The organism is Sorangium sp. So ce185 (genome assembly GCF_051526825.1).
In the GTDB taxonomy this organism is placed as follows: Bacteria; Myxococcota_A; Polyangia; order Polyangiales; family Polyangiaceae; genus Sorangium; species Sorangium cellulosum_D.
In genome coordinates this window covers 3,164,030-3,221,700 of record NZ_CP150316.1, presented here as the reverse complement: position 1 = coordinate 3,221,700, position 57,671 = coordinate 3,164,030, and the positions used below count along the sequence as shown (strand labels likewise).

39 protein-coding genes (2 of these 39 running past the window's edge) are annotated in these 57,671 nt (G+C 71.3%); 18 read left to right on the top strand and 21 right to left on the bottom strand.

Annotated elements, in window-relative coordinates:
• From araA to WMF26_RS11950, 3 genes are all read right to left on the bottom strand, one after another.
• On the bottom strand, nucleotides 1–325 hold the beginning of the coding sequence (araA, locus tag WMF26_RS11960; protein WP_061628535.1) for an L-arabinose isomerase. Its footprint begins 1,181 nt before the window's first position; 325 of the gene's 1,506 nt are visible here — the first part of the coding sequence; the start codon lies at nucleotides 323–325; the stop codon falls past the left edge of the window.
• Nucleotides 326–336: 11 nt separating this feature from the next.
• A complete protein-coding gene (locus WMF26_RS11955) occupies nucleotides 337–2,016 on the bottom strand; it encodes a ribulokinase (RefSeq protein WP_438000425.1) in 1,680 nt (559 codons plus the stop codon).
• A 150-nt stretch (nucleotides 2,017–2,166) separates the two neighbouring features.
• Nucleotides 2,167–3,774, bottom strand: a complete 1,608-nt coding sequence (locus tag WMF26_RS11950; RefSeq protein WP_438000424.1) for a glycoside hydrolase family 43 protein — start codon at nucleotides 3,772–3,774, stop codon at nucleotides 2,167–2,169.
• 337 nt (nucleotides 3,775–4,111) lie between these two features.
• On the opposite strand from WMF26_RS11950, the gene WMF26_RS11945 reads away from it, so the two are divergent.
• The 4 genes from WMF26_RS11945 (at nucleotide 4,112) to WMF26_RS11930 (ending at nucleotide 10,063) form a co-directional block, all read left to right on the top strand.
• Complete coding sequence (locus WMF26_RS11945) at nucleotides 4,112–5,164, top strand: LacI family DNA-binding transcriptional regulator (RefSeq protein ID WP_061628533.1); 1,053 nt, start codon at nucleotides 4,112–4,114, stop codon at nucleotides 5,162–5,164.
• Between the two features lie 565 nt (nucleotides 5,165–5,729).
• Complete coding sequence (locus WMF26_RS11940) at nucleotides 5,730–7,220, top strand: DUF1592 domain-containing protein (RefSeq protein WP_438000423.1); 1,491 nt, start codon at nucleotides 5,730–5,732, stop codon at nucleotides 7,218–7,220.
• Nucleotides 7,221–7,278: 58 nt separating this feature from the next.
• Nucleotides 7,279–8,613, top strand: coding sequence for a DUF1552 domain-containing protein (locus tag WMF26_RS11935; RefSeq protein WP_438000422.1), 1,335 nt, complete (start codon nucleotides 7,279–7,281; stop codon nucleotides 8,611–8,613).
• Nucleotides 8,614–8,701: 88 nt separating this feature from the next.
• Nucleotides 8,702–10,063: a DUF1552 domain-containing protein gene (locus tag WMF26_RS11930; RefSeq protein WP_438000421.1), complete on the top strand. Its 1,362-nt coding sequence runs from the start codon at nucleotides 8,702–8,704 to the stop codon at nucleotides 10,061–10,063.
• Nucleotides 10,064–10,156: 93 nt separating this feature from the next.
• On the opposite strand, the gene WMF26_RS11925 is transcribed toward WMF26_RS11930, so the two are convergent.
• Entirely contained in the window at nucleotides 10,157–11,626 is a 1,470-nt protein-coding gene (locus tag WMF26_RS11925) for a PAS domain-containing protein (protein WP_438000420.1), read from the bottom strand.
• A 532-nt stretch (nucleotides 11,627–12,158) separates the two neighbouring features.
• Between WMF26_RS11925 and WMF26_RS11920 the strand changes: the two genes are divergently transcribed.
• The 3 genes from WMF26_RS11920 to WMF26_RS11910 all read left to right on the top strand — a co-directional run bounded on the left by WMF26_RS11920 (nucleotide 12,159) and on the right by WMF26_RS11910 (nucleotide 16,476).
• A complete protein-coding gene (locus WMF26_RS11920) occupies nucleotides 12,159–13,853 on the top strand; it encodes a DUF1592 domain-containing protein (protein WP_438000419.1) in 1,695 nt (564 codons plus the stop codon).
• 14 nt (nucleotides 13,854–13,867) lie between these two features.
• Complete coding sequence (locus WMF26_RS11915) at nucleotides 13,868–15,226, top strand: DUF1552 domain-containing protein (RefSeq protein ID WP_438000418.1); 1,359 nt, start codon at nucleotides 13,868–13,870, stop codon at nucleotides 15,224–15,226.
• 470 nt (nucleotides 15,227–15,696) lie between these two features.
• Complete coding sequence (locus WMF26_RS11910) at nucleotides 15,697–16,476, top strand: alpha/beta hydrolase family esterase (protein ID WP_438000417.1); 780 nt, start codon at nucleotides 15,697–15,699, stop codon at nucleotides 16,474–16,476.
• 232 nt (nucleotides 16,477–16,708) lie between these two features.
• Here WMF26_RS11910 and WMF26_RS11905 read toward each other — a convergent pair whose 3' ends face one another.
• The 3 genes from WMF26_RS11905 to WMF26_RS11895 form a co-directional block, all read right to left on the bottom strand.
• Complete coding sequence (locus WMF26_RS11905; protein WP_438000416.1) at nucleotides 16,709–18,244, bottom strand: non-reducing end alpha-L-arabinofuranosidase family hydrolase; 1,536 nt, start codon at nucleotides 18,242–18,244, stop codon at nucleotides 16,709–16,711.
• Nucleotides 18,245–18,434: 190 nt separating this feature from the next.
• Entirely contained in the window at nucleotides 18,435–19,874 is a 1,440-nt protein-coding gene (locus tag WMF26_RS11900; RefSeq protein ID WP_438000415.1) for an endo-1,4-beta-xylanase, read from the bottom strand.
• Between the two features lie 137 nt (nucleotides 19,875–20,011).
• Complete coding sequence (locus tag WMF26_RS11895; protein ID WP_438000414.1) at nucleotides 20,012–20,767, bottom strand: hypothetical protein; 756 nt, start codon at nucleotides 20,765–20,767, stop codon at nucleotides 20,012–20,014.
• Between the two features lie 1,069 nt (nucleotides 20,768–21,836).
• Between WMF26_RS11895 and WMF26_RS11890 the strand changes: the two genes are divergently transcribed.
• The 4 genes from WMF26_RS11890 (at nucleotide 21,837) to WMF26_RS11875 (ending at nucleotide 28,470) form a co-directional block, all read left to right on the top strand.
• The gene (locus WMF26_RS11890) at nucleotides 21,837–23,591 is read left to right on the top strand and encodes a glycoside hydrolase family 43 protein (RefSeq protein WP_438000413.1); all 1,755 of its coding nucleotides are present in this window, start codon (nucleotides 21,837–21,839) and stop codon (nucleotides 23,589–23,591) included.
• Between the two features lie 109 nt (nucleotides 23,592–23,700).
• Complete coding sequence (locus WMF26_RS11885) at nucleotides 23,701–24,726, top strand: SGNH/GDSL hydrolase family protein (protein WP_438000412.1); 1,026 nt, start codon at nucleotides 23,701–23,703, stop codon at nucleotides 24,724–24,726.
• Between the two features lie 562 nt (nucleotides 24,727–25,288).
• A complete protein-coding gene (locus tag WMF26_RS11880; protein ID WP_438000411.1) occupies nucleotides 25,289–27,037 on the top strand; it encodes a DUF1592 domain-containing protein in 1,749 nt (582 codons plus the stop codon).
• A gap of 2 nt (nucleotides 27,038–27,039) precedes the next feature.
• The gene (locus tag WMF26_RS11875) at nucleotides 27,040–28,470 is read left to right on the top strand and encodes a DUF1552 domain-containing protein (protein WP_061627337.1); all 1,431 of its coding nucleotides are present in this window, start codon (nucleotides 27,040–27,042) and stop codon (nucleotides 28,468–28,470) included.
• A 52-nt stretch (nucleotides 28,471–28,522) separates the two neighbouring features.
• On the opposite strand, the gene WMF26_RS11870 is transcribed toward WMF26_RS11875, so the two are convergent.
• Nucleotides 28,523–30,523 carry a hypothetical protein gene (locus WMF26_RS11870; RefSeq protein WP_438000410.1) on the bottom strand — a complete coding sequence of 667 codons (2,001 nt, stop codon included), beginning with the start codon at nucleotides 30,521–30,523 and terminating at the stop codon, nucleotides 28,523–28,525.
• A 356-nt stretch (nucleotides 30,524–30,879) separates the two neighbouring features.
• Here WMF26_RS11870 and WMF26_RS11865 point away from each other — a divergent pair, with 356 nt between their 5' ends.
• Nucleotides 30,880–31,311: a hypothetical protein gene (locus tag WMF26_RS11865; RefSeq protein WP_437946202.1), complete on the top strand. Its 432-nt coding sequence runs from the start codon at nucleotides 30,880–30,882 to the stop codon at nucleotides 31,309–31,311.
• On the opposite strand, the gene WMF26_RS11860 is transcribed toward WMF26_RS11865, so the two are convergent.
• On the bottom strand, nucleotides 31,292–33,076 hold the full coding sequence (locus tag WMF26_RS11860; RefSeq protein ID WP_438000409.1) for an ABC transporter ATP-binding protein: 1,785 nt from the start codon (nucleotides 33,074–33,076) through the stop codon (nucleotides 31,292–31,294). The two genes, WMF26_RS11865 and WMF26_RS11860, sit on opposite strands and share 20 nt — an antisense overlap.
• Nucleotides 33,077–33,159: 83 nt before the next feature.
• On the bottom strand, nucleotides 33,160–35,169 hold the full coding sequence (locus tag WMF26_RS11855) for a hypothetical protein (RefSeq protein ID WP_438000408.1): 2,010 nt from the start codon (nucleotides 35,167–35,169) through the stop codon (nucleotides 33,160–33,162).
• Nucleotides 35,170–35,277: 108 nt separating this feature from the next.
• Here WMF26_RS11855 and WMF26_RS11850 point away from each other — a divergent pair, with 108 nt between their 5' ends.
• Nucleotides 35,278–36,153, top strand: a complete 876-nt coding sequence (locus WMF26_RS11850) for a sulfite exporter TauE/SafE family protein (protein WP_438000407.1) — start codon at nucleotides 35,278–35,280, stop codon at nucleotides 36,151–36,153.
• On the opposite strand, the gene aqpZ is transcribed toward WMF26_RS11850, so the two are convergent.
• From aqpZ to WMF26_RS11825, 5 genes are all read right to left on the bottom strand, one after another.
• Nucleotides 36,090–36,827 carry an aquaporin Z gene (aqpZ, locus tag WMF26_RS11845; protein WP_438000406.1) on the bottom strand — a complete coding sequence of 246 codons (738 nt, stop codon included), beginning with the start codon at nucleotides 36,825–36,827 and terminating at the stop codon, nucleotides 36,090–36,092. The genes WMF26_RS11850 and aqpZ overlap by 64 nt on opposite strands.
• 263 nt (nucleotides 36,828–37,090) lie before the next feature.
• Nucleotides 37,091–37,483 carry a DUF4156 domain-containing protein gene (locus WMF26_RS11840; protein WP_061626954.1) on the bottom strand — a complete coding sequence of 131 codons (393 nt, stop codon included), beginning with the start codon at nucleotides 37,481–37,483 and terminating at the stop codon, nucleotides 37,091–37,093.
• A 122-nt stretch (nucleotides 37,484–37,605) separates the two neighbouring features.
• Complete coding sequence (locus WMF26_RS11835; protein ID WP_438000405.1) at nucleotides 37,606–39,513, bottom strand: GNAT family N-acetyltransferase; 1,908 nt, start codon at nucleotides 39,511–39,513, stop codon at nucleotides 37,606–37,608.
• A gap of 119 nt (nucleotides 39,514–39,632) precedes the next feature.
• Complete coding sequence (locus tag WMF26_RS11830) at nucleotides 39,633–41,192, bottom strand: DUF6798 domain-containing protein (RefSeq protein WP_438000404.1); 1,560 nt, start codon at nucleotides 41,190–41,192, stop codon at nucleotides 39,633–39,635.
• An 83-nt stretch (nucleotides 41,193–41,275) separates the two neighbouring features.
• Nucleotides 41,276–42,076, bottom strand: coding sequence for a methyltransferase domain-containing protein (locus WMF26_RS11825; RefSeq protein WP_438000403.1), 801 nt, complete (start codon nucleotides 42,074–42,076; stop codon nucleotides 41,276–41,278).
• A gap of 309 nt (nucleotides 42,077–42,385) precedes the next feature.
• Between WMF26_RS11825 and WMF26_RS11820 the strand changes: the two genes are divergently transcribed.
• Entirely contained in the window at nucleotides 42,386–42,928 is a 543-nt protein-coding gene (locus WMF26_RS11820) for a DinB family protein (RefSeq protein WP_061624918.1), read from the top strand.
• 67 nt (nucleotides 42,929–42,995) lie between these two features.
• Here the strand turns inward: WMF26_RS11820 and WMF26_RS11815 are convergent, their stop codons facing one another.
• The gene (locus WMF26_RS11815; RefSeq protein WP_438000402.1) at nucleotides 42,996–44,453 is read right to left on the bottom strand and encodes a hypothetical protein; all 1,458 of its coding nucleotides are present in this window, start codon (nucleotides 44,451–44,453) and stop codon (nucleotides 42,996–42,998) included.
• Nucleotides 44,454–44,628: 175 nt separating this feature from the next.
• On the bottom strand, nucleotides 44,629–45,915 hold the full coding sequence (locus WMF26_RS11810; protein WP_438000401.1) for a hypothetical protein: 1,287 nt from the start codon (nucleotides 45,913–45,915) through the stop codon (nucleotides 44,629–44,631).
• Nucleotides 45,916–46,361: 446 nt separating this feature from the next.
• On the opposite strand from WMF26_RS11810, the gene WMF26_RS11805 reads away from it, so the two are divergent.
• Nucleotides 46,362–47,306 carry a hypothetical protein gene (locus tag WMF26_RS11805; RefSeq protein WP_438000400.1) on the top strand — a complete coding sequence of 315 codons (945 nt, stop codon included), beginning with the start codon at nucleotides 46,362–46,364 and terminating at the stop codon, nucleotides 47,304–47,306.
• 23 nt (nucleotides 47,307–47,329) lie between these two features.
• Here WMF26_RS11805 and WMF26_RS11800 read toward each other — a convergent pair whose 3' ends face one another.
• Nucleotides 47,330–48,268 (bottom strand): LysR family transcriptional regulator, encoded by a 939-nt coding sequence (locus WMF26_RS11800; RefSeq protein ID WP_438000399.1) that lies wholly within the window; start codon nucleotides 48,266–48,268, stop codon nucleotides 47,330–47,332.
• Nucleotides 48,269–48,379: 111 nt separating this feature from the next.
• On the opposite strand from WMF26_RS11800, the gene WMF26_RS11795 reads away from it, so the two are divergent.
• Nucleotides 48,380–48,985: an RNA 2'-phosphotransferase gene (locus WMF26_RS11795; RefSeq protein ID WP_438002397.1), complete on the top strand. Its 606-nt coding sequence runs from the start codon at nucleotides 48,380–48,382 to the stop codon at nucleotides 48,983–48,985.
• Nucleotides 48,986–49,227: 242 nt separating this feature from the next.
• Nucleotides 49,228–49,854 carry a DUF4405 domain-containing protein gene (locus tag WMF26_RS11790; protein ID WP_438000398.1) on the top strand — a complete coding sequence of 209 codons (627 nt, stop codon included), beginning with the start codon at nucleotides 49,228–49,230 and terminating at the stop codon, nucleotides 49,852–49,854.
• A gap of 231 nt (nucleotides 49,855–50,085) precedes the next feature.
• Here WMF26_RS11790 and WMF26_RS11785 read toward each other — a convergent pair whose 3' ends face one another.
• The 3 genes from WMF26_RS11785 to WMF26_RS11775 all read right to left on the bottom strand — a co-directional run bounded on the left by WMF26_RS11785 (nucleotide 50,086) and on the right by WMF26_RS11775 (nucleotide 56,457).
• Nucleotides 50,086–50,532, bottom strand: a complete 447-nt coding sequence (locus tag WMF26_RS11785; RefSeq protein ID WP_438000397.1) for a hypothetical protein — start codon at nucleotides 50,530–50,532, stop codon at nucleotides 50,086–50,088.
• Nucleotides 50,533–50,543: 11 nt separating this feature from the next.
• A complete protein-coding gene (locus WMF26_RS11780; protein WP_438000396.1) occupies nucleotides 50,544–54,779 on the bottom strand; it encodes a PAAR-like domain-containing protein in 4,236 nt (1,411 codons plus the stop codon).
• 115 nt (nucleotides 54,780–54,894) lie between these two features.
• Nucleotides 54,895–56,457: an RtcB family protein gene (locus tag WMF26_RS11775; protein WP_438000395.1), complete on the bottom strand. Its 1,563-nt coding sequence runs from the start codon at nucleotides 56,455–56,457 to the stop codon at nucleotides 54,895–54,897.
• Nucleotides 56,458–56,990: 533 nt separating this feature from the next.
• On the opposite strand from WMF26_RS11775, the gene WMF26_RS11770 reads away from it, so the two are divergent.
• A protein-coding gene (locus tag WMF26_RS11770) for a peptidoglycan-binding protein (protein WP_438000394.1) crosses the window boundary here: on the top strand, nucleotides 56,991–57,671 show its start. Its footprint extends 780 nt past the window's final position; the window shows 681 of its 1,461 coding nt (coding positions 1–681); the start codon lies at nucleotides 56,991–56,993; its stop codon lies off the right edge, out of view.

Genomic DNA, 57,671 nt, shown 5'->3' with positions numbered 1-57,671 from the left:
CGTGCTGCGTGTGCAGGTGAGCGATCGGCTTCTCGAGCCGCGTGAGCCCCGCGATCCACATCTTCGCGGGTGAGAACGTGTGCATCCACGTGATCACGCCGGCGCACCGCGGCGTCGCGTTCGCCTCGCGACAGACGGCGAGGATCGCCTCGGGGCTCTTCAGCGTCGGCTTCCAGACGACCTTGACCGGGAGCTTGCCCGAGGCGTCGAGAAACCCGGCGATCTCCCGCGCGTGCTCGGCGACCTGCTTCAGCGTGTCCTCGCCGTAGAGGTCCTGGCTGCCGGTCAAGAACCAAACCTCGAAGCTCTCCCGAAGATCCTGCATCGCGACACCGCTCATTGCGTCAGCTCCTCTTCCACGAACGATCCGAGCTCGACATAATCCCTGTACAGCGCGTCATAGAGCCTGGCGCGCGCGGGATCCGGTCGATAACGGGCCTCGGTCCCGGAGGACATCGCGCGCTGCGCGTCCTCGATCGTGGCGTGCAGGCCCGCCGCGGTCGCGGCGAACATCGCCGCTCCCAGCGCGACCGGCTGCTCGCCGGCGCGGACCTCGACGGTCATGTCGAGCACGTCCGCGAGGACCTGCATGGTCAAGGGGCTCTTGCGCGCGACCCCTCCGATACCGATGATGCCGTCGATGCGGATCCCCTGCGCGCGGAAGCGCTCGACGATGGCGCGCGAGCCGAAGGCGATCGCCTCGACCAGCGCGCGGTAGATCCGCGGCGCGTCGGTGCCCAGATCCAGGCGGGCGATCGCGCCCTGGAGCCGCTGGTCCGCGTCCGGCGTCCTCCGCCCGTTGAACCAGTCGAGCGCGACGACGGAGCTCCGCGACGGCGGGATCTCCGCGGCGGCCTTGTCCAGCGCGGGGATGATCCGGTCCATGATCGCGTCGGCGAGCGCCGCCCGGCGCGGATCGCCGGCCTCCGGGGCGTCCGGCTGGATCGCGAGGAGCGGCCAGCTGAGCAGCTGCTTGAACCACGCGAAGACGTCGCCGAAGGCGGACTGCCCCGCCTCGTAGCCGATCGCGCCGGGGAGGATCGAGCCGTCCACCTGGCCGCAGATCCCGGCGACCAGGACCTCGGTCGCGTCCGTCTTCGGGGCGACGAGCATGTCGCACGTGCTCGTGCCCATCACCTTGAGCAGGTGGTGAGGCTGGATGTCGCCGCCCACCGCGCCCATGTGCGCGTCGAAGGCGCCGACGCCCACGACGACGTCCGCCGGGATGCCGAGCGTCGCGGCCCACGCGGGCGAGATCGTCCCGAAGGGCGCGTCCGCGGTGAAGGTGCGCGAGCCGAGGGTCTCCCTGAGCGCGGGCAAGCGTGGGCTCAGCCTCGCCAGGAAATCGCTCGACGGATACCCGTCGAACTCCGGGTGCCACATGGCCTTGTGGCCCGCGGCGCAGCGGCTCCGCCGGATCCGCCCGAGATCCTCGGTGCCGGTGAGGACCGCTGGGATCCAGTCGCAGTGCTCGAGGATGGTGACCGCCGCGCGCGCCACCGCCGGGTTGTTCTCGACGACGTGGAGCGCCTTGGCCCAGAACCACTCGGAGGAGTACACGCCCCCCGAGAACTTCGTGTAATCCGGGCCGCCCCAGGAGCGGGCGAGCTCGTTGATCCGCGCCGCCTCGGCCACGGCGGTGTGGTCCTTCCAGAGGATGAACATCGCGTCCGGATCCTCCTCGAAGCCAGGGAGCAGCGAGAGCGGCCTGCCCTTCGCGTCGGCCAGGACCGGCGTCGAGCCGGTGGTGTCGACCGAGATCCCGCGCACGCGGGCGGCCACGTCGCCGCCCGCCTGCGCCAGGGCCGCTCGGATCGACGACTCCATCGCAGAGAGGTAGTCGAGCGGATGCTGGCGGAACCGGTGCTCGCGCGGGTCGCAATAACGACCTTGCGCCCAGCGCGGGTAGGGCGCGACCGCCGCCCCCGCGAGCGCGCCGTCGCGCGCGTCCACGACGACCGAACGGACGGAGTCGGTGCCGAAATCGATCCCGATGACGAAGGTCCCAGTGCTCATGACGACCTGCTCATGGCCAATCCGAAGTGATGATGTTTCAATGTGAACGTTAACATCTTCGATGTCAACAACAATCGCCGTGCCGCTGCTGCGGCTCGGCTCCCGGGCGGGCGAGCTCGTCTGGCCGGCGCGTCGAGCGCGGCGCCGCGATCACTTGAACTGAAAATAATCCAGGTTGAGCAGAGGATCAGAACCGGTACCGGTGAAGCGTAGACAGATATCGTGGACTCCCGGCGGAACCGGAGCCGCGCACTCGACATCCGTCCACGCCTGCCAGCCTCCCGTGGGGCCGACCGCGCACACGCCGATGCGCTCGCCCGGCGCGTCGGTGAACCCCTCGCAGCCGCCCAGCAGCACCTCGATCGAGCCGCCAGCGGTCGAGCCCGAGGACACGCGCGCACGGAACGTCTCCACGCCGCCGCCGAAGTCGAGCTGCGAGTACCCGATCCAGTCCTTGTCGTTGATCCAGCCCACGGCGACCCCGGCGCGCGCGCCGCCCTCTTGCACGACGTCGACCTCGATGCCGCGCTGGGCGGCCATGGTCTCCGCCTCCATGCGGGCGCGCGCGTTGACGCTCTTCAGCTGAGCCACCCTGCCCTTCGTGGCGGAGACCTGGACGATCTTGCCCTGCGCGTCGTACATCAGGTTGTCGACCGTGATGCTGCGCTGGTAGTTCGAGAAGCCGTCGCGCTTCGCGAGCACGCGGTTGTGGAAGAAGATGTACCAGTTGCCCTGGTACTCGACGATCGAGTGGTGGTTGTTGTCGCCGTTGTTGTCGGCCGGGCTCGGCAGGATGGTCCCAGCGTAGGTGAACCCGGTCATCGGGTTGTCGCTCATCATGTAATCGATGTACGCCGCGTGGCCCGTGAAGTCGGTCGAGTACGAGAAGTAGTATTTCCCGTCGCGCTTGTGCATGAACGACGCCTCGAAGAAGGCCGGCGCCTTGATGGTCGTCGCCGACGCGTCCGCGAGGCTGATCATGTCCCGGCCGAGGCGGATGACGCGAGCGTTGTCGCCCGTGCCGGTCGGACCTCCGCCGAAATAGAGGTACGCCTGGCCGTCATCGTCGATGAAGCACGTGGGGTCGAAGAGCCAGTCCACGTCCCCGACGCCCGGCGTGCTCTTCGAGATGAGCGGCTTGCCCAGCGCTTCCTTGAACGGGCCTCCCGGCGTGTCGGAGACCGCGACCCCGATCCCGCTCCCCGAATCCGGGAAGTACAGGTAGTATTTTCCGTTAGCCTCGCTGTAGCAGGCGTCCGGAGCGTACAGGTACCTGGCCCACGTGTCCGCCGCGGCCAGCGCGACCCCGTGATCCTGCCAGTTCACGAGGTCGTCCGACGAGAAGACGTGGTAGTCGACCATCGAGTAGCCCGACTGGTCGTCCGGGTCGTGGGACGCGTAGATGTACACGCGCCCTTCGAACACGTGCGCCGACGGATCCGCCGTGAAGATGTGGCTCACGATCGGGTTCCGGGCGTACCCGTTCGCCACGCCGGGGGGAGCGCCGCCGGCGCCGCCGCCGCCGCCGCCGGTCGCGTCGACCCCGCCCGTCGTCGCTCCGCCGCCGGTGCCGCCGGTCGTGGAGACGGCGGCGCTGGTCGTCGAGGCGCCGCCGGTGCCGACGGTCGTGCCCTCGGAGGAGCCGCCCTGGCCCCCTCCCGTCGAGGACCCCGGGGTGTCGAGGGGTCCGGCACAGCTCGGCGCCGAGAGGGCAGCTGCGAGCATCAACGAAGAACGAGCGAGTCTCCTCATGGTCATCGTGGCTCCTGGTCCCACGCCTCGCCCGCCCCTCCCGCGCTCGGCTGGGCTGCGCCCACGACGGCTGGCGGACGGCGTCCGTGCCGAACGGGCCCGGCAGCGGCGGTTCCGGCGCGCGCAGCGGCCCGCTTCGGGGCAAAGCCGAAGGATGAGACGGCATTGTGAACGTTCACATGGCCGAAGTCAATGCCGATCCTGCCCGCGACGGCTGAGCCTGGGACCCGGCGGCGGCTGGCGCATCGCTCCTGGAGCGGCGCGTCAAGCGGACGGGCGCCGAGCCCTGGTCATGTTCGATGTGGATTCCAATCCGTCCGTTCACGACTAAGCTCCAGCCCCGATGGCTGAGAACTCCCCTCCAGAGCGGCGCGTCAAGCGAGGCGGGCGCCGCGCCGCGGTCATGGTCGATGTGGCCAAGCTCGCCGGCGTCTCGCACCAGACCGTCTCGCGCGTCCTGCACGACAGCCCCCACGTGCACCGCGAGACACGCGAGCGCGTGCTCGAAGCGATCCGCCAGCTCGACTACCGCCCGAGCTCCGTGGCGCAGGCGCTCGTCACCGGGCGCTCGCGGACGCTGGGCGTGGTCAGCTTCGACACGACGCTCTACGGCCCCGCGTCGACGCTCCTCGGGCTCGAGGAGGCGGCGCACGACGCCGGGTACGGCGTCAGCATCGCCAGTGTCAAGTCCCTCAGCCGCGCGTCGGTGGTGGACGCGGTGAAGCGGCTGTGCGACCAGGGCGCCGACGGCGTCGTGGTCATCGCCCCGCAGCGGTCGGCGGTGGACGCGCTCCGCCACATCACCTCCGACGTGCCGGTGGTCGCCGTCGAGGGTGGGCCGGACGACTCGATCCCGGTGGTCGCCGTCGACCAGCACGGCGGCGCGGCGGCCGCGACCCGCCACCTCCTCGACCTGGGGCACAAGACGGTGTGGCACGTCGCCGGTCCGCCCGACTGGCTCGAGGCCGACCAGCGCATCGACGGCTGGCGTTCGACGCTCGTCGCCGCCGGCGTCGAGCGGCCCCCTCTCCTGCGCGGCGACTGGAGCGCCCGCTCGGGGTACGAGCTCGGCCCGCAGCTGGTGCGCACGCCGGGCATCACCGGCGTGTTCGTGGCCAACGACCAGATGGCGCTCGGCCTGCTCCGCTTTCTCCACGAGGCCGGGCGCGACGTGCCGAAGGACATCAGCATCGTCGGCTTCGACGACATCCCGGAGGCGGCCTACTTCACGCCGCCTCTCACCACCGTAAACCAGGATTTTTCCGCGCTCGGGCGAAGGTGCCTCCACCTCCTGCTCGGTCAGATCGAGAGCGGCCACCGCTCCTATGCGCACGTCGTGGTCGAGACCAAGCTGGTCGTGCGCAAGAGCACGGCCGCGGCCCCCCGGAATCGCTGAGCGCGTACGGGCCTCCGGCGTAGGCCCGCCGGCCCGGTCCTCCACCGGGTCCGGGCGCGGACGCTCCGTCACATTTGTTTTGACATCGGCTATGTGAACGTTCACATTCTCCCCAGGGGTATTCTTTCGCTTTGCCCCGGAGGAGGCGGCCGTGCGTACCGGGCCCTGCGTCCTCGGGATCGGGATCGATCCGCGCGCCGACACCGCTCGCACGGTCGTCGCGCAAGCGATCGCTGACGGTGATCGACGTTGTGCCCAGGTCACGCCGGGCGATGTGCGGTTCGAGGTGCGACCAGCAGCCCTGAGGCAGGATTGCCCGCCGCGGGCTCCCGTGCGTCGTCACTCCCTTACGTTATCGGAGAGCAAGATGAAGAAGCCGTGGTGGCACGAGCGCCGTACTTCAAGAGAGATCGCCGCTGTGTGCACGCTCGCATTCGCGGCCGCGTGCACGGGCACGCTGGGTGACTCGGAGGACGGCGATGGGCCGCCCTCCGTTGGAAGCGACGGACCGTCGACGGGCTCGGCTCCTCCGCCGTTCCAGCCCGCTGCCGGGATGCTGCGCCGTTTGACGCGAACGCAGTTCCGCAACGCGGTGCGCGACGTGTTCGAGGTCGAGGTCGACGTCAATAAGCTCGACTCCGACAGCTGGAACGGTAACTTTGCAGTCATCGGCGCCGCGACCGTCGTGACCTCGGAACGCGGCGTCGAGCAGTACCACACGGCCATCGAGGACGCCGTGAACACGGTGTTCGCGGATTCCGCGAGGCGGGACCGATTCATCGGTTGCGCGCCCAGCGGCGCGAAGGACGACGCTTGCGTGCGCGGCTTCATCGAGACGCAGGGGCTCCGAGCGTGGCGCCGCCCGCTCGAGGCCGTGGAGGTCGACCGGCTCGCGGGGGTCGCCGCGACGGCCGCGACCGAGCTCGGCAGCGCCATCGAGGGTGCCCGCTGGGCGACGGTGGCCCTCTTCACGTCGCCGAACTTCCTGTACCGCCCGGAGCTCGGAGCGCCGAGCGCCAGCGGGTCGCTCCGCCTGACGGGCTACGAGATGGCGTCCCGGCTCGCGTTCCTGGTGTGGAACAGCCTGCCGGACAAGGAGCTGCTCGACCAGGCCAAGAGCGGCGCCCTCGAGACGGTGGAGGGGGTCCGTGAGGCGGCGACGCGGCTGCTCGACGCGCCCGCTGGACGCGAGGCCGTCGGCGCGTTCGCCGAGGAGTACATGCGGCTCGAGCGCATCGGCACGCAGGCCAAGGACACGGAGCTATTTCCGGAGTACGGCCCCGCGCTGCAAGAGGCGATGGTCCGCGACATGCGAGGCACCTGGGAGGTCCTCGCGTTCGACGATCAGGCGAGCGCGCTCGACCTGTTCTCGACCACGAAGGTCGTCGTCAACTCGGAGCTCGCCGAGCTCTACGGCCTCGACACGACCGGCCTCAGCTCGAACCGCTTCGAGGTCCGCTCGTTGCCCGCGGACGGCCCGCGCCTCGGGATCCTCGGCAAGGCGGGCTTCCTCTCGCAGTTCGCGAACCAGAAAGAGGGCTCCCCCACCCTGCGCGGCAGGTTCATGAGCGAGGCCCTTCTGTGCAAGACCATCCCGTTGCCCCCCGGCGACGTCGACATCGTGCTCGACGAGCCGACCGCGGATATGCCCCTCACCAAGCGTCAGCGGCTCGAGCGCCACCGGACCGACCCCACCTGCGCCGGTTGCCATGCGTTCATGGACCCCTTGGCCCTGCCGCTCGAGAACTTCGACGCGATCGGCCGCTACCGCACGACCGATCACGGCCTGCCGATCGACCCGAGCGGGTCGTTCGACAAGCAGCCGGTCGCCGACGCGCGCGAGCTCGGCGAGGCCATCGGCTCGAACGAGAAGGTCGCGCAATGCCTCGTCCGCAAATTCTACTCGTATGCGGCGGGGCACGAGGAGCGAGACGTCGACGGCAGCGTCGTCAACGAGCTGAACGCTTCGTTCGAGGCGTCGGGGTTCCAGCTGCGCGAGCTGGTCCTCGACGTCGTGACGAGCAAGGCCTTTTCGTCCGTCGCCCCCCAACGCTAGTCGCACGGTATTCCCCATGACGCTTAAAGCTTTGAACCGACGAACGGTACTCCGGGGCATGCTGGCGACGGGCGCCGCCGTCACCATCCCGCTCCCCCTGCTGGAGATCATGCTGAACCAGAGCGGCACGGCGTACGCTGCGCCGAACGCCCCGGTCTCGCCGCTCTACGTCACCTGGTTCTTCGGGAATGGCACGCTGCCCGGCCGCTGGAAGCCGGCGCGCACGGGCTCCGGCTCGGCCTGGGAGCTCAGCCCCGAGCTCCAGCCGCTCGCCGACCACAAGTCGCACCTCACCGTGATCAGCGGCCTCGAGAACAAGCTCGTCGTGTCCGGCCTCGAGCACCCCACCGGGTCGGCGGGGGCGACGACCGGCGCGCCGCTCGGCGGCAACGCCGTGCGGGCCGCCTCCATCGACCAGATCGTCGCGGATGTCATCTCGGAGGGGGCGCCGTACCGCTCTCTCGAGGTGGGATTGACGCCGGCGACGCCGGGAGGCCCCCAGGACTCGCTGCACACGGTCTCGCACCGGGGGCCGAACTCGCGCAACAACCCGGAGTTCGACCCGAAGGCCGTGTTCAATCGGTTGTTCATGGGCACATCGCCCGCGCCCAGCGATCCGCAAGCGGAGCAGGCCGCGAAGCTCGCGCGGGTCCGGAAGAGCGTGCTCGACTCCGTCCTGGAAGACGGCGCGAGCCTGCAGCAGCGGCTCGGCGCGGCCGACAGGCAACGCGTGGAGCAGCACCTCGACTCGATCCGCGCCATCGAGCGGCGCCTCGAGACGACGGCCCCCGGCGACGGCACGCCGACGGCGTGCAGCAGCCCGACGGCCCCCGCCGTCGGCAAGGATGTACAGAGCGAGGCGCCCCCGGCGGTGAACACCGCCATGGTCGAGCTCTCGGCGCTCGCGCTCGCCTGCGAGAGGACCCGCGTGCTCTCGTTCATGTTCTCGCTGCCCGCCGCGCACGTCTACTACCGGCACCTCGCGCAGGACATGAACGACGACTTCCACGACACCATCTGTCACGGCGACCCCGGGGATCAATCCAGCCAGCCCCGCGTCGACAAGGGCGTGATCTACACGATGCGCTGCCTCAACGAGTTCTTGACCAAGCTCAAGAATACGCCGCACGGCAGCTCGAACTTGCTCGACAGCTCGCTCGTCTTCGTCACGTCCGACACCGCCTGGGGAAAGACGCACTCGCGGACGGAATGGCCGGTGCTCTTGGCGGGCAAGGCCGGTGGGCGGCTGCGCGGCGACGAGCACCACAACTTCCCCGGCGACAACCTGAGCAAGGCGCTCCTGACGGTCGCCCAGATCATGGGCTCGAAGGCGACCCAGATCGGCATCGACGCCGGGCGGGTCAACTCACCGCTCCAAGGCATCCAGGTCTGAGCGCGGCGCAGCCCGGAGCGGGCGCGCCGCCCGCGCTCGCGAACACGTCACCCCTCATCGCACGGTGTTCCCCATGACGCTTAAAGCTTTGAACCGACGAACCGTACTCCGGGGCATGCTGGCGACGGGCGCCGCCGTCACCATCCCGCTCCCCCTGCTGGAGATCATGCTGAACCAGAGCGGCACGGCGTACGCTGCGCCGAACGGCCCGGTCTCGCCGCTCTACGTCACCTGGTTCTTCGGGAACGGCACGCTGCCCGGCCGCTGGAAGCCGGCGCGCACGGGCTCCGGCTCGGCCTGGGAGCTCAGCCCCGAGCTCCAGCCGCTCGCTGACCACAAGTCGCACCTCACCGTGATCAGCGGCCTCGAGAACAAGCTCGTCGTGTCCGGCCTCGAGCACCCCACCGGGTCGGCGGGGGCGACGACCGGCGCGCCGCTCGGCGGCAACGCCGTGCGCACCGCATCCATCGACCAGATCGTCGCGGACGCCATCTCGGCGGGGGCGCCGTACCGCTCTCTCGAGGTGGGCGTGACGCCGGCGACGCCGAACGGCCCCCAGGACTCGCTGCACACGATCTCGCACCGGGGGCCGAACTCGCGCAACAACCCGGAGTTCGACCCGAAGGCCGTGTTCAATCGGTTGTTCATGGGCACATCGCCCGCGCCCAGCGATCCGCAAGCGGAGCAGGCCGCGAAGCTCGCGCGGGTCCGGAAGAGCGTGCTCGACTCCGTCCTGGAAGACGGCGCGAGCCTGCAACAGCGGCTCGGCGCGGCCGACAGGCAACGCGTGGAGCAGCACCTCGACTCGATCCGCGCCATCGAGCGGCGGCTCGAGACGACAACCCCCGGCGACGGCACGCCGACGGCATGCAGCAGCCCGGCGGCCCCCGCCGTCGGCAAGGACATGCAGAGCGAAGCCCCGCCGGCGGTGAACACCGCCATGGTCGAGCTCTCGGCGCTCGCGCTCGCCTGCGAGAGGACCCGCGTGCTCTCGTTCATGTTCTCGCTGCCCGCCGCGCACGTCTACTACCGGCACCTCGCGCAGGACATGAACGACGACTTCCACGACACCATCTGTCACGGCGATCCCGGGGATCAATCCAGCCAGCCCCGCGTCGACAAGGGCGTGATCTACACGATGCGCTGCCTCAACGAGTTCTTGACCAAGCTCAAGAATACGCCGCACGGCAGCTCGAACTTGCTCGACAGCTCGCTCGTCTTCGTCACGTCCGACACCGCCTGGGGAAAGACGCACTCGCGGACGGAATGGCCGGTGCTCTTGGCGGGCAAGGCCGGCGGGCGGCTGCGCGGCGACGAGCACCACAACTTCCCCGGCGACAACCTGAGCAAGGCGCTCCTGACGGTCGCCCAGATCATGGGCTCGAAGGCGACCGAGATCGGCATCGACGCCGGCCGGGTCAACTCACCGCTCCAAGGCATCCAGGTCTGAGCGCGGCGCAGCCCGGAGCGGGCGCTCCGCTCGCCCGCCCGTGACCGCGGGCCCGAGCGCGGCCGCCAGCACCGGCGGCGCCGGCTCGGTCGCTCAACGGGTGGCGCGCGGGCGCTCCGTGGGCCGGAGCGCGTGGGCGATGCCGCTCTGCAAGCTGCTCAGCGTGACGATGCCGGAGAGGTCCGCGCCGAGCTCGATCAGGGCCCTCGCCACCTCCGGGCGGATGCCCGTGAGCACCACGCGCGTGCCGAGCATCCGGGCGGCGCGCGCGGTCCGCGTCAGCGCGTCGGCGACGAGCGCGTCGACGGCGCGCACGCCGGTGATGTCGAGGAGCGCGGTGTGGGCGCGCTGGCTGCTGATCCCGGCGAGCAGCGTCTCCATCACCTGCCCCACCCGCGCGCGGTCGAGCGTTCCGACGAGCGGCATGGCCAGGACGCCGTCGGCGAGCGGGATGAGCGGCGTCGAGAGCTCCCGGAGCGCCTCCCGCTGCGCGGCGATGACCTGCTCCTGCAGCGCGGCGCGCTCGGCCTCCGAGCGCCTCAGGTCGGTGTCCTCTCTCACGACGCCGCCGACGCCGACCAGCTCGCCGCGCGCGTCGTGAACCGGGAATTTGACCGTGGAGAAATAGAAATTCTGGCTGCCGTAGTCCAGCACCTCTTCGTACCGCAACGGCCGGCCGCTCGCGAAGACCTCGCGTTCTTTCGCCACGATCGCGTCGGCGACGTTGGGCGGCGTGGCGCCGAACTCATGCTCGTCCTTGCCGAGGAACTCGATGGCGTGCCGCCCGAGCGCGCGCGCATAATGGCGGTTGACGAACACGTACCGCCCCTCCGCGTCCTTGATGAACATGACGTTCGGCGAGTTGTCCACGAGCTGCAGGAGGAGCTGATAGCGCTCGTGCACCAGGTGCTCTCTCCGCCGCGGATCGTCGCCTTCATCCACGATGGCCGCGATCTCCCGGACGTCGCCTCGCTCGTCGCGCAGCACGGCGTAGGTCCACCGGCAGGTGATCGCGTTTCCCTCTCTCGTCGTGCCCGCGCTCGTGGTCGTGGCGAAGAAGCTCTCGCCAGCGTCGTGCTTGAACGCCTGCACCGCCTCGGGCGACACCGGATCCGCGGCCACGAGGTCGGAGAGGCGGCGGCCCACGGCCTCGCCCTCGCTCCAACCGAAGAGGCCCTCGGCGCCGTCGCTCCAGCGCGTCACGGTGCCATCCAGGCGCCAGTGGACCAGCGCCGGCACCCGCGTGGCGCCCCGCGCGAACGGCGCGTCGAGGTACGCCGCTGACGCGCTGACCAGCCCTCTCTCGCGCGCGAGCTCACCGCGCAGCGCGGCCAGCTCGCTCTCCAGCTCTTCGACGCGCGCGCGCAGCGCCGCGCTCTCTGCCTTGGGGTCGATGTCGCCATCGATGTGCGCGGACACCCCACCCCGCGCGGGGCTCCCGTCGAGCTCGCGATGCGCGCCCGCCGAGCCCTCTGCGCCCGAGCCGCGGTCTCCTCCGGATCTCCCGTGCGCGTGGGCGCGTCCGCTCGCTCCCGACGTGCCCTCGCTCCTGTCGCGGCTCATCCTCGCCCCTCTGCGCGCTGCTCCGAAAGCGCGTCCGTAGTGTAACGGACTTGCAAGTCGAGATCCCACCAAAAATCCGACCAGCCGCCACTCGCAGGCAGCGGGGGCGTCGGTCGATTGGCGTTGACACTCCAAATGTGAGCGTTCACAATCGACCAAAGCGGTATCCTTTTGCTTCGCCTTGGGTGGGTGCCGTGTGCCCGAGGCCCTCGTCGTCCGCTCGATCCCGGCCCGACTCCGTACGTCCTGCGGTGCGCGCCGCGAGCGGCGGATCGGCGCACCGCAGGTCGCCCGCGGTCGCGCGCCTCCCGGGATCGCGCGATCCCTCGCGATTTCGCGCACGAGCGAGGTCGCGAGCTCTGGTCGGGCTCGAATTGCTCATCATTGATCGGCCGCCGGCCAAACGTCGCGGGTCAAACCGAAGCCGCGCTCGATGACGGAGGAGAACACACCATTTCTGGTCTCTGGTGGTTGCGCTGACAGCCACGCTGAAAGAGCTGTTCATTCGTCAGAGCCTGTTGAGGAGACAATGATGACCTCACCGTCTTTTTCGATCACCGGCCGACCGCGCTGGAGGCGGGCGCTCGGCGCGGGGCTCTGCGCTGCGGCGCTCCTCCTCGCGGGGTGCACCGGCTCCCTGGGCGACCCGGATCAGGGTGACGGCGCCTCGCCGGGCGGCGCGGCGGCGGCGCAGGTCGCCGAGCGCAGCATGTTCCCGCGGCTCAGCCACGCGCAGTGGGAGAACACGGTGCGCGATCTCCTGCGCCTCGACGACAGGCCCGGTCTCTCGGCGTCGTTCACGACCGATCCGCTCGGCGGCGTGTTCGACAACAACGAGGCCGCGCTCCTCGTGACCCCGGGGCTCTGGAGCGATTACCAGCGCGCCGCCGAGGAGCTCGCGGCGATGGTGGCCGAAGACAAGGGCAAGCTCGATCGGATCGCGCCCGCGGACCTGCCGGACGAGCCGGAGGCGCGGGCGCTTGCGTTCGTCGAGCAGTTCGGCGAGCGGGCGTTCCGGCGGCCGCTCACGGCCGGCGAGCGGGACGCGTACCTCGCGCTGTTCCACCGCGGCGAGGAGCTCTTCGACGGCAACGATCCGTTCGCCGCCGGCGCGCGCGCGGCGCTCGAGGCGTTTCTGCAGTCACCCCATTTCGTCTACCGGGTCGAGGTCGGCGCCGGGCCGGCGAAGGGCGGGCTCATCCCGCTGAGCGGCCACGAGATCGCGACGAAGCTCGCGTACCTCTTCTGGAACACGATGCCCTCCGACGACCTCCTCGCCGCGGCGAAGGCGGGCGAGCTCTCGACCCCCGAGGCCGTCCGCGCCTACGCCGAGCGCATGCTCGACGACCCGCGCGCCCGCGACGTCGTCGGCGCGTTCCACCGGCAGCTCTACGATTACGAGCAGTACCACGATCTCAACAAGGACCGGGCGCTCTACCCCGAGTTCGTCCCCGAGATCGGGGACGACATGCAGCGCGAGGCGGAGCTGTTCGTGGAGCACATCGTCTTCGACAAGGAGGGTGGGCTCACCGACCTGCTCACCTCGCGCACCGCGTTCGTGAACGACCACCTCGCCGCGGTCTACGGCGTCGAGGGCGAGTTCTCGGACAAATTCGAGCAGGTGGAGCTCGCCGAGGCGGAGCGCTCGGGGCTGCTCACGCGCCTCGGCTTCCTCGCGTCGAAGGCGACGGCGCGGCAGCCGGACTCGATCCACCGCGGCGTCTTCGTGAACCTCAGGATCCTCTGCGCCGCGCTGCCGCCGCCGCCGGACAACGCGACGGGGCTGCCGCCGGGCGAGCACGCGACCAACCGCGAGCGCGTCGAGGCGCACACGGGCAAAGGGACGTGCGGCGAGGCGTGCCACGGGACATGGATCAACCCGGCCGGGTTCGCCTTCGAGCATTACGACGCGATCGGCAAGTACCGCACGATCGACAACGGCGTGCCGGTCGACGCCGCGGACGCCTACCGGTTCGGCGGCGAGCTGAAGAGCTACGCGGACGCGATCGAGTTCAGCCGGATCCTCGCCGAGAGCGACGAGGCCCACGCGTGCTACGCGCGGCGCTGGATCGAGTTCGCGCAGGGCCGCAGCACGGGCGCGAAGGACCGGCAGTCCATCAAGGAGCTCGGCGAGGCGTCGCGCGGCGGCGCCTCCACCAAGGAGCTCATCCTTCAGGTCGTCTCGTCCGACACCTTCCTCACCCGTGTTCCCGCGGAGGCGCAATGATCAGCCGACGACGTGTGCTTCGAGGCCTGTTTGGCGTAACGGTCGCGCTCCCGTTCCTGGAGACGTTCGCGCCCCGGCGCGCGGCGGCCGGCACGGGCGACGCGCCGCCCTTCGCGATCTTCATGCGCCAGGCGAACGGCGTGGCGCAGGCGGCCGGCGACGAGCCCGAGATGTTCTGGCCCAGCGAGACGGGCCCGCTGTCGAAGGCGTCCCTGGAGCGGGACAGCGGCCGGGCGGTCAGCGAGCTCAAGGACTACGCGAGCCAGCTCATCATGGTGCGCGGCGTGGATTTCGCGTTCAAGGCCAACGGGTGCGGCCACTCCGGCGGCGGAAACCAGTGCCTGACGGCCGCGCGCGTGTCGGATCAGCCATCGGGCAACGAGTCGCTCGCGATGGGCGAGTCGATCGACAACCGCATCGCGACCGAGCTCAACCCGCCAGGCGTCGAGCCGCTGACGCTCTACGCCGGCAGGATGGGCGGCTACATCAACGAGGTGCTCTCGTACCGCGGGCCGAAGCAGCTCCGCGCCGCCGAGCGCAACCCGATCAACGCGTACAAGAAGCTCTTCGGGCTCGCCGACGTGGGCGCCGAGGCCCAGCAGGCGCTGACCGAGCGCCGCACCAGCGTCAACGACCTGGTGCGCGGGGAGATGCGGGCGCTCATGAGCCGGAAGGACCTCAGCAAGAGCGATCGCGAGCGGCTAGCGCTCCATTTCGACAGCATCCGCGACCTCGAGGTCGCGCTCGCGTGCAATCTCCCGGCGGAGGCCGTCGCCGAGATGGAGGCGATCTCGCCGAACGTCGGCAGATCCGAGAACGTGGAGACCGTCACGCGCATGCAGATGGACATCATCGCGCTCGCGATGGCGTGCGGCGTGACGCGCGTGGCGACGCTCCAGGTGGGCGACGGCAACGACGGGACCGAGTACACGATCCATGGCGTCCGGCAGAAGAGCTACCACAAGATCTCCCACCGCATCGACAGCGACGGCACCTCCGGTCCGCCGATCGAGGGCGCTCAGGAGCTGCACCACCAGATCGACCGGATCCACGCGCGGATGTTCAAGCACCTGCTCGACCGGCTCTCGTCCTACGAGCTCGGCTCGGGGACGCTCCTCGACCGCGGCGTGGCGGTGTGGCTCAACGACAATGCCGACAAGTTCCACGGGTACCGGAGGGTCCCGTACATCCTCGCCGGCGGCGCCGCGGGCTACCTGAAGACCGGCCAGTTCGTCGACGTCAAGATCACCAACAACAAGCTGCTCAACACGATCGGCGCGGCGGTCGGCTGCAAGAACGGCCAGGGCGGCCCGCTCGACGATTTCGGCGACGAGAGCCTCGAGGGCGGGCTCGTCGATTCGATCCTCGCCTGAGGGAGCAGGAGATCCGCACGTCGCGGAGGCGCCGCGCCCCGGCTGCAGGACCTGCCGCTCGCGGAGCCGGGCCCCACGGCAGCCAGCTTCGTCTCATTCCGAGGCGGGCTGCGTCCGATCCATCGAACAACGGAGAAGCGTTGATGAATTCGAGAATACTCTTGCCCAAGCTGGCGCTATGCTGGCTCCTCGCAGGCTGCGGAGGGAGCGGTTCCGGCGACGCATCGGATGCGGCCGTGTCCGCGGGCACGGGGTCGCCCGGGAGCGCGGGCGCGGGAGGATCGACGGCAGCTGGCGCAGGCGCACCCGGCGACGGGGGCTCGGGCGGAGCGACATCCGGCGGCGGCGATGTCGCCAGCGGCACTGGCGGCGACGGCAGCGGCGGATCGGGCGGCAGCGGCGGATCGGGCGGCAGCGGCGGATCGGGCGGGTCGAGCGGCGGGGTCGTTCCGAGCGAAGGCTGCGGGAAGGTGCCCACGCTCAAGGACAAGAGCACCGTCACGATCCGGAGCGGTGGCAAGGACCGCAAGTACATCCTGTGGCTCCCCGCCGGCTACGACAAGGACCGTCCTTACCGGCTGGTCATCGCTTACCACTGGTACACGGGCAGCGCGGAGCAGGTCGTGGATTGCACGAAAGAGGGGATCCGGTGCTACACGACGCAGAGCCCGTTCTACGGGCTCTGGGACCTCGCCGAGAACAGCACCATCTTCATCGCGCCCGACGGGCTGAACGCTGGCTGGGGCAACGCGAACGGAGAGGACGTCACCTTCACAGAAGACATTCTCGAGCAGGTGGAGGCCGACCTGTGCGTCGACAAGTCGCGGATTTTCGCGAACGGCTTCAGCTATGGCGGCGGTATGACCAAGGCGCTCGGCTGTGCTCGACCTGACCTGCTCCGCGCCATCGCGGTGTACGGGGGCGCCGACTTCCTCGCCGGTTGCGACGGAGGGACGATGCCCCTCGCGTTCTACGGTGCCCACGGGGTGAGCGACGGGACCTGCGCTTACACTTCGGGCGAGCAGATCCGCGACAGGTTCGTCAAGAACAACGGCTGCACGGCGCAGGATCCACCCGAGCCCGCCAGGGGCAGCGGCACGCACACCTGCGTTTCGTACACCGGCTGCTCGAGCGGGCACCCCACGCGCTGGTGTGCGTTCGACGGGGATCACACCCCCTCGCCGAAGGACAAAGGCCAGTCGACGACCTGGAACCCTCGCGAGGTCTGGGACTTCTTCACGCAGTTCTGAGCTGAGGCCTCGTCGGGCGGAGCCCAGACCCGGCGACCCGGACGCGAACCTCACCGGCGTGGGGTCGCGGCCTGGGTCGCTTGGCGCGCCGCGTATGAACCACAGAGGCACAGAGGACACAGAGGAAGAGAGAAGAGGGAGAGATCAGGATCTTTTCTTCATCCCTCTGTGCCCTCTGTGCCTCTGTGGTTCCAATCCCTTCCTTCTCGGGCGCTTCAGGCTGATCGGTGCTCTAGCGCACCGCCTTCAGCAGGCCGAGGCGATACGGGAGCTGCGAGTATTCGCCGCCCGACCTCGGATCGCGGCCTTGATACAGGAACTGGAGATTGCAGGTGTCGATCGTCGCGGTCTCGTCGTTGCCGTCGCGGAGCAGCTCGCCGTGGCTGACGTCGTCGCTCCAGTCGGCCACGCCCGACGCGTAGGTGACGTTGTTCTGGCCTGCGAACGGCGCGTTCCAGGTGTGCGCGAGCGGGGTCCACGCGCCGTCGAGGCGATCGGCGGTGAACGAGCGATAGAACCTGGCGCCCGTCGGGCCGATGGCCTCGATGAGCGTCAAGTACTTGTCCATGCCCTTGATCTTGTACGTGGAGCTCCCCTCGAACAGGTTGTTGCGATTCGAGTCCTGAAGGGCGACCGAGACAGGACCGAACCCGCTCGGGAAATTGCGCAGGGCGGTCTGGCTGCGGTACATTTTACCGTCGTCGCCGGTGAAGAAGAGGTAGCAGTTGGCGCTGTCGCAGATCACCCAGTAGTCGATGGGCAGGCTGGGCATGCCAGCGGGCGTTGACGCGAAGAAGTTCTGGGGCCTGCTCCACGTCTCCGGGCGGCTCGGGTCGTCGGTCGTGGAGAACTGCGGCGGCTGCGATTGATAGATGAGGTACCACTTGTTCTGAGGCCTGAAGAAGAAGATCTGCGGCGCGCACCGGTAGCCGCTGAACCCAGGCGTGCGATCCATATAGTAATGCGACGCGGACGCGGCCTGGGGCCAATCGGTGAAGCTCAGGTGGGTCATCTGCCAGTTGCCAGCGGTGTTCGCCGTGGTGGCATAGATGTTGTAGCGATCGTTATGGAAGACGACCGTCGGGTCTTTGACAGACACGATATTGTGAGTCGCGTCCGACTTCGGGCTCACCAGGATGCCGCTCGACTGCCAGCGGAAGGAGGTGGGCAAGCCGCAGCCCCCGCCGTCAGAGCCCCCCGTCCCTCCGCCCGAGGTCACGGGCGTGACCCGGAATTGCTGGTTGGTCCCGCCGTTCGACGCCCACTGGATCACGGCGGTGCCGTCCGCGGTGCCGCGGCCGTAGACGTCCAGGGACTTGCCGCTGTGGCGGGCCGTGAGGCGCACGGCGCCGCCGGTGACGTCCGTGAACGACCACTGCTGGTTCTCCCCGGTCCAGCAGGAGTATTGCTGGACGCGGGCCCCGTCGCTGGTAGCTGCTCCCGCGACGTCCACGCAGCGGTCGCTGCCCACGTTGCGGATGCGATAGTAGCCGCCGCCCGCCGATTCCATGCGGAACTGTTGCCGCGCAGAGCCGTTGCAGGCGGCGATCTGCACGCCGGCGCCGTCAGCGGTGCTGCCTCCGGCCACCTCGACGCACTTTCCGCTCTGCACGCCGACGATCGTGTAGGTCGCCGCGGTGTCGATGGTGACGCTCTCCGCCAGGTCGCCGAAATCGAAGCCCTCTTCGTCGAGCTGCTCGGCGGGACCGCACGCGGTGGCGGCGGCGAACATCGTGGACAGCAAAGATAGTCGAAGTCCGATTCTCATCATCGTCTCCTGTACTCACCAAGGTATGAAGCTGCAAACAAGACACATAAGGCGCCCGGGATCGGCCGCGCGGGCTCGGGCTCACGGGCAGGCTCCGTCGAACCTGCGCCGTGAGGACGAGCCTGCGCGGCGCTCTCCGGGCGCGCGGCTGTCGGGGACGCGCGCGCGGGGGGCGCGCGCGTCGGCGCGGTCAGCGCCCCAGGTAGCCCATGAGCCAGGACATGGCGGGCCGCATCTGGCCGCCGCTGCTCATGAGCCCCGAGTTGGCGAGCCACGTCTGGCCGCTGACGTAGCCCCACAGCGTGATGCCCTTCACGCTGGGATGGTCGTAGAACATGGGGAACTGGCTCTGCATCACGCTGAGCTGCTGCGCGTCGTTCGCCAGGTTGATGTCGTACTCGGTGATGTAGACCGGCAGACCGGTGGCGGCGAGCCGGTCGAGGAAGGTCTTCACGGTGCTGGTCGGCATCGAGAACGCGGCGTGGGCCTGCGCTCCGATGCCGTCGATGGGCGCCCCTGCCGCCCGGATCCGATTGACGATGTTGATGGTGTTCTGGTTGTCGCCGCTGTACTCGATGTTGTTGTAGTCGTTGAGCAGCAGCTTGGCGTTCGGGCAGTACTGCCGCGCCCACTTGAACGCTTGCACGATCCAGTCGTACCCGCTCGCTCCCGCGCCGCCGAGGGCGTTCATGTACACCGGCGTGGTGTGCGGGGGCGGCTCGTTCACGACGTCGATGATGGCGACGTCCGGGTAGCGCTGGCAGAACGCCCGGATCCACTCCTCCACCTCCGCGCGCTGCTCGCTCTGCGACAGACCGGCGAGCCAGCCCGGCTGCTGGGCGCCCCAGATCAGGGTGTGGCCCTTGTAAGGAATGTTGTTCAGGCGCGCGTAATCCCGGACCCGGTCCATGCCGGACCAGTTCATGACGTTCCGCTGGCCCTCGACGGAGCCCCACTTGCCCTCGTTCTCCGGGGAGAGCTGGTTCCAGTATCGGGCCAGATCCGATCGCACCTGCCCGCCGGTCGTGATGTTGCCGACGAACTTGCCTCCACCGGTGCCGGTCCCCGTTCCGCCCGAGCTCACGGGCGTGAGTCGGAATTGCTGGTTCGTCCCGCCGTTCGACGCCCACTGGATCACGGCGGTGCCGTCCGCGGTGCCGCGGCCGTAGACGTCCATGGACTTGCCGCTGTGGCGCGCCGTGAGGCGCACGGCGCCGCCGGTGACGTCCGCGAACGACCACTGCTGGTTCTCCCCGGTCCAGCAGGAGTATTGCTGGACGCGGGCGCCGTCGGTGGTCGAGGCGTTCGCGACGTCCATGCAGCGGTTGCTGCCCACGTTGCGGATGCGATAGTAGCCGCCGCTCGCCGATTCCATGCGGAACTGTTGCCGCGCAGACCCGTTGCAGGCGGCGATCTGCAAGCCCGCGCCGTCAGCGGTGCTGCCCCCGGCCACCTCGACGCATTTTCCGCTCTGCACGCCGACGATCGTGTAGGTCGCCGCTGCATCGATGGTGACGCTCTCGGCTGCGTCGCCGAAGTCGAAGCCCTCTTCGTCGAGCTGATCGACGGGACCGCACGCGGCGAGCGCGAGGGCGGTCAGCAGGGGCCAGCGTTCGAATCGCATTCTCATAAGCTTCTCCTGTACTTAAGCGGGTAAGGTTATAGAGCAAAACCAGCTGCTTCGATGCATGAGATCATCGATATAAGGTCACTCGTGAAGGCGGCCGGAAGAGAGCGCCGCGGCGCGCGGTGCGCCGCGGCGCCAGGTCACGGCTGCGCCAGCTCGACGGATTGCACGTCGAGCTGGATGAACTGGCCGATGAACGGCTCGGGCGCCGGCGGCACGCCGTCCACGACCAGATGCTTGAAGTTGGCGATCATGGTACGATTCGGATCGTCGCCCAGGAAGGACACCATGGCTCCGCCGCGGATCGGGATGGTCTTCGTGTGGTCGATGATGAACACGTCGTGCCCCACGGTGGGGTTGTCGTTGAGGTAGTAGACCTCGGGCGGGTCGGACACCGAGAAGCTGTACCTGTTGTACGTCGCGTTGTCGGGCGTGCCGCCCACGCGGAAGTGCATGCCGTCGGGCGTGCCGCCCCGATACGTCTCCGGCTCGACCACGCCCCGGAGCCGGACGGTCACCTGGTAGACCGTGTCGGGCGAGCCGCCGAACGTCCTCTTCTCGTCGACCCGCGTGGACGTCGCGCACTCGTCGCGGTTGCCGGGGTCTTGGTCGCAGGGGATCTCCCAGCGGAAGCCGTCGATGCTGGCGGCCGCCGCGAGCAGGTCTTCGCCGCCGCTGCCGCCGGCTCCCCCGCCGCCGCCAGCGCCGCCGTCGCCGCCGGCTCCGCCGCTGCCGACGGAGCTCGCGCTGGTCGAGGCGGTCGTGCTGGAGCTCGTCGCGGCGCCTCCGCCTGCGCCCCCGACGCCGGTCGAGCTGGAGCTGGAGCTAGCCTGGTCGCCCGAAGGCGGGTCGGCGTCGGAGCCACAGGCGACGAGGAGCATGAATGCAGGGACCACGAGTGGAAAAATTCTCATTTTGCACCAGTCCGGCGAGCGCGCCGGTATTGAACGTGGGAATGCCAAACGTCGTCTCGTCGACATCGCGTCTCGTTCGAATGGCCATGCCATGGTCGTGAGCGGCCCGGCGCAGCGCCGCGAGCCGCCTCATGACCGGCTCGACGGGTTTCTCAGGTCGTGATCCCCCTGAGGTCGTCGACGCGGGTCAGCTCGGTGGATGTGCGGGGCGTCGAGCAGATGCTCGCGAACCGACGCGCGCGCGGGTCGTCGTGGAGCCCCCGCGCCCAGCGCTGCTGACCCGCGACCGCGACGTCCGCGAGCTCAACGTGGCTCGCGCCCGTGCCGACCGAGCGTGCTGAACCGGCGCCGAGATCGATCGGCTGACGAAGCTCTCGGCGCGTATGACCACCCCTCCGGAGCGAAGCAAGAGATACGAATGGGTTGTCATGTTAACGCTAACAGAAGCGATGTCAATCCAGATCGACCACCCTGCATCTTCCTCATGACTGAAGCGAGAAGGCTGACAGGGCTCCTCCGGAGCGCCGCGTCAAGAAGAGCGGGCGCTGGCTTCATCCATGCTGCCATGCCTGCCATGCCTGCCATGCTGCCGCACTCGACAGTACGCCTGGATTTCTCCGCAGCTGAGGCCGCGAACGACACCGATCGAGGGCGACAAGTCACACGAGCGCGGGCCTCGCCTGATGTCCCGCGGCGCCCCGCGCCCGCCCCTCTCCACGCCGCGGGCCGGAGGAGCCCCGCCAGCCTCGGCCTTCCCCGGGCCGGAGCATCACCCGCGGCCCGGTCGATCTGTGTTGACTCCGGCCATGTTAGCGTTCACATTGGCCAGGAGAAGTATCCTTCTGCTTCCCCAGGGATGGGTCGTCCGCGCCCGGGGCCCTCGTCATCCGATCGATCTCGGCACCGACGCCGTTCGCGCGGTGGTGTCGGACGCGAGCGCTGGCGAGCTCTTGATGGGCTGCCGCCACGCCGTCCGGAGATGCTCCAGCCGAGCCGCCTACGACATCGACGATACCTGACGAAGCTTCAGGAGACCAGCAAGGATCCGAGAATGGCAACGAACACGACGCTCATCCAACGTAAGGTCCTCACGGCGGCATCGATACTTTGCGGCGTGGCTGCATTCCCGTCCGTCTCGCTGGCGGACAACCCCATCGTTCAGACCATCTATACCCCCGATCCTGCGCCCATGGTCCACGGTGACACGGTGTACCTCTACACCGGCCACGACGAAGACAGCGCCACGGACTGGTTCGGGATGAACGAATGGAGGGTGTACTCTTCCAAGGACATGGTGAATTGGACGGACCACGGTTCGCCGCTGAAGTTCAGCGATTTCAGCTGGGCGAAGGGGGACGCGTGGGCTGGCCAGGTCATCCACAGGAACGGGAAGTTCTACTACTACGTGCCCGTGACGAGCCGCTCGCTCAACAGGATGACCATCGGCGTGGCCGTGTCGGACAGCCCTACCGGTCCGTTCAAGGACGCCCTGGGGAAGCCGCTCGTCGCGGCCGACTGCGGCGACATCGATCCGACGGTGCTCATCGACGACGACGGCCAGGCCTATCTGTACTGGGGGAACCCGAGCTCGTGCTACGTCAAGCTGAACGAAGACATGATCTCCTACCAGGGAGGCGTCGTGCACGTGCCCATGACGGCGGCGAGCTTCGGGCAGCGCACCGGGGAAAATGATGGTCGTCATACGACCAAGTACGAAGAAGGTCCCTGGCTCTACAAGCGCGACGGGCTGTACTACCTCGTGTATGCGGCTGGCCCCATCCCTGAATACATCGCCTACTCCACGAGCAGCAGCCCCACCGGCCCGTGGACGTACCGCGGGGTCATCATGCCCACGGAGGGCAGCAGCTTCACCAATCACGCGGGCGTCATCGATTTCAAGGGGAACTCCTACTTCTTCTATCACAACGGCGCCTTGCCGGGCGGCGGAGGCTTTCACCGCTCGGCGGCCGTCGAGAAGTTCACGTTCAACCCCGACGGTACGATCCCGACGATCAGGATGACGAAGGAGGGCCCGCCTGGCGTCGGCAACCTGAATCCGTATGTCATGACGGAGGCTGAGACCATCGCCTGGGAATCCGGTGTCGAGACCGAGCGATGCAGCGAGGGCGGCGTGAACGTCACCTCGATCGACAACGGGGACTTCATCAAGGTGAAGGGCGTCGATTTCGGCACCGGCGCGGTGTCGTTCGACGCGAGGGTGGCCTCGGCGACGGGCGGCGGCAGCATCGAGCTGCGCCTCGACAGCCCGACCGGCACGCTGGTCGGAACCTGCATGGTTCAGGGTACCGGCGGCGCCCAGACCTGGGTGACCACGTCGTGCGCGGTCGACGGCGCGACAGGGATCCACGATCTGTACCTGAAGTTCACCGGCGGGAACGGTCCTCTGTTCAATTTCAACTGGTGGAAATTCACGCCGCTCGACGCCCCGGATCCGGAGCCGACCGGCGTCGGGGGCGGCGGGGGCGGCGGGGGCGCCCCGAGCACGGGTGAAGGGGGAGCCACGGGCAGCGGCGGCTCGGGCGAGGGTGGGAGCGTCAGCAGCGCAGCGACCACCAGCACCGGAGCGACGGCGGGCAGCGGCGCGGGGGGCGCTGGCGCCGCCCCCGCTGATGGCGACAGCCACGACGAGGGCGGGTGCGCGTTCCGGGTCAGCTCGGGGTCCAGCTCCCCCGCGGGGGCGCTCGCCGCGTTGATCGCGCTGGGCGCGGTCGCCGCGCGGCGGCGTCGTGCGCGAGGCGCTGGGCGGCGCGGGGCCGCGGGTCGACGCTCCTCGGAGACCGCGTGAACTCGAGCTGCGCGCGAGATATCACCTGGAAACCGCGAGCGCGTCGGGGGAACTCCGGCTCTGCCATTCAGCGTGCGTGCCATGGAGGAATGCGATGATTCTGGTTGGAATGCAGAATTCGCGGCGTGGATCGCACGGACGGAGCGACGCGGAGCGTCGCGGGGCGCGCCGTTCGACGTGGGCCGCCAGGGCGGCGGCCGTCGCCCTCGTGGCGCTGCTCGGCGGGTGCTCCGATGAGCCGGGCGACACGACGTCGACCGGCTCCGGGACCGGCGGGGGCGCTGCCTCTAGCGTGAGCAGCGGGGATACGACGAGCGGCAGCACGACCAGCGCGAGCACGACGGGCGGCGGCGCGACCAGCGCGAGCGGCGGCGGCGGAGACAACGCGGGCGGCGCCGGGGGCTCGGACGGCGGCGGCGATGCCAGCACAGGCGCCCAGGGCGGAGGCGGCGCGGGGGGCGAAGGCGGCGCGGGCGGCGCGGGCGGCGCGGCCGGGTTCACGCCGTGCCCGACGAACGGAGAGCCTTGCAAGATCCTGCCGCTCGGCGACTCCATCACGGACGGGGTCGGGGGGGTGCAAGGCGGCGGCGGCTACCGGATCGAGCTGTTCAAGAAGGCGCGCGCCGCGGGCAAGAACATCACGTTCGTCGGCTCGCTCATCAACGGGCCGACGATGGTCGACGGCGCTGCGTTTCCGCGGAACCACGAGGGGCACAGCGGCTGGAAGATCAACCAGATCGGTGGGCTCGTGCCGACGCCCGCGTTCTCGAGCGGCCCGCACATCGTGCTGCTCATGGTGGGGACCAACGACGTGAACCAGAACGATGACCTCGCCAACGCGCCGCAGCGCCTGGGAGCGGTCCTGGACAAGATCTTCACCGCGGCTCCCGACACGCTCGTGGTCGTGGCGAAGATCATCCCGATCCGCTCCGCCGATCCCAAGGCGGTCGCCTACAACGATGCAGTGGAGGATATCGTCGAGGCCCGGGCGTCCGCAGGGAAGCACGTGGTGCTGGTGGACCAGCACTCCGGGTATCCGCTGTCGGATCTCCCGGACGGCGTACACCCCAACCAGCGCGGCTACGGGCGCATGGCCGACGTCTGGTACGCGGCGATCGGCGACCTCTTGCCGTGAGGCGACGGCGCGCGATCGCCTCCCTGCGAGGCGATCCCCGCGCGCCGCGCCGCCGGACCGCGCCGGTCCACCGACATCGTAGCTTGCGCGGGCGCAGAGGCCCCGGCGCGCGAATCGGTGCTGCTCCAGGAGGAGCACAGCCTAACGCGTCGCGCTGGGCGCCTCCACGCGCCGCGGACGCCGGAAAACTGCTGTATTGTCGTAAACTTGGCGTCCTAGTCAAACGCCCCGATCGCGACAAATTGGTTTGACTCATGAGCGTGTGTGGTCGAAACTAAACATATTCGGAAGTGAGCAGGGCGCTCGGCAGCACCGCGCGCTCGCCCCCGGAGGATCCTCGCCCGACGGCGAGGTGGCGCTGCGCTGCGGCGACGACACGGTTGTCGTTGCGCGGCTTCGCATCCTAGGGTGTGGAGCATGGGGGGTTCGGGATGGCGTCCAGTCGAGAGGGGCTTGCCTTCTGTACCGGTTAAGTCCACCTCGCCCCGTGCCGTAGGCAGGTCTCAAACGATGGGCGAGTGAACAGGCGCTCGCGCCGCGGGATAGATTGGGAGGTTTGTTCATGCATCGACCTCGGATTTGGGATCGGATAAAGCGCGCGGCGCCCCCCGCTTCGGGGGAGGGGCAGGCCGCCCGGGAGCGCTCGCCTCGGAGCGCCGCGTGGCGCCGCTCGGCGTGGCTCGCCGCGTGCGCCTCGGCCCTCGTGGCGGCGGCGTGTACGGGCACCCTCGGGGACAACTCCGGCGAACAAGAACCGGGTGGCAGCAGCGGGCGACCCAACGACGAGCACCCGGACGCGGAGGCGCAGTGCGCGCCGCGGCTCGGGCGCCGCGTCGTGCTGCTCACCGATCTTCAGTTCACGAACTCCGTGCGCACCGTGCTCGGGGACGACGCCGTGCGGGCCGATCTGGCGCCCGACGACAAGACCAAGCCGTTCATGAAGAAGGGGCTGGTCGCCGGCACATCGCTGGTGCGCGGGCGGCTCGACAGCGCCGCTTACGCCGCGGAGACCGTCAAGGGGCGCTTCCAGGAGGTGACGGGCTGCGCGCAGAACGGGGATGACGCGTGCGCGCGCGACTTCCTGGCTCGGTTCGCGGCGCAGGCGTTCCGGAGGCCGATCGGCGAGGCCGAGCTCGCGGACCTGATGGAGGTGTTCGCGCTCGGGAAGGAAGAGAGCTACGAGCGCGGCGTGGTGCTCGCCGTCGAGGCCATCCTCGCGGCGCCCTCCTTCTCCTACCGGACGGAGCTCGGCGAGAAGGACAGCGACGGCGTCGTGCGGCTGACGCCGCACGAGCTCGCCAGCGAGCTCTCGTTCTTCCTCACGGACAGCCAGCCGGACGCCGAGCTGATGGCCGCCGCCGACTCCGGGGCCCTCCGCGACCCGAAGGAGATCGCCCGGCAGACCGAGCGGCTGCTCGCGCTGCCGGAGACGCGGCGCAGCCTGAGCACGACGCTGCTCGCGGCGTGGGGGCTCAGCAACCTGTTCGGCACGATCAAGGATCCTGGGATGTTCCCCGAATACGGTCCCGGGCTCCAGGCGGCCATGTTCCACGAGACCGAGCTGTTCGTGGACGAGACCCTCTGGGAGCGCGGCGCGGACGTCAACGAGCTGCTCACGTCGCGCGAGACGTTCGTCAACGAGCCGCTCGCCAAGGTGTACGGCGTGGAGCACACGGGCGCGGCGGACGAGTTCTCGCGGGTCACCCTGCCCGAAGGCCAGCGCGCCGGCCTGCTCACGCAGGCGAGCGTCCTCGCGACGCTCTCGCGCACGGACAACACGAGCGTGGTCGCGCGGGGGCTGTTCGTCCGCGGCGCGCTGCTCTGCCTGCCGAAGCTCGCGTCGCCGCCGGAGGAGCTCGCGCAGGCGGTAGCCGACCTGCTCAAGGCCGACATGACCGAGCGCGAGCGCGCCGAGGCGCGCGCGATGAACAGCACCTGCGGCGTGTGCCACCGGGGGATCGACCCGTTCGGCCTGACGCTCGAGAACTACGATCCGCTGGGCCGCTATCGAGACACGCTCGATGGAGAGCCCATCGACTCGGTCATCGAGATGAACGGGCTCCTCGGGCTGTACGAGAGCTACCCGAACGCGGTCGAGTTCATCGGTGTGATGGCGCAAAGGGAGGAGTTCGCCGCGTGCCTGACGCGGCACCTCGTCACCTACAGCACCGACGATGAAGAGCTCAGGCCGGACGACTGCCAGGTCGAGGGCGTGATCAACGCGCTGCCGGTGGGCGAGCGCACCCTGCCGGCCCTCGTGAAGGCCGTCGCGACGTCGCGCGCGCTCGCCGAGCGCACGGAGGAGGAGTGACCATGAACCGCCACCTGCCCTATGTCTCGTCCCGCCGCCGCTTCCTCCAGGGCGTCGGCGCCGCCGCGGGGATGTTCGCGATCCTCCGCGGCCTCGAGCGGACCGCGGAGGGCGCGCCGAGCCCGAAGCGGTTCCTCATCGTCCAGCGGCCCGTGGGCACCGTCTACGAGAACTGGTGGCCGCAAGGCAACGGGACGAGCTTCACGCTGTCCCGCATCCTGAAGCCGTTCGAGCCGGTGAAGGACAAGATGGTGGTGTTCCGCGACCTGAAGCTGCCGTACGAGGGGTCGGTCGGCGGCGGCCACGAGCGCGGGACCGTCCTGATGGCGACCGGCACGCGGACCAAGCAGCTCTACCCCGGCAACGGCGGGGACGACCCGATGTCCGAGGCGGCGAGCGTCGATCAGCTGATCCAGAAGCAGTCGGCCGATCTGCAGGGGACGGCGATCGCGTCGCTCCAGCTCTCGTGCGACAAGCGCGCGGACACGCCGGAGGTGTCGACGCGCCACATGTCGTACTCCGGCCCGCGGGCCCCGATGACGCCGTACTACCAGCCGTTCGACGCTTACCAGCGGGTGTTCGGCTCGCTGATGCCCGGCGGGACGACGAACGACAACCTCGAGGCGCTCGCCAGGGCGCGCCGGCAGAAGAAGAGCGTGCTCGACTTCGCGACGCGGGACATCGGCCGGCTCCACGAGCTCGCGCCGAGCGCGCAGCGCGAGCTCCTGGACTCGCACCTGGAGGCGATCCGCGAGGTGGAGAAGGAGTTCGACGCCGACCCGACCAACCCCGCGTTCTGCGGCATGGAGCAGCCGCCGGAGATCGTCAGCGTCAGCGAGTACATCGACCCTTACAACTCGTCGCACGTCGTGAGAGAGCGCGACGACGAGAAGCACGCGCGCATCGGCGCCCTGCACTTCGCCGTGGTCAAGGCGGCCTTCCGGTGCGACCTGACGCGCGTGGTGACCTTCCAGTGGGCCCCGGGGACCAACCACGTGAGCTTCGGCGACCTGTGGCCGCCGGACTCGAAGATCTTCAAGGTCCACCACACGACGAGCCACGATCCCGACACGAAGGATACGCTCGAGTTCCTCACGCGCGTGGAGGAGTTCTATGCCAACAAGATGGTGGGGTTCCTGCAGGAGCTCGCGGCCGCAAAGGACGTGAACGGCGGATCGCTGCTCGACAACACCCTCGTCCCTTACATCACCGAGGTCGGGACCCGACATCACAACTGGGACAAGGTGGCCTGGCTGCTCTTCGGCGGCGCGGGCACCAAGCTGCTCGGCGGGCGCGTGTGGGACAACGGCGGCCGCGGCCTCCGGTCGACCAACGACTACTGGATGGCGTGCGCGGGCGCGTTCGGCCTCCCGAACTTCGTCATCGGGGACTCCGACCTCCACACGACGGCGATCTCGGGGCTGTTCGCGTAGGCGCGAGCGTTCGGGGCGAGCTCTCCCCCTCCCCAATCACGCCTCGCGCCGATCACGGGCGCACCGCGAGGTACACCGTGCTCCAGAGCTGCACGGCGTTCGACTCGTCGTGGTGCGCCCGCTCGGCGCCGAACGGGACCCGCCGGTAACGGCCGCCCTCGACGGCCCAGCTCCAGAGCTCCCCGGTGCTCGCCTCCCGCGACGCCTGGATCACCTCCCATAGCGCGCGCCGCGCGCGCTCCAGCGCGTCGCGCGCGGGGGCCGGCAGGTCGCCGCGCGCGAGCTGCCGGTCGAGGCCCGCGGCCAGCATCGCCTGCTGCCACGACCAGGTGACCGTTCCGTGGTAGTGGCCTCTCGTGAACAGCGCCCAGAGCGCCGGATCCGGCGCGAGCGCGGGGTTCGCGACGAGGACGCCGACCGGCGTCCGCAGGCCCGCCGGGAAGGGGCGGAGCAGGCGGCCGGCGATCTCCTCGAGGGCGCCGGGCGGCGGGTCGGTGAACAGGAGGACGAAGCTGTCGTCGGAGTGCATGATGGGGAGCGGCCTGCCCTCCCGGTCGAGCGCGATCGCCGGAAACGAGAGCGGCCCCGAGAGCGACGCGAGCGCCGGCGCCGCGTCGATGCCCAGCGACGCCGCATAGGCGGCGACGCGCCGCCGCGCCTCCGCCTCCGGCACCTCCACCCGGAAGAACACGCCGGCGTCCCGCCACGCGCGCGCGAGCCGCTCCGCCCGGCCGGCGCCCTCCGCGTCGGCGCCGAGCAGCGGGCTCGCGAGCAGCCGCGCCGACGCGCGGAGCGCGGCCGGGACGAGGGCGGCGTTCACGTCGTACGGGATGCGGCCGAACGCGAGGCCCTCCGCGCTGTCGCGCCACTCGCCGACGGACTCTCCCTCCTTGAGCGAGACGAGCGCCCTCGGATCCCCCGTCTCGGCGAACGGGGCGGCGAGGCGGAGCACGAGCGACACGTTCCGCGCGAGCGCCTGCGCATACGTGTCGCCCGCCGGCGTCCGGCGCGAGAGGAACGCCGCCGCGCGCTCCCGGCCCGGCGCGCTGCCGAGGAGGTACTCGGCGCAGAGCGGCGCGAGGAGGAAGTCGTCGTCGACCATCTTGTAATCGTAGACGGGCTCGCGCAGCGCCTCGGCGCGGCCGGCGGCGAGGTGCAGGAGCGCCGCGTACTCGCCGATCGCCTCCTCGTGCGCGACCTCCCCGGACGGGCTCAGCCGATCGAGGACCGAGCCGATGCCCGCCTCGATCGCGGCCGGCTCCAGGACCGGCAGGAGCATCCTCACCGCGAGCAGCGTGTCGCGGCCAAAGTACGTGAGGAAGCGCCACGACCCGGCCAAGAGCTTCTCCCGGTACGCGAGGAAGGCGAGCGCCTGCCGGTGGCGCGGGTCGTCGGCGGCGCGCTCGGTGACGAGCTCGTCGAGCGGCACCGGCGTGAGCGGCGGCTCGTCCGAGAGCGCCGTCACCCGGACCCGCAGGCCGCTCGGGCCCGCGGTGAGCTCGATCCGGCCGTCCGGCCCCAGCGCGGCCGTCGTGCCGCCCTCCGGCTCGACGAGCAGCTCGAGGTGGTGCTCGCCGTCCTGCGTGGTGCGCCGCGCGGCGATCGACGCGCCGCCCGCCTCGACGTCGCCGCGCAGCCAGGCCGGGAGCGGCGCGTCGCGGCCCACGTCGCGCACCGTGCGGATGCTCCCGAGGATCAGCCGATGGACGCGCAGCGCCGGGGCCTCGCTCGCGAGCAGCGCCGAGACGCCGCGCATGCCGCCGGGCCGCTCGACGCCGGAGAGCCCCCCCTCCACCGAGAGCTCGACCGGCGCCGGGAGCGCGTCGAACCACACGGCGATTCCCATGTTGCCCGCCGGAAAAGCGACGATGAGCCGCGGCGACACGCCCGAGCTCGTCAGGACATGAGCAGCGATATGACCATGACGGAAGAAGTGGTTACGAATCCGGCCTTCCTGGATCTCGAAGGCCAGGAGCTCAGGAGCGGGCGCCGCCGGGGGCGCCTTGCCGTGCGGCGCGCCGGAGGCGCAGGAGGCGGCAAGAAGCGTTGACAAGGTGGTTCTCCTCATGAATCGCCCGGTATTCGTGGGCCGCGTGGGCACCGCGAGACGCTAGCTAGCCAGGGCGCGCCTGCCAAGGACTAAGGATCTTCCTGCGGCCGCTAGCTTACGTCACCGACGCGCTGGCCGTTGTTCACATGTTTTCATTGAATTATCACGGATTCAGCAGAACGCTCACGACAGCCTCTTCAGGTGACCTCTGCGCGCCCGCATCCGAAAGGGAGGCGATGAGAAAGAAAGGGTTCACACCTTTGTTTCGCTGTGATAACCCATCCGAGACCTCGGTTGTCGATAGTGGGTTCGCAGCAGGCGAGTCGCCTGCCAACCACCATGAGGAAAGGGGGTTCGAGATGGACGAGAGCATCTCCGGCCAGATCGCGGCCGGCAGCAACGTTTCAGAGCACGCGCAGCTCAGCAATCCGCGAGAGGGGCTGATCTATACGTGGGTGGACGGCAGCCTCGGCGTGGCCGATGAGGTCGTGCGCGCGGGGTTCGGCTTGCTCGACGACGTGCGCGTCGAGACGCAGGAGCGGCTCGGCGCCACGCTCGACCTGATCGAGGGTATCCAGCGCAGCGTGCTCCGGGTGGCGCGCAAGACGCTCGTCCGGACGGACGCGATCAGCGCGCGCGCCCTCACGAACGGGCAGCACGGCTGGTATGCGCTGCTCGGCACGCTGCGCCGCACGTCGCAGGGCGCGACGGCGCTCGCCTCGGAGACGGCCGTCTCCATCGTGGGCGAGCGCAAGGCGACGCAGCAGCTCATCATACAGCAGTCGTCGTGAGCTGCGCGCTCACGAACTGCCGCTCGACCAGCCGGCGATAGAGGCCGTCCTCGGCGATGAGCGCCGCGTGCGCCCCGCTCTGCACGATCGTACCCCCATCCATCACCAGCACGCGGTCGGCGCCCATCACCGTCGAGAGGCGGTGAGCGATGATCAACGTCGTGCGCCCCTTCATCAGCGCGTCGAGCGCCCCCTTCACGAGGTGCTCGCTCTCCGCGTCGAGCGCGCTCGTCGCCTCGTCGAGCACGAGCAGCCGAGGGTCCTTGAGCATCGCGCGCGCGATCGCCACGCGCTGCTTCTGGCCGCCGGACAGCTGCACCCCGCGCTCGCCGACGAGCGTGCGATACCCCGAGGGGAACCGCTGGATGAACGCGTGCGCGTTCGCCGCGCGCGCCGCCGCCTCGACCTCCGCGTCCGAGGCGTCCTCCCGCCCATAACGGATGTTGTCGGCCACGCTCGCGGCGAAGAGGAGCGGCTCCTGCGCGACGATCCCGACCTGCCGGCGGAGCCAGGTCGGCGAGAGCTCGCGCAGATCGCGCCCGTCGAGGAGAATGCGGCCCTCGTCGGGGTCGTAGAGCCGCAGCAGCAGCGAGGCGATCGTGGATTTGCCCGCCCCGGACGGCCCGACCAGGGCGATGACCTCGCCGGGGCGAACGGCGATGTCGATGCCCTTGAGCACGGGCACGTCCTTGCGGGTCGGGTAGCTGAACCGCACGCGCTGGAGCTCGAGGCGCCCCTCGACGGCGCTCGGCTGGGCGCCGCCCGCGTCCGCCATGGCCGGCTCGCGGTCGAGGAGGTCGAAGATGCGCTCGGCGGCGCCGGTGGCCTTCATGAAGTCGGCCCAGAGGTCGCTGAGGCCGCCGAGGGCGAAGGCGACGACGATCGTGTAGACGAGGAACGAGGTGAGCCCGCCGAGCGTCATGCGGCCCTCGACGACGAGGTGGCCGCCGTACCAGAGGACGAGCGCGGCGGCGCTGTAGCCGGCGAACGTGACCAGGCCCATGAAGCTCGCCGAGGCGCGGATGCGCTTCCTGGCGAGGTCGAACGACTCGGCGACCCGGCCGGAATAGCGCGCCGCCTCGTGCTGCTCGGCGGCGAAGGCCCGGACGGTGCGGATGCCCGAGAGCGCCTCCTCGGCGACCTCGCTGGCGCGCGCGAGCGCGTCCTGCACGCTGCGGGAGAGCCGGCGGACGCGGCGGCCATAGGCCACCGAGCCGAGCGCCACGACGGGGACCACGGCGAGCATCAGGAGGGTGAGCCGCGGGGAGGTGTAGAGGAGGAACGCGACGCCGCCGATCACGGACGCGGCGTAGCGCAGCGCCATCGACACGTTCACGCTGACGGCGCTCTGGAGGACCGTGGTGTCGGAGGCGAGGCGGTTCGTCAGCTCGCCGGTCCTGTGGTCGTCGAAGAACGCCACCTCCTGCCGGAGGAGGTGCTCGAAGAGCTGCGCCCGGAGCCGGGCCACGACGCGCTCGCCGGCGGTCGAGAAGAGGACGTACCGCAGCGCGACGGCGGCGGCCTGCACCACGATGAGGAGCGCGAGCCAGAGCGCGGCGTCGTCGATCGCCTCGACGCCGCTGCCCGGGCCGAGCGCGTCGTCGATGATCTTCCGGATCGCCTGGGGGAGCAGGAGGCCGATGCCGCTGCCCACGCCCAGGAAGAGGGTGCCGAGCGCGAGCTTGCCGAGCTCGGGGCGGGCGAGGCGGAGGAGCCGCCGGAGGTGCGCTCGGCCGGGGCGCCGGCCGGTGTCTGGGCTCTGCATGGGGGGCGCGAGCGTAGCAGGCGGCGCGGAGGCGGCCGCGCCGCGGGCCGGGCGGCGCCGCGGGCCGGCGCGCGGCCCGCCGATCAGCGCCGGTCGGCGCGGCGCCCGGACCGCCGCCGCCGCCGGTGGAGCGCGACGGCCAGCGCGAGCGCCGCGGCGCCGAGGCCGAGGACGGCGAGGAGCAGCCCCGTCGCGCCCCAGCGGCGCAGCGGCCCCGGCGCGGCCTGCCCCGGGCCCTCCGCCGGCGGCTCGTCGCCCGCGCCCTTCGGCCGCGCGAGCGGGACGAGCGCGCGCCGCGCGGCCGCCGCCTCGGAGAGCGCGCGGCGGACGCCGGCGGCGTCGAGCGAGGCGCCCGCCGGGATCAGGGCGCGCAGCGCGGCCCTGCCCTCGAAGAACGCGGCGCCCTCGCTGCTCCACGCGGTCGGCGAGGCGTCGAGCGTCTCGTCGAGGGCGGCCGGGATCACGTCCTTCACGATCGCGTCCGCGGCGCCGGGCGACGCCGACCTGGCCAGGGCGATGTAGCCGGCGTCCTGGATGCCGCGGCGCAGGCTCTTCAGGCGCATCGAGGGGAGCACGCCGGCGAAGCCGACGGAGCGGGCGGCGAACCGCCCGCGCTGCGTCCCGGGGTAGAGCAGCATGCCGTCGCCGAGGCAGGCGTCGCCGTCGCGGTTGTGGAAGTTCTCGGCGACCGTGAACGGGTCGACGGGCCCCTTCCCGCCGCGGTTGCCGTCGTGCCAGAACGCCGTCTCCCAGAGGAACCAGCGGCCCACCTCGTGGGTCGCCGCGATCCAGCCGTCGGCCATGAGGCCGGTGAGCGGCGCGTCGATCATGAAGGTGCCGGTCCGCGGCAGCGCGCCGTTGTACACCCAGAGCCGCTTGCCGGCCTCGCGCGCGGCCCGCGCCCACACGGAGTCGAAGCGGTTGGCCGGCGTGAGCACGAGGTCGACGTCCTGCTGCAGCGGGTGCACCTCGCCGCACGAGTGCCCCACGAGGATGCGCGACGACAGGCGCGAGCCGCGGACGAGCCGGCGCCACCCGGGCCCGCGGGGGCTCTCGCACTGCTCGTCGATCGCGTAGAGCATCACGTCGTCCACCGCCGGCGGGAGGCTGTCGGCGACGGCCTCGACGCGGCGGAGCGTCTCCTCCTTCGGGTCGCCGAAGCCGCCGTAGGCGCCGAGCGCCACCGCGGCGGGCGGGACGCCCTGGCCCGGCCCGCGGTAGCCGCGCTCCTTCGTGTAGAGCGAGCCGTCGATGGCCGGCCGCAGCCGCTCGACCTCGGCGGGGCTCCGGACCGACGCGAAGCCGTCGACGTGGTGCTCGTGGAGCAGCTGCCAGAGCTGCTGCTCGACGGCGGGTCCGTCGCCGATCCGCTCGGCGACGCGGTCGATCTCGTAGAAGGCGATGAAGTCGACCGGGCCGTACGGCAGCGTCGCCGGCGCGACGTCGAGCCTCAGGTCGATGGCCGCGAGCTCGCCGTGCGAGGCCGAGCGGACCACCACCTTGCCCTCGTGGAGGCCGGGGGCGGCGCCCTCCGGGACGTGGAGGTCGACCCAGACCGCCCTGGTCTCGCGGGCGCCGACCTCGAGCGGATACGGCGCCCAGGGCGGCGCGAGCTCGACCGGGATCAGCGCGTCGGGGAGGAACCCGAGGTGCCGGTCGTCCGGCGGGCGCGCCGCCGGGCTCCACCCGAGCGACTCCAGGGGTCGCTGGTCGTTGCGCGAGCGCTCCCGGATCTCGACGTAGTGCTCGACGAAGCGGGCGATCGAGATCGCGTCCGCGGGGGCGAGCCCGGAGAGCTCGACCGTGACGCCGCGCAGGGGCTCGGCGCCCGCCTCGACGATCACCTGGAAGGCGACGACCTCCGCGCGGAGCGCGCCGAGCCGGATCGGCCCGCCGGGCCGGAAGAGCGCGTTGCCTTCGCCGCGCGAGAGCGGCAGGCCGACGTCCTCGCGCCGGACGCGCGTGCCGTCGTCGACCGCCCAGACGAGCGCGCGATCCGGCTGCGCCTCGCCGGCGGCGGCGCTCGCGGGCATCGCGGCCTGCGACAGCGCGGAGAGCAACGCGGCGGGAAAGAACGTGGGGGATCGCGGCATGGCGCTCGGCTTTCCAGGGAGGAGCGGCCGACGGGATCGGCGGCAGCGCCATGCTAGGGGCTCCGGGCCGCGGTTGACAGCGCGGCCGGGCTCGGGCCATGTCGCGGCGTGGATCTGACGCGAGCCGCACTCCTCGCCGGCGGCGCCGCCGTGGCCGGCGTGATCAACGCGGTGGCCGGGGGCGGCACGCTCGTGTCGTTCCCCGCGGCGATCGCGGCGGGGCTCGCGCCGCTGCCCGCGAACGCGACGAACGCCGTGGCGCTCACGCCCGCGTCGCTCGCGTCGGCGTGGGCGTACCGCCGCGAGCTCGCCCGGGACTACCGGGTCCTCGGCGTCCTCTTCCTGCCGTCGCTGCTCGGCGGCGTCGCGGGCTCGGCGCTCCTGCTCGTGACGCCGCAGCGCGTGTTCGACGCGGCGGTGCCCGGGCTCGTGCTCGTCGCGACGCTGCTCCTGCTCTGGCAGAACCTGCGCCCGGCGAAGCCGCCGGAGAAGGGCGGCGCCGCGGAGGAGTTCGCCCTGCCCTCGCGGCCGTGGCTCGTGTTCCTGCTCCAGTTCCTGGTGAGCGTGTACGGCGGCTACTTCGGCGCGGGCATCGGCATCATGATGCTGGCGCTGCTCTCGTCGTTCGGCGGCAACGTGGACATCCACCGGCTGAACGCGATCAAGACCGTGCTCGCGAGCCTGATCAACGGGGTGGCCGCGCTCGCGTTCCTGTTCGCGGGCGCGGTCGATCCGGTCGCCACGCCGATCATGATGGCGGCGGCGGTGGTCGGCTCGCTCGTCGGCGCCGTGGTCGCCCGGCGCATCGCGCCGAGCAAGGTGCGGTGGTTCGTTGTCGCGCTCGGGCTCGTGCTCACGGCCAAGCTCGGGTGGGACCGGTTCGGCCCGCCGGCCCGGCACGCGCGCCCGGAGCCCCCGGCTCAGACCGTCGAGCGCGGCGTGACCGCGGCGCGGGCCGGCCTCGCGCCGACGAGCATCGGGTAGAGCGCCCCGGCGAGCGCGCCGCCGGCGAGCGGGGCGAGCCAGAAGAGCCAGAGCTGCGACAGCGCCCACCCGCCGACGAAGAGGGCAGGGCCGGTCGAGCGCGCCGGGTTCACCGAGACGTTCGTGACCGGGATCCCGATCAGGTGAACGAGCGTGAGCGCGAAGCCGATGGCGATGGGCGCGAACCCGATCGGGGCGCGGAGATCGGTGGCGCCGAGGACCACCACCACGAAGCCGAAGGTCAGCACGATCTCGGCCACGAGGCTCGCGACGAGCGAGTAGCCGCCGGGCGAGTGCGCGCCGTAGCCGTTCGAGGCGAAGCCGTCGCTCACGGAGAACCCGGCGGAGCCGCTGGCGATGACGTAGAGGATCCCTGCGGCGACGATGGCGCCGGCGACCTGGGCGAGGATGTACGGCAGGATGTCTCGCGCCGGGAAGCGCCCGCCGACCATCATCCCGAGCGTGACGGCGGGGTTGAAGTGAGCGCCCGAGATGTGGCCGACCGCGTATGCCATCGTGAGCATGGCGAGCCCGAACGCGAGCGCCACGCCCGCGAAGCCGATCCCGAGCCCGGGAACCCCGGCCGACAGCACGGCGCTCCCGCAGCCGCCGAGCACGAGCCAGAACGTCCCGAGAAATTCCGCGGCCGTGCGCTTGGACAACGACAGTTCCATCTCCCCCTCTCCTGTGGCCGGCTTTCCTTCGTGCGGCGCGAAGCGCGGCCGCGCCCGTCCGCCGAGCCGCCTCGGCGCCGGGGCAGGCCGCGCGCTCGCCCGGCGCTGCCGCCGAGGCGGCGCTCCACCTGCGCTTCGTCGACGTTGGATGAGCCCAGGCGCGCCGCGTTGCTGCCGGACGGCGCGAGGCCCCCGCCGGCGCTTCCGGCGGGGGCCTCGGGCCGCGGGCCATCGCCGCGGCCGGCTCGCTGGCGCGGGGGAGGTTACAGGCCGACGAGCTGGGGCGGGCAGCTGTACGCGTTGCCCATGTGGGTGACGTCGGTCTGCTCGCCGGACATGCTGTCCCGATCGCCGGAGATGGTGGTGCCTGCGTTCGTGTTCTCGAGGACCACGTAGTTGCCGCCCAGATCGTGGGCCTGGTTCTTCATGTCGTTCACCGCCCCCTTCTGCAGGTTGGCGTTGCTGGTGAACTTCCCGGAGATGGAGCCGCCCTGCTCTCCGACGAGCGTGCCGAGGAACCGGCATCCTTCGGGGGCCGGCTGCTTGGTGACGATGACCTTCTCAGCGCCCGGGTTGAGCTCCACGGCGGCGCAGGCGGGCAGGGTCAGGGAGGAGAGAAGGACGAGGGCGAACGCGCGGTAGGTCGTGGTCTTCATGTCAAGTACCTTCTGCCGATGGATACGGCGCGCAACGGCGCTTCTTCCTCGCGACGCCGCCGGTCGGGCAGGGTTCCGACGCCGGTTCGCGGGCGGCGGGCTGCCTCTGGGAAGGCGGTGCCTCACCGGTCCTCGATCCTCCGCAGCCGGTACGCCCGCCCGTCCCACAGCGAGAACGCCCGCTCGCCGCTCATCAGGACGTCGAACCCGTGGCGGGCCGCGAGCCGCGCCACGTCGGCCGCGTCGCGCGCGAGGTCGCCCCGGTACGAGTAGCTCAGGATCGCGAGCTCCCCGCCCGGCCGCAGCACCCGGCGCGCCTCCGCGACGTGCCGATCCACGACCGCCTCGCCCGCCGCCACGAGGTACGGGAACGAGTCGACCGCGTACACGAGATCGAAGCGGGAAGACGGCACGTCGCCGAGATCGACGCCCGACGAGACCGCGAGCGCCACGTTCGGCAGCCCCGCGCAGCGGCGGCGCGCGGCCTCGATCATCCGCGGCGCGACGTCGAGCCCCCACGCCTCGCGCACCCGCGGCGCGAGCGCCGCCTCGAAGCGGCCGATCCCGCAGCCGATCTGCAGGATCGCGCGGTCCTCCCCGATCGCGCCCCACCGCTCGAGGAGCTCGACCACCTCCCCCGTCGCCCGCTCGAGGAGCGCCGGATCGCCGAGCGAGTACGCCGCGACGCTCGCCTCCTCCGAGCGCGCGCAGAGCTCGTCGAACAGCCGCGCGGCGCGCGCCGGCGCGTCCGGCCCGGCGACGCCCGCGTCACGGTGCGCGCCCAGCATCTCCGCCACCGTCGCGCACGCGGCGCGCCGCTCGTCCAGGCAGCGGCGCAGCGCCTCGAGCCGCGCGGCCGCCTCCCCCGCCGCGGGCCGCGCGGCCTCGATCGCGCGCGCGGCGTCCGCGAGGTCCCCGGCCGCGCCGAGCAGCCGCACCAGGCCGACCTCCGGCGACGCCTCGCCGGCCATCACGGCCGCCACCGCGCCCTCGCGCGCGCCCTGCCCGGCCTCCCGCTCGGCCTCGCGCGCGCGCCGGTGCCGCAGCCGCCGGCGGTATGTCCAGCGGTCGACCGCGCCCCACTCGTACTTGTACGGCTCGCGGCCGCGGAGGAAGTCCACGGTCCGCGCGCCCTCGGCCGCCGCGTGCTCGATCGCGCTGGCGAGCATCACGAGCCCAGGGCTGTACCACGCGAACTCCGGATCGAAGCCGGTGATGTACGACGCCATGCCGCCCCGCTCGGCCAGCCCGTAGAGCGACGCGATCACCCGCCCGTCGAGCCGCAGGCCGAACAGCCGCAGCGCGCCCCGCGCGCACAGCCCCCGCGCGACCGCGCGGTGGAACGGCCGGAGCGCCTCGTCCAGCACCCCGCCCTCCCCGCGCGAGACCCAGCGCGCCCGGTGGTTCGCGAACAGCGCGTCGAGCAGCTCGTCCACGCTCGACGCGTCGGCCACGTCGACGCGCAGCGCGCCGGCCTTCGCGAGCCGCTTCCGCGCGCGGCTGACGCGCGCGCGCATCCCGGGCGAGAACAGCTCGTCCGGCCCGGCGCCCTCCGGGATCGTCACCCTCGGACACGCCTCGTGCTTCTCGATCTCGTCCGACCAGCCAGCGGGCGCCTCGGCCGCGAACAGGGGCGACGACCCGCGCAGGTCGTGGAGATCCGCGACGTCCCAGGCGTCCGCGCGCTCGTCGAGGTACGCGAGCACCGCCTCCGCGACCGCGCGCTCGTACCCGGGCGCGGCCAGGACGTCGTTGTAGTCGGTGAGCCCGGCGCCGAGCAGCGCGACGAGGCGCTCGCCGCGGTAGTGGTGGATCGCGAGGGGCGCGAGGCCGACCAGCCCCTGCTCCGACCGGAACGCCAGGGCCAGCACCTCCTCGGGCCCGAGCTCGCGGCACCACGGGATCAGCCACTCCGGCCGCTGGAACACCGTCGCCGCCGGGCATCGTTCCCACAGCGCGCTCCACGGCTCCCGCAGCGCCTCGAGCGCCTCGCGGCGGTTCAGCACCTCAACGTCGAGTCGTTCGCTCACCTGGCCTCCGGGAGGCGGGCTCTCCTCGGAGAGCGCCGCCCGGAGGCGCTCCGCCGGGCTCCCGGCCCCTCTCGGCGCCGTATCCTCGCAGAGGCGAGCGGCCGCGCAACCGCCGCGCGCTAGCCCGGAGGCGGCGCGGCGAGCACGCGATAGAGGCTGCCGTCCGCGGCCTCGACGGCGAGCTCGACGCCCGGGCACGGGAGCGAGGCGCCCCGCGGCACGATCACCCAGCGCGCCGCGGGCGCGCTCGCGAGGATCGGCGCGAGCGCGCCGCACGAGAGGGCGCCCGCCCCCGCGTAGAGCTCGGAGAGGAGCCGGAGGCGGCGGTCCCACTCGAGCACCTCGCGGTCCGCGTACGGGTGCGACTTCCAGTCCGCGAAGATCGCCGCGGGCGCGTTGAGGCGCAGGTGCTCCCAGGACGGGGGGCTGACGATCACGTCCGTCGCCGCCCCCCGGCGCCGCGCCTCGCGGGCGAGCGCGACGCCCGGCTCCTCGCGGGGCCGCATGCGGTGCAGCCCCTGGCGCACGGCGACGGCCGTCGCGATCACCCACACGCCCGCGGCGATGCCCGGCAGGACGCGCCGCGCAGGGCGGCGCATCAGGCGGCCGAGGAGCGCCGTGAACAGCACGGCGGTGGAGAGCGGCACGAGCCAGGTGGAGATCCGCCACGGGAAGGCGAGCCGCAGCGTGTACAGCTGCGGAAAGGCGGCGGCCGCGAGCGTGCCGAGCACGCAGACGCCCGCGTACGCGCCGAGCAGCGCCTTGCCGGACCGCCGCGCGATCAGGAGGGCCGCCGCGACGATCAGCGCGCACAGGACGGCCCCGAGATCGAACCAGAGCTGCGGGCTCGTGTGGTGCGGGATGCGCTCGTCGGCGAGGATCCTCTGCGCGGCGCGGAACGTCGCGGGGTCGGACGGGGCGAAGCGCGTCGCCGTCCAGAGGAGCGGGGGCGCGAGCACGGCCCCGGCGAGCGCGGCCGCGAGCGCCTTGCGCCGCCACGGGACGCCGCGGTCGAGCGCGAGCGCCGCGCCGACGAGGAGCAGCACGGAAGGGATGTACGTGGGGTGCATGACCGCCGCCAGCGCGGCGATCGCCGCGCCGGCGCGCGGGCGCCCGCGGAGCAGCAGGGCGAGGCCGACGAGGAGCAGCGCGCCGAAATTCGCCGGCTGGAGGAAGTTGCGGAGCACCTGCTGGTCGGCGACCCCCGCGAAGCCGTATTGAGCGCGAGGGCTGGCGAGCCACGCGACCGCGAGCGCGCAGGCGACGACCCACCGCGGGGCGCGCGGCGCGCCGTCGGGCACGAGCGCCTCGGCCGCGAGGACGATCGCCGCGAGGCACGCGGCGGTGAGGATCGCGTTCAGCGCCGGCAGGACGCCGGGGCCGGCGAGCGCGAGCAGCGGGGCCACGAGCCCCGTGAAGAACGGCGTGGGATCCGCCGTGTGCGCGAACCAGTCGGCCGCGAGCTCCGGGTAGGCGCCGGAGCTCCGCGCCGCGTGCACGAGGTACGTGTTCTGGTTGGACACGAACGAGCGCGACATCGACGCGACCGCCCCGAAGACGGCGCACGGCGCGAGCCACGACCACGCGCGCCCCGCGGCGTCGTGGTCCGCGCGGGGCGCGTCCTCCGGATCGGGCGCTGGTTCGGCCGCGGGTCGCTTTACCTTGGTGGCCGGCAGCACGGAGGCCGCGAACCTACCACGGCCGCGCGCTCAGGTGTGCCCGAGCACGGGCGCGGCGACGTGCGGAGATCGTCGGCTGCCGCTCAGGCGCCCGCGCGCGCGACGGCGAAGATCAGGTGACGTCGCAGCCGGATCCCCTCCGGCGCGCGGCGGCGCTCGAGCTCGGCCTCGAGCGCCGCCTTGACCCGCGCGGCGTCCGCCGAAGGGAGGCTGGACAGGAGATTGCCGAACGAGCTGGCCAGGTAGAACTCGATCACATCGTCCGTGGCCGCGAAGTGATCCGTGAAGGTGCGGATCTGAAGCTTCGGATCCTCGAAGCCGGCGCGCAGGAGGGTGTCCCTCAGGTCGTCGGAGGTCACCTTGTAGGTGGTGTTGCCGAGCGTCTCCGCGGTGCCGGCCAGGCCGAGCGACGACAGCGCGCTCTCGAGCGCCACTTCGACCTCGTGCGGGCGCTCCTTGGCCGCAGAGCTGATGCCGATGCGCCCTCCCCGCTTGAGCACGCGGCGCGCCTCGCGCAGCGGGCCGAGCTTCTCGGGCAGCCAGTGGAGCACGCTGTTCAGGAACACGACATCGAAGCTCCCGGCGGCGAACTGCGAGAGATCCTCGGCCTGACCGACGCTGGCGCGGAAGTTCGGCCGGCGCTTCTTGTTCGCCAGCTCGACGCGGAGCGGCAGCGGATCGACGCCGGCCACCTCGCCGGACGGGCCGACCAGCTCGGCGACATGCGCCCCGAGCCGACCGGTCCCGCACCCGACGTCGAGGACGCGCTCGCCCGGGGAAATCTGGAGATCTTCGATGAGCAGCTTTCCGTGGTTGAACTGCCGATCGCTGACGCGATCGTACGTCTCGGCCAGGACAGCTGAATCGAGCGCAAGGCTGACCATCGTGGCTCCTTGGGAGAGGAGGTGAAAATGGGCGAAAGGCGGCTCCGAACCGGGAGATCTCGCCGATCACCACGTGTCTGTTATCGAGGACAATAGTCCGCGATAGCGGACCGAGCAAGCGCGATCTCGGTCGCAGCGCGCGACGGCGGCGATGCGTCCGAGGCGCGCCGCCCGCGAGGGTGGCGCGGGCCGGCCGGTCGACGCCGCGCGCGGCGACGCCAACGTCCGCGGCGGCGCTGGCCGGGGTTCGCGGTCGCGGCGGGGCGTGATAGGGTGCGTGCCTGCACCTGGACGGACGAGGGTTGACTCATGAGCTGGGTAGATCAGTATCGCGCATTGGCTCGCTACAACCTGTGGATGAACGACAAGCTCTATGCGCTTGTCGGCAAGCTCGACGACGCGGAGCGCAAGCGCGATCGCGGCGCCTTCTTCAGGTCGATCCACGGCACGTTGAACCACATCCTGCTCGCCGATCGCAGGTGGATGGGGCGCTTCACCGGCGACGAGGAGCGGTTCGCCGTGCGCGACGCGAGCGGCAAGGCCATCGAGATCACCTCGCTGTCGCAGGAGCTCTACGCGGACTTCGACGATCTCTCCCGCGAGCGCGCCAGGACGGACGCGGACATCCTCGCCTGGGTCCACGCCATCGATGAGCAGGCGCTCTCGGGCGACCTGACCTTCACGCGGGGCGGCACGGTGTTGACCCAGCCGCTCTGGTGGACCGTGGGCCATTTCTTCAATCATCAGACGCATCACCGCGGCCAGGTGACCACCCTGCTCACGCAGATGGGAATCGACCCCGGCGTGACGGATCTCTTCGCGATGCAGGTGGAGGAGAAGTCCGCGCCCTGACGCGCGCGGCGCCTCGCGCCGAGCGCCGTGGCGGAGCCCTGGGGAGGCCGGCGAGGCCGCCGCCGGGTCACCGGGCGGCGCGCCGCCTCGTGTCCTGTCGCGCCTGGCTCGCCGCCTTCGCCTCGGCGAGCGGGTTGCGCGCCTCGGCGGCGCGCAGCCGCTCGAAGCGCTCGATCAGGGCGCGATCGCCGCTCTGCCGCAGCGCCCTCGCCAGCACCACGCTCTTGGCGAGCCGGATGAACCGCAGCCGGTGCGCCGACGTCACGTCCTCCACGTCGCTCCTGCCCGCGCCCGGCCCGAACTCGCGATCGTACGCCGCCCGCAGCCGGTGCTCGCCGCGGAGGCCGAGCGCGTCCGACAGGCCCTCGAGGGCGGCCCGCTCGGCCGGGCTCGACCATGAGAGGACCCTGGCATAGGGCGTCGCCATGGTCTCGTGATCGGGCTTGTTCACGAAGCGGCGGAGGAACACATCGGACGTCGCGACCGGCACGTCGCCGGTCGCCTGGTGGAGGAGGGCGTACGCGAACGCCTCGTTCATCCCCACGAACCGGTTCTGGTCGAAATCGGCGCCGACGACGCGGTTGCCGAGGCGATCGACGCCCGAGAGGGCGGCGAAGAAGTAGCTGCTGAAGTCGGTGTAATCCGCCTCGTTGATCTCGGGCGTGCAGCCCGACGCGGGGCGGTCCCGGGTCGCCGCGAAGAACCCCACGACGTCGCGCTCGACGAGCTCGCCGTCGGGCCGGCCGCCCTCGAAGAGGAGGTTCGCGAAGGCGCCGGAGAAGCACTGGGCCATGACGAGGACGACGGGCGTGTCGTCGGGCAGCTCCTCCATGCGGGCGGCGAGGTCGCGCACGGACAGCCCCCCGCCGCCCCAGAGGTCGAACACGTTGTTGTCGAGATCGCGCCGCGGATCCGGGCTCCCGTGGCCGGCGAAGTACAGGAGCAGCGGGTCGGCCGGGCGCACGCGGACGAACTTGCGCCAGATCGCGTCGAACCCGCGGCGGGTCGTCGCGCCGTCGATGCGCGGCAGCCTGGGCGCGCGGTAGCGCATGCGGAGGCCGTCGAGGAACTGCACGCTCCGCGTGCCCCGGCTCCCGTCGGCGAAGAGGACGCGGCGCTCCACCGTGGCCGGGAGCAGCGACTGGAAGTACCGGACGTGGCCTTCGATGGCCACCTGGTTCATGGGCGGCCGCGGGCCGCCGCCGACCACGAGGGCGCGCCAGGCCGCGGGCTCGGGCTCGGGCGCGACCGGGGGAGCCTCCGGCGCCTCCGGCGCCTCCGGCGCGGCCGGCGGGGCATGCGCGGGCTGCGCGGCGCGCGCGGCAGGCAGGGCCGGCGCGGGCTGCGGGGCGCGCGCGGCAGGCAGGGCCGGCGCGGGCTGCGGGGCGCGCGCGGCAGGCAGGGCCGGCGCGGGCCGACGCGAGCGCGCCGACGGCGGCGCGGACCGCGGCGCGCCCGTGACGGAAGCAGCCGCAGGAGGTCGAGGCTCGCGCGCGGCCGCCGGCGTCGTGGTCGCCGTGGTCACGGCGAGCACAGCGGCTCGGAGGAGCAGATGGTACGCGGCGGTCACGTGCTCGGCCTCGGCAGCGCAGCCTGCGCCGCTCGATGCTAGGTAGCACCCGCCCGGCGCTCGCGCAGCGGGTAGACGCGCTGGCGCGCTGCGGCGTGGGCCTCCCTCGTCCCTTCGGCGCGCCGGGCGCCTACTTGGCCAGCTTCATCACGAAGCCGCTCTCGTCGGTCCAGTAGATGCTGGTGCCGTCGACCGCCAGGTCGTTCGGCGATACGCCCGAGATCACCACGACCGCCTCGCCGCCGTCGACAGGCACCCTCTTGATCTCGCCGTCGGCCACGTTGACCCAGTACACGTGGGTCCCGTCCACCGCGATGAAGAACGGGGACGCCTGGCCCGTGGCGAGCGCCACCGGCGCGCCCCCCGCCTTGGGTACCTTGTTCACGGAGCCCACGCTCGGCCCCTCGCCCGGGGTCGTCCAGTACACGGTGGTCGCGTCGAGCGCGACCTCGTGCGACTCGAAGTATCCGGTCGCGAGGATCACGTCCTCGCCCCCCCCGATCGGCACCTTCCGGATGGTGCTCGCGTCCGCGTTGGTCCAGTAGACGTGGGTGTCGTCGATCTCGAGGCGGCGGGAGCCGCTGCCCACGGCGAGCTGCACCGCCTCCCCTCCCCCGATCGGGACCCGCTTCACCGCGCTGTCGTCGCCCACATAGATGCTCGTCGAGTCCAGCGCGAGGCCCATCGGGAGGTTCAGCCCGGTCGCGAGCGGCACGGGCTCGCCGCCTTCGAGCGGCGCCCTGTAGACGGTGCCGAGCTCGGCGCAGGTCCAGGTCGCGTCCGTCGCGCTCACCTCGATCCCGAACGACGGGCAGCTCTCTGCGATCGTGACCGCCTCGCCGCCGTCGATGGGCGCGCTCATGATCTCGTCCGTATCCCGGTGCGTCCAGTAGACGTGGGTCGCGTCCACCGCGACGGCGAGGGGAGCGCCGGCCGCCGCCGCGAGCACGACCGGCTGGCACGCGGCGTCGCTGCACAGCCCACCCTGACAGCCATGGCTGCAAGCGCCGCAGTGCAGCCCATCGCTGCTCAGATCGGCGCACGCGCCCTCGCAGCACGACTCCCCTGCTGCGCAGGCGTCGCCGCACGCGCCGCAATTCGCCGGGTCGGAGCCCGTGTCGACGCACGCGCCGGAGCAGTCTGTCTCTCCCGGGCAGCTGCCGCCGGACGCCGAGGCGCTCGCCGCGCCGCCCTCGCCGCCGGCCCCGCCGCTCGCCGTTCCGCTGCCGCCGGCGCCGCCGCTGCCCGTCGCGCCGGGGGCGTCGATCTCCAGCACGCACCCGAGCGCGAGCACCGCCGCGCTCGACGCGAGCGCGGCGCGCGCGGCCCCCGCAGCCCATCCCCGGCGCCCGCGGCGCAGCGGGCGCGCGACCCTCGATGAGGGCGTCTCCTGTCGTTCGCCTGAGTGCGTTTTCATAGAACTCCGCGCATCGCGCAGCCTCCCACCGAGCAGCTAAAACCTTGCCGGCGAGCTGGTCAAGCGCCGTACCCGCGTGCACTCGACATCTGCGCCCGACCCTACATAGCGGACGGAACCACCCTTCTTTTCATGATCATCCCCTCGGATCGGCAGCATTTCGCCGCAGTCGAGGCAGATTGCCTCGTCGCGCCCGCGCTCGGCCACGGCAGAGCTCCCTTCCTTTTCGGCTCGGTCTCGTCACGATAACGCCGGGCTCGCACGCGCGACACGGGCGACGGCGGCGCCCGACGGCGGGACGGGCTCGTACCGCGCCGCGCGTACGCGCCGCTCCAGGCCGCCCACGGCTGAGCCCGTCCATCACCCGCGCGGATCTTCTCATGGTCCTCTGGCACGCAGGTTGCCGTTCTCGAGCCAAATCGACGTACGAGCACAGGAGAGAGACCATGTCGGCCAATTCATCGAAGATGACCATCGATCACGACGAGATCCGCCAGTGGGCCGAATCGCGCGGAGGCCGCCCGGCGACGGTGAAGAGCACCGAGAAGAAGGGTGAGCCCGGCATCCTCCGCATCGATTTCCCCGGCTACAGCGGGGAGGGCTCGCTCGAGGAGATCTCGTGGGACGACTTCTTCGCCAAGTTCGAGGAGTCGAACCTCGCCTTCGTGTACCAGGAGAAGACGGCGGACGGGCAGACGAGCAACTTCTCCAAGCTGGTGAGCCGTCCGGAGGACATGGTCCAGAAGGGCAAATCCACGTCCGGCGCCGCGAAGGGCGGCAGCAAGGCGAAGGCGAGCGGCGCGAAGGGCGGGAGCGGCGGCGGCGAGCTGGACGTCGAGATCGAGGTCCAGATGGATCTCGACAAGGAGCCCGGCGGCGCCGAGCAACGGTCGCACGCCAAGCAGGCGCGCGGAAAGGGCGGCGGGCAGGCGGGCGAGGGCGCGCAGGAGATCGAGGTGGAGGCGCAGATCGACCTCGACGAGGGCGAGGACGAGCGCGGCGGCGCCGAGCAGCGGCCTCGCGGAAAGCAGCCCCGCGGAAAGGGCGCCGAGGACGACCACTCGTCCCACATGACGGTCGACCACGACGAGATCCGCGCGTGGGTCGAGGCGCGCGGCGGCCGCCCGGCGACGGTCACGCGGACCGAGAAGAACGGGGAGCCCGGCGTCCTCCGGATCGATTTCCCGGGGTTCAGCGGGGAGGACACGCTCGAGGAGATCTCGTGGGACGACTTCTTCGCCAAGTTCGAGGAGTCGAACCTCGCCTTCGTGTACCAGGAGGCCAAGGCGAACGGCGAGCCGAGCTACTTCTCGAAGCTGGTGAGCCGCCCGGACGACATGGGCGGCAAGCAGGCGAAGCAGGGTAAGTCGAAGTCCAAGAAGGCGGCCTGAGCCCGGAGATCGGGTGAGGGAGCTCAGCGCCGGCGCGCCGGCGCGCTCGGCGTGACGTCGGGCGCGGCCGGCGCGCCGCGCGCGTGCTTGCGCTGCCACGCGGCGCCGTGCGCGAGCAGCGCGTCCCGGAGCGCCCCGGGCCCGCCCTGGAGATCGACGCCGCGCCGGTAGACGACGTAGAAGACCTTGCGCGGCAGCTCGGGCAGCGGGCGCGCCACGAGGCCGCGCGGCAGGCGGCAGCAGGCGTTGACCACGGCGACGCCGACGCCGAGCCGGACGAAGTGGAGCATCAGCTCCCAGCCGTTCGCCTCGACCGCCGGCTCCCAGCGGACGCCGGCCGAGAGCAGCGCCTGCGCCAGCGCGGCCCGGTGTGGCCGCCCGGGGCCGGGGACCACGAGCCGCGCCCCCTCGAGGTCGCGCAGGTGGACGCGGCGCTTCCGGGCGAGCGGGTGCGCCTCGGGGACGACGAGGACCTGCTCGACCTCGGTGAGGCGGTCGGCGGCGAGCCCGTCCGGCGCGCCCTCGAGCGGCGCGACGCCGAGGTGCGCCTCGCCCGCGACGACGGCGTCGAGCGTGGCGTCGCGGTCGCGCGTGAGCAGGCGGAGCGGGGCGACGGCGCGCGCGGTGAAGGCGCGGATCCCCTCGCCGAGCAGGTACAGGTACGAGCCCTCGCCGGCGCAGAGCACGACCGGCTCCCGGCTCTCGCCGTGGCGAAGGACGTCGAGGAACGAGCGCGTCCGCTCGCCCACCTCGCGCCCGAAGGCTGCGACGCGCCTCCCGTCGGCGGTGAGCTCGAGCCGCTGCCCGCGCCGCTGGTAGAGCGTGACGCCGAGCGCCTCGCCGAGCTTGCCGATCTGGGCGTGGAGCGCCGGCTGCGACACGTGCAGCGCCCGCGCCGCGCGGGTGAAGTTGAGGTGCTCGGAGAAGACCACGAAGGCGCCGAGCCAGTCGAGGTTGAGCATGCCGGGACGCTATCGCGAAACGCGATAGCGTATCCAGAAATACTTCTTCCGCGCGATAGCGGGGTGTCTATGCTTCTCCTCGTCCGACGTTCGAAAGGATGGAGCTTGACGATGGGCCGCGATCGCTTGACCGACATGAGCAAGAAGCTCTCCTGGCTGCTCCGCCACGGGGCGCCCTCGATGGGCGTCGCCATGGACGAGGCGGGCTGGGTGGCCGTGGACGACGTGCTGCGGGCGCTGGGGATACCGCGCTCGCTGCTCGACGCCGTTGTGGAGACCAACACGAAGAACCGCCTCGAGATCCGGGGCGACCGGGTGCGCGCCTCGCAGGGGCACTCGCGCGAGGGGATGCCGGTGACGCTCGCCGGCCTGGAGGCGTCCTGGGAGGAGGTGCACGGCGACGCGTCGATCTGGCACGGCACCAGCGTGGCCGCGGTCCGGAGCATCGCCCGCGAGGGGATCCGGCCGGCGGCGCGCACGCACGTGCACTGCACCGACGCGCCGGGCAGCGCGGTGGGCAAGCGCGCGAACGTCGACGTGATGCTCGAGATCAGCCCCGCGCGGCTCCGGGCGCGCGGCGTGCGCGTGTTCCGGAGCCAGAACGGCGTGATCCTCGCGCGAGAGGTGCCGGCGCCGTGCCTCGTGGGGCTCGTGCCGATCGCGGCGCGGGCGAAGCGGGAAGCGGACGCGCTGCGGGCGCTGATCGGCGGGGGGTGAGGGCCGGGCTGGCGGGAGAGAGCGGAGGTCGACCCCGGCGAGCGCCGCGACTGGCCACGGCGATGGGTGGGCGGTCACCAGGCAGAAGCGTGCATCATGCACATTTTTCTTGACGCGCGCCCCCTTCGGAATTACGTGTATAAAGCACTCAATAATCGTCTGTGGGCGAGCAGCGTCCAGCGGCCGCACACCATCTGCGGAGGATCTCCGTAAATGACGCTGCTGGTGCCAAACCGGCCGCGATGATCGCGGCTGCCATCTCGGTTCTCGCGTTCGCCGGCTGCGATGACGCGGAATCGGGGCCGCCGCCCACCTCGCCCAGCGCCCTCGAGGGAGCTCCGGCGATCGTGAGCGCGTCCGAGGACCTCAACACAGGATTGAGCATGAAGCTGAATAGGACTTTCGTAACCCCTTTTCTTGCATTCATCTTTGTCTCTGTCGGATTTTCCGGCGTGTTGATGTTCTTCCACTTAGCCGACGGCTTCACAGAGGTGTTGCACGAGGTGATGGGGCTAACTTTTGTGCTCTTTGCTTTTTCCCATGTGGCCATCAACTGGAAGAGCATGAAGAGCCACTTCGGAAAGCGGAATTTCTTCATTGCAGCTGCCGCTGTGGCCGTATTGTCCGTTGGGCTCATCGCCCTTGAACGAGCTCAGATTCCGGCAGATTTGATCATCATGGAGAGAGTGGCGAGAGCCCCGCTCTCCGACTCATTCAGGGTCCTTGAGATTGATCACATCAAAGCGGCCACGGCATTGAACAAGAAGGGAATCGGGCTCGAGGGCGCCGACACGATCGAAGACATCTGGCTGAACAACGATTCTTCTCCCGAAGAAGTCGTAGAAACACTTCTTTACGAAGCCAGATGAAGAGGCGGACCAGAGATCGACGTTTACAAATACTGAGGACGAGGAGCCGCTCAGCAGGGAGTCGTGGTCAAATTTGAACATGAAGGCGGGAAGGCGGGAAGAAACCTTGATGCTCTTCCCGCCTTCCCGCCTTCATGTGGGCTCTCTCTGGGCAGAGTCGACAACTGCCCAGCAGGGCGGCCCGCCAGCTGAGCTCGGGAGGCGTTCGGCCTCACGCCGTTGCCCCGAGCGCTAGCGCGCCCCCTGCTGGCGCGCTTCCGCGAGAGAAGGCCCGCCCTTTTCCGCGAGCCACGCGAAGACCGCCGCCGGTTCGCGCAGCGTGACGTCCGAGCCCCAGCCGAGGACGCGGAGCGCCCCTTCCGCGTCGAGCCCGAGCAGACCGACGCGGAACAGGCGGCCCCGGAGCTCGAGCGCGCACTGCCCGAGGCTCGGCACCCGGAAGCGCTCCGGCGGCGCCTCGAACGCGAGGAGGCGCGCGAGCTCGGCGACGTCGGGGCCGCGGAGCTCCACGGCGGGCGCTCGGGCGAGCGGCCCGTGCTCACCGAGCTCGCCCGGGTAAACGCGCACCGCGCGCGTCTTCGACCACAGCGCGTCGAGCGCCGCCTGGGAAGGATCAGGCCCGGTCGTGTCGGGCCAGGGCAGACGCGCGGGGACGTGAGGGAGACGGGGCGCCGGCATGGATCAGCTCCTCACCGGGTCTCGACGTACGCGCCCTTCCGGACGTACACATCTCGCCTCGGGTTCATCGCCCCGTTCACCGGGTTCTGTCCGACGGGCGCCATCATCCCAGGCCCCCAGTTGTTCGGCTTCTTCCAGAACTGATACCATTTCTTGCCCGAGATATCCTCGACATCGCCGCGGTACGTGGCGGCGGGGTCGTTCGACTTGGCGCCCCAGACGCTCGATTTCGTGACGTTCGCGACGCCCTGCGCCGTGCTGTCGTTGCCGATACCCCACTTCGGATCCGGCGGCGTCGCGCCGTTGCACGTCGACAGATCGACGCGCGAGCCCGGCCCCCCCTTGAAGCCTGCGCCCTTCAGCGCGTCCCCGAGCTGCTGCCCGTTGATCGTGGGCCGGTTGCCGTAAGGGATGAGCCCCAGGAATTTCTTCTTCTCTCCCCACTCGACCCCGCCCGGGTACCCGTGCGTCGACACGATCACGTGGTTCTCGTTCGCCAGCGGGGCGTTCTTCAGCTCGTCGTGGTAAAGCACCGTGGCCCCCGGATACATCTTCTGCAGATTGGCCTTGTGGCTCTCGATCGCCTTGTCGCCGCGCTGGCCGACGATGATCGTCGTGAGCCCCGAAGGGTCGATGTACAGCGTGACGTTCGGAACGAACCCGAGCTCGTGGAACGCCCCGGCGAGCCCCGCGGGATCGGGCGTGATGTACAGGCCGAGCGCCGGATCGTAGTAGCGGTGGCGGTTGTAGAAGAGGCCTGTCGGGGCGTCCCAGCGCTGCCCGGCGAAGCGCAGCGTCCCTGGGTCGCCCGAGCGGCGGGTCACGTCGCCCAGCGCGCCGAAGTCCACCTCGTCGAAGGCGCCGGCCGCGGACAGGAAGAGCCACGGCGTGCCGGCGGCGTCGGTCACGACCGCGCGGAAGTCGCCCCCTTGCCGCGCCTCGAGGAGCGGCGTGCAGCCGTCGTCGGCGAAGACGCGCCGCACGCGCCCTCCCCCGCTCGCCACCTCCTCGACCGCGGAGTCGCCGTCCCACCCGAACCAGACGCTCTCGCCGCCCATCGTCATCGCGACGCGGCGGCCGAGCGCGTCGTAGAGGAACTGGATCACGAGGCCGTCGTCGCGCACCGCGGCCGCGAGGCGGTTCAGCGCGTCGTAGCGGTACTCGAAGCTCTTTCCGCGCTCCGCCGAGGTGCGCCGCGCCAGCCGGCCGAGGGCGTCCCAGGTGAGGTGCTCGCCGGCCGTGCGCACGGGGCGGCCCCCGGGGCCGAGCGACCACGCCTCGCCCCGGGGCACCGGGGTGCCCTGCGGGGAATACGAGCGCTGCTCGTTCGCGCCGAGCCCCTGCACCGACAGCGGGCGGCCCACCTCGTCGAGCACGTAGCGCCGCTGCCCCGCGCGGCTGTCGTCCACCACCTCGATCGGCCCCGCCTTGGACCACGCATACGAGCGCGCCGCGATCTCGCCGCCGGTCGACGACACCACGGCCCGGTGGACCGGCAGGCCGTACAGGTCGCTCCGCGTGATCACGCGCGGCCCGTCCTCTCCGAACGCGCGCTCCGACTCGACCCCGCGCTCATCGTAGGCGAGCGTCAGCCGGGCGGCGCGCGCCTCGTCCACGGCGACCTCCCAGGCCGTGGGCGCGCCGTCGCCCGGACGGCGCTCGGTCGTCACGCGCCAGCCCGAGGAGTAGCTCCGCTCCACGACGCGGCCGGCGTCGTCGTAGCGGTAGGACACCGCGAACTGGAAGCCGCCGAGGCGCTGCTCCTCGCGCAGGACCCGGCCCGCGGCGTCGCGCACGAAGACGACCTCCGACGCGGCGCTCCTCGCGTAGAGCAGCCCGCCGCGCTCGTCGTAGCCGTACTCCTCGCGCTCGCCCGTCGAGTGCTCGCGCACGCGCAGCCGGCCCATCGCGTCGCTCGACAGCCGCACCCAGGAGCCGTCCGCCTTCATCACCGAGGCGATCTCGGCGACCCCGCTGTGCTCGTACTCCGTGCGGACGCCCGAGAACGACGTCTCCGCGCGGATGTTGCCGGACGGGTCGTACTCGAAGAGGTGCCGCTCGCCCGCCGGGTTCTCGATCCAGGCGAGGCGCAGCAGCGCGTCGTAGCCGGCGCGGTAGCGGCGCCCGTCGCTGTGCACCGACTCCACCGTGACGTCGCCGACCATGCGGTACCGGATCTCATGCCCGTTCGGCGCCCGCTCGGCGATGAGGTGCCCTGTGGGGCCGTAGTCGAAGTACGTGACCTTGCCCCCGGGCTCCCGGATGGCGATCACGTAATCGCGAGAGTCGTAATCGAGCTCGAGCGCGATGCCCTTCGGGGTCTCCGCGCGGACGGGCCGGCCGAGCAGGTCGAACTCGTACCGGAAGCGCGCCACCCCGCCGCCGGCGCTCACCTCGCGGACGTTGCCGTGCGCGTCATACGCGTAAGCGTCCTCCGTGCCGTCGGCGTGGATCACCTGCGCGAGCAGGCCCCGCGGGTCGTAGCCGTAGACGGTGGAGCGGCCGAGCTCGTCGACCTCCTCGGTCACCCTCGATCCCTGGTAGCGCACCTGCCGCGTCGCGCCTCCGGGCTCGGTCAGGGTCACCGCCCCCGCGCCATCGTCGAAGCGCACGGCGCGCAGGAGATCGCCGCCCACCGAGGCCTCGGTGTGCCTGCCCGACATGTCGACGCGCCGGCGCGCGACGCGCCCCTCGGCGTCCCGAATCGCGAGGAGCCGGCCGGAGCCGTCGTAGCTGTAGTGGGTGACGTACCCCCGCGGATCCTGGTAGGCCGTGACGAGCCCGAAGGCGTTGCCCACGTAGAGGTGCCGTTGACCCAGGCCGTCGATCACGTGCGTCTGAAACGGCTCGGGGCCCCACGACAGGCGCGTATGGAAGATGCCTTTGGGCCTGGGCGCTCCGGCGGGCGGCGAGCACCCGATCTCGCGCAGCACGTCGCCGCCCCGGAGCTCGCCCCAGCTCTCGACACAGCGGCGCTCGCCGGAGACGTCCGCGTAGACGAAGTGGTAATCGATGCCGTCCGGCGACGACTCCCGGACGAGGTAGTGATCCTCGTCGTACGCGAAGAGCGTCTCGACGCCGCCCGCGTCGACGGCGCGGACGAGATCGCCGCGGGCGTCGAGCTCGAGGACCACGAGCGTCCTTTGGTGGACCTTCCCCTCGTCGTCCGTCACCGAGAGCCGATGTACGACGAGGTTCCCGTCCCGCTCGACCGTGAGGACGCGGCCGGCGCAGTCGACGAGGCGCACGAGCGTGCCCTCGCGCCACTCGAGCTCGACCACGTTGCCCGCGTCGTCGCGCAGCTCCGCGAGGCAATAGCGCAGCTCCGCCGGATCGTAGCGGAGCACGCGCACGGCGCCGTCGTCGAGGTCCACCACGAGGTCGCCGCCGACGCGGCCCACCTTGACGCCGTAAGGCAGCACGAGCACCTGATCGCTGTCGGGCTCGGGGATGTGCACCTCGCGGAAATCGGGGTCCACGAGCACGAGCCCGTCGCCTTGCCTGCGCGCGTACCAGTGCAGGTTGTGCGACCAGCCCCAGCCCATCCCGCAGCGGGAGCGCACCGCCGAGGTCGCGTACCGGCGCACGAGGCCGACGGAGAACGGGCCCGGGAGCAGGACATCGAGCTTGGGGTTCGTGTACATGGTCCCGGTGACCACGTCGATCGGGTGCGCTGCGGCGGCCTGCCCCTCGGCCTGAGGCGGCGCGGGCGGCTTCGGCGGCGAGGCGCCGCTGCTCGATCCGCCGCCGCCCCCGCCGCCGTTGCCCCCGCCCTGCGGGCCGCCGCCGCCCGGGCCGCCGGCGCCGCCGCCGCCGCCGCCGCCGCCGCCGCCGCCCCCGCCCGCGCCGCTCGCGCTGGCGCCCGCGCCGACGGTGATGCTCTTGTTCATCTGCCCCATGCTGCCGGTGATGCCGGCCATGCCGAGCTCGATGAAGACGTTGGGCGCCCCGAGCCAGGGGAAGCACGGCCCGGCCGTGTTGAGGCTGACGACCTCTTTCAGCGTGCCCGGCTCGTTCCCGTGACAGGCCTTCATGCAGCCGCCCACCGTGAGGATCTTCGCCCCCTCGATCTTGGTGCGCATGCAGGGATCGATGATCCCCTCGGCGACCGTGCCCATCGTGGGATAGGGGATCGGCAAGGGGCTCGGCGCTGCCGGCGTCAGGCACACGCTGACGGCCATGCCGGTCATCTGGTGGCCGGACTTCTCGGTGATCGTGTCCATGCCCAGCGCGGTCACCTTGGCCATGAGCGAGCCTCCTGCGGCAGGCTACAGCGCTGCTCCGGGGGCGCCAACCCGGAACGTGCGCGGCTTCATGGCCTGCCTGCGGCGTGGTCGTTTCGCTTATCGTACGGAGCGCGCCCTATCCCTTGACCGTCACGAGCGGCCAGAGTCGCGCCACGCGCCGCGCGATCCCGGCATCCTCGACGGAACGGACGACCGGCGCGATCGGCTTGTAGGCATACGGCGCCTCCTCCTTCATCCGCTGGTGGTACTTCGCGAGGATGTCGCGCCGCCGCCGGACGCTCGGCGCATCCGGATCGAGGGGCGTCACGACATGCAGCTTCTCGACGGCGCGCCGGTAGAGGTCCTCGTCGGCGTGCGCGGAGCGGCCGCGCGTGAGGCTGCGGCCCGCGCCGTGGCACGCGCTCGCGAGCAGCTCCGCGTGGCCTTCGCCGGCGAGCACCCAGCTCGCGTCGCCCATCGAGCCGGGGATGATCACCGGGTGACCGGTGTACGCGAACACCCCGCCCTGCCCCTCCGGTCCCCCGGCGGGCGTCGCGCCCTTGCGGTGCAAGTAGCGCGGCTCGGCGCCGTCGGGCTCCCAGATGAGGTTGTGCGGCGCATCGTACACGAGCGAGCTCGCGACCCGACGGCCGAGGACCTCCTGCAGCGCGCGCACCACCATGAGGCCCAGGAAGAGGCGGTTCGCGAACGCAAAATTGGCGGCGTTCCGCATCGCATCCAGGTAGACCGAGGCCTCGCGGGCGTGGGGCCCCACCGCCGGCAGCACATAGAAGCCGTGCGCCGGGTGGGGCACCCCCGCCGGGTACAGCGCGCGGGCGCGCTCGTTGAAATAGCCGCCGACCGCGTGTCCGAGCCCGACGGAGCCCGCGTGGGCCATGATCGTGACGGCGTTCTTCGTCAGCCCGAACGCGCGCGCCGTCCCGCCGTCGACGAGCTCGTCCACGGCCTGGATCTCGACGAAGTGGTTGCCTCCGCCGACCGTGCCAATCTGGACGTCGCGCCCGTCCGCGCGGCCCGACGCCTGGATGTACGCGTCGAACGCGAACGTCCCGCGCGCGGGCAGCGCGCCGTGGAAGTGCACGCGCTCGAGATCCTCGCGCTGCGCGCGCGGATCGTAATGGTTCCACAGGCCGGTGCGGGCGTTGTCCGCCGCCGTCTCGTGCAGCCCGGCGAGGCCGTCGCGGAGCATCGCCGCGCGCTGGCGCGGCGACATGGGGATATCGCGCTGTCCCTGGAAGAAGATGGCGCGGAGCCGCTTCTTCAGGGCGCCGACGTGCGGCGCGAGCTCGTCCCGTTCGACGTCCGTCGCGAGCAGGCGCATGCCGCAACAGACATCGTTGCCGACCGCCTGCGGCACCACGAACCCGCGCGCGTCGACGACCGTGCCCACGGGGATGCCCGCGCCCTTATGAAAATCGGGCGTGAGCACGATGGACCGGATCTCGCCGGCCGCGCCGCCCCAGAACGGGGCGATCCTGCCGGCCTTCTCCCACGCGTGGAGATCGCGCAGCGTGCCTTCCAGCGAGGCGAAACGGAGGAGCTCCTCGATGCCGTCGGCCTCGACGACGACATCTTCCCGCGCCACGAGGGTGATCGGGATCCCGAACGGATTGTCGATGCGGGCCGTCGCGCCATCCACGCGACGCACCACCGCATCGAGATGCAATTTGCCAACCATGCTGCTGTCCAATTCACGAAGACGCACGCGGCCGACGCGATCGCGCGAAGGGGCCGCGGCTCACTCTCCCCCGGTGTGGACCCGGCGCGCGCACGAGGGAGGCGCACACCGCAGCAGCGGGGCTCAAGATAGACGCGAAACGCCGATCGTCAAGCGGCTCGCGCGGGTCCGCGCCTGCCAGGAGGGCGCGCGAGGTCGAGGCACACTCACGTGCGGCCAATCACACTTCCGTGCGCTCCGTCTCTTGCGGGGTGGCGGGGCGCAGATCCGCGGCCTCTTCGACGCACCCACCTCGCCCGCGCCTCTCGCTGGCATGGCGCCGCACCTCTCCCGTGGCCTGCCGATTCCACCCATCCACGGCCCCCGAACCCAGGCCGTTCAGGACACCAGCACGACTCCTGCGCCACCTACAGCCTTGACGCCCGACGCCCGTGGTCGTGATCTGATGGTGAATCCATCGGGGGGTGGTGGCCGTACCTGCAAGGCCCCGAGCTCGCGCCTGAGCCGGCCCTCATCGAGGAAAGGAATCCACCATGCGCATCGTCCAGATGGGCTCAGGTGAGCCCCGCGATCTCGTCCTCTGCTACCTCGTCGGCCCTCACATGGACGCCGCGCTGCGCGACGCCCTCGGCCCCGCGCCGTGCGTGGTCGCCTATGCCACCGGCAAGCCCGCCGAGAGCCTCGACGCGGTGACCGCCGCCGTGCGCGACCGGCTGCACCTCCCCACCCTCGGCCGCATCGTCCTCGCCGGCTACTCTCTCGGCTGCAGCGGCGTGCGATCCCGCTTGCTCGAGAAGGCGCAGGCGAACGGCGCCGTCGCCGCCCTGGTGCTCGTCGACGGCACCCACGCGAGCAAGCCGCCGGTCGCGTGGCAGATCGACGTGTGGCGCGACGCGTTCGCGCGCGCCCGCCGGGGCGAGCTGCTCGTCGTGGCCACGCACACCCAGCAGAGCTACGTCGAGCAGCTCAGGCCGCCCGAGGCGCCCTTCCTCTCCACCGCGACGGTGCTCCGCCAGGCCACGGAGTGGCCCCTCGACGCCGCGGGCCCCGTCGACGCGCCCGCGGTGCGCAACGATGGGCAGCTCTGGATCTACTCCTACGCCAGCAAGGCCATCGACGCCGAGGCGCACATCCTCCAGCAGCGCGAGGTCCTGCCGAGGGTGCTCCGCCAGCACATCCGCCCCTGGCTGGAGGGCCCCGGGGCCGACCCGACG

Bases quoted from the DNA above. Each gene is read 5' to 3' on its own strand.
- WMF26_RS11955 (WP_438000425.1), bottom strand. From the start codon at position 2,016: ATGAGCACTGGGACCTTCGTCATCGGGATCGATTTCGGCACCGACTCC.
- WMF26_RS11950 (WP_438000424.1), bottom strand. From the start codon at position 3,774: ATGACCATGAGGAGACTCGCTCGTTCTTCGTTGATGCTCGCAGCTGCC.
- WMF26_RS11945 (WP_061628533.1), top strand. From the start codon at position 4,112: ATGGCTGAGAACTCCCCTCCAGAGCGGCGCGTCAAGCGAGGCGGGCGC.
- WMF26_RS11935 (WP_438000422.1), top strand. From the start codon at position 7,279: ATGCTGGCGACGGGCGCCGCCGTCACCATCCCGCTCCCCCTGCTGGAG.
- WMF26_RS11925 (WP_438000420.1), bottom strand. From the start codon at position 11,626: ATGAGCCGCGACAGGAGCGAGGGCACGTCGGGAGCGAGCGGACGCGCC.
- WMF26_RS11920 (WP_438000419.1), top strand. From the start codon at position 12,159: ATGACCTCACCGTCTTTTTCGATCACCGGCCGACCGCGCTGGAGGCGG.
- WMF26_RS11905 (WP_438000416.1), bottom strand. From the start codon at position 18,244: ATGAGAATCGGACTTCGACTATCTTTGCTGTCCACGATGTTCGCCGCC.
- WMF26_RS11900 (WP_438000415.1), bottom strand. From the start codon at position 19,874: ATGAGAATGCGATTCGAACGCTGGCCCCTGCTGACCGCCCTCGCGCTC.
- WMF26_RS11890 (WP_438000413.1), top strand. From the start codon at position 21,837: ATGGCAACGAACACGACGCTCATCCAACGTAAGGTCCTCACGGCGGCA.
- WMF26_RS11885 (WP_438000412.1), top strand. From the start codon at position 23,701: ATGCAGAATTCGCGGCGTGGATCGCACGGACGGAGCGACGCGGAGCGT.
- WMF26_RS11880 (WP_438000411.1), top strand. From the start codon at position 25,289: ATGCATCGACCTCGGATTTGGGATCGGATAAAGCGCGCGGCGCCCCCC.
- WMF26_RS11875 (WP_061627337.1), top strand. From the start codon at position 27,040: ATGAACCGCCACCTGCCCTATGTCTCGTCCCGCCGCCGCTTCCTCCAG.
- WMF26_RS11865 (WP_437946202.1), top strand. From the start codon at position 30,880: ATGGACGAGAGCATCTCCGGCCAGATCGCGGCCGGCAGCAACGTTTCA.
- WMF26_RS11860 (WP_438000409.1), bottom strand. From the start codon at position 33,076: ATGCAGAGCCCAGACACCGGCCGGCGCCCCGGCCGAGCGCACCTCCGG.
- WMF26_RS11855 (WP_438000408.1), bottom strand. From the start codon at position 35,169: ATGCCGCGATCCCCCACGTTCTTTCCCGCCGCGTTGCTCTCCGCGCTG.
- aqpZ (WP_438000406.1), bottom strand. From the start codon at position 36,827: ATGGAACTGTCGTTGTCCAAGCGCACGGCCGCGGAATTTCTCGGGACG.
- WMF26_RS11840 (WP_061626954.1), bottom strand. From the start codon at position 37,483: ATGAAGACCACGACCTACCGCGCGTTCGCCCTCGTCCTTCTCTCCTCC.
- WMF26_RS11825 (WP_438000403.1), bottom strand. From the start codon at position 42,076: ATGGTCAGCCTTGCGCTCGATTCAGCTGTCCTGGCCGAGACGTACGAT.
- WMF26_RS11820 (WP_061624918.1), top strand. From the start codon at position 42,386: ATGAGCTGGGTAGATCAGTATCGCGCATTGGCTCGCTACAACCTGTGG.
- WMF26_RS11810 (WP_438000401.1), bottom strand. From the start codon at position 45,915: ATGAAAACGCACTCAGGCGAACGACAGGAGACGCCCTCATCGAGGGTC.
- WMF26_RS11805 (WP_438000400.1), top strand. From the start codon at position 46,362: ATGTCGGCCAATTCATCGAAGATGACCATCGATCACGACGAGATCCGC.
- WMF26_RS11800 (WP_438000399.1), bottom strand. From the start codon at position 48,268: ATGCTCAACCTCGACTGGCTCGGCGCCTTCGTGGTCTTCTCCGAGCAC.
- WMF26_RS11795 (WP_438002397.1), top strand. From the start codon at position 48,380: ATGGGCCGCGATCGCTTGACCGACATGAGCAAGAAGCTCTCCTGGCTG.
- WMF26_RS11790 (WP_438000398.1), top strand. From the start codon at position 49,228: ATGATCGCGGCTGCCATCTCGGTTCTCGCGTTCGCCGGCTGCGATGAC.
- WMF26_RS11785 (WP_438000397.1), bottom strand. From the start codon at position 50,532: ATGCCGGCGCCCCGTCTCCCTCACGTCCCCGCGCGTCTGCCCTGGCCC.
- WMF26_RS11780 (WP_438000396.1), bottom strand. From the start codon at position 54,779: ATGGCCAAGGTGACCGCGCTGGGCATGGACACGATCACCGAGAAGTCC.
- WMF26_RS11775 (WP_438000395.1), bottom strand. From the start codon at position 56,457: ATGGTTGGCAAATTGCATCTCGATGCGGTGGTGCGTCGCGTGGATGGC.